Source organism: Halarchaeum rubridurum, from assembly GCF_014647115.1.
In the GTDB taxonomy this organism is placed as follows: domain Archaea; phylum Halobacteriota; class Halobacteria; order Halobacteriales; family Halobacteriaceae; genus Halarchaeum; species Halarchaeum rubridurum.
This window is the reverse complement of record NZ_BMOO01000002.1, coordinates 113,619-170,257: the sequence shown is the minus strand read 5'-3', so window position 1 is coordinate 170,257 and position 56,639 is coordinate 113,619. Positions and strand designations below refer to the sequence as shown.

The following is a 56,639-nucleotide window of genomic DNA, read 5'->3' as shown; positions in this document are numbered from 1 at the left end:
CAGCGTCGTTCCGAGGACTCGAAGTGCCCGGCGTGTGTGTGTCGCGTCGTGCATCGGCGCTTCGTCTTCGCTCCGTTTAGGCACACCTAAATTAAAAGGGTGCTGTTTCGCGCCCGACCGCCCCCTGGCGGTACGTCGGCCTCGCCGACACCCCCTCCGCCACGAAATCGCGGGCCTCGGGGCGGGTCGTCCGCGGCCGTCGCGTCTTGGCGATACTCGCCCCGAGGCCCGCGCGCCCGTCACGTGCTCCGGGCGCACGTCCCCAATCGGAAAGCTATTTTAGGCGACCCAAAACACATTACGACATGGACCCATCTACGCGCGACGGAATCGACGACGACCGGAGCGGGCGCTCTCGCGTCCGCAGCGCCGTCGGTGACCGCCGCTCGTTCCTGCAGGCCGTCGGGGCGAGCGCGGGTCTCCTCGGACTCGCCGGCTGTAGCGGCGGCGGTGGCGGCGGCGAAACGACGAGCGAGACGAGCGCGGACGGCGACTCCGCGACGTCGACCTCGACGTCGGACGTCCCCGCGCCCAAGACGTACACGGAGGACGAACTCTTCCACATGGACGAGTGGCGCGGCGACGGCCCGCAGGTCGGCGAGCGCCCCAACGAGTACACCGGGCTGTCGGTGCTCGACCTCCCCAACCTCCGCGGGGAGATAACGGTCTACCTCGGCGGCGGTGAGGGCGGCCTCTATCAGGAGGCGATGCAGCGCATCCAGAACCTCTACCGGGACTTCACCGTCTACATCCGCCCGGCCTCCTCCTCGCAGCTCGCCAACACCATCATCGAGGAGGCGAACGCCGGCCAGAGCCCCGCGGACGTCTTCTGGGCCATCGACGCCGGCTCCGTCGGCGTCGTCGCCGAGAACGGCGCGACGGTCACCCTCCCCGACCACGTCACCCAATCGGTCCCGGACACCTACCACCCGACCGACGAGTGGGTCGGAATCATGGGCCGGGCGCGCTCGATTCCGTTCAACACGAACGCCTTCGACGCCGACGAGATACCGAACGAGGTCGCCGCGTTCCCCGACGACCCCCGGTTCGAGGACGAGATGGGGTGGGCACCGACCTACGGCGCGTTCCAGGCGTTCATCACCGCGATGCGCGAGCTCAACGGCCGCGAGGCGACCAAGCAGTGGCTCGAAGCGATGCAGGCCCACGGCGTCAGGAAGTACGGAAACGAGTTCCAGGTGGCGAACGCCGTCGCCACGGGCGAACTCTCCGCCGGCTTCTCGAATCACTACTACTCGCGGCTGGTCTACGAGGAGCGTCCCGACGCCCCGCTCGAACTCGCCTTCACGCAGAACGACGCCGGCGCGCTCGTCAACTGCTCCGGCGCGCAGGTCATCAAGAACAGCTCCAACCCCGAGACGGCCGCGAACTTCATCCACCACCTCCTCTCCATCGAGCTCCAGGAGTTCCTCGGGACCCGCGGCTTCGGTTATCCGCTCCTCTCCAGCGTGCCGCCCATCGGCAACCTCCCGACCATCGACCAGCTCAATCCGCCCGAACTCGACCTGAGCACGCTGGCGAACGTCCAGCCGACCCTCGAGCTGCTCCGAGAGGTGGGCGCGCTGTAGGATGTCGGCCCTCGACCGGCTCGTGGCACCGTTCGCTCGCGCGCGCTCGCGAGACTCGGGGCTCCCGACCGCGCTCGTCCTGCTGAGCGGCGCGATTGCCGCGGCGGTGCTGTCCCCAATCGCGTGGATACTCCTCCGCGTCCTCGAAGCCGAGGGCGGGCCGTCGCTCCTGACCCACCCCTCGACGTTCGCCACGAGCATCGCGCTCGTCGCCGTCGTCACCGGGGCCTCCGTCGTCCTCGGTGTCCCCCTCGCCTTCCTCACCGTCCGGACGGACCTCCCGTTCCGGCGCTTTTGGACCATCGCCGTCGCGCTCCCGCTCGTCATCCCCAGCTATCTCGGGGCGTTCACCTACATCTCCGCGTTCGGCCCCAGCGGCTACATCGCCGACCTGCTCGCGCCCCTCGGGGTCGACTCCGTCCCGTCCGTCTACGGCTTCGGCGGCGTCGCCCTCGTCCTCACGCTCTACACGTTCCCCTACGTGTTCATCACCACGCGGGCGTCGCTGCTCTCCTTCGACGAGTCGCTCGTCGAGGCCGCACGCACCCTCGGCGTCTCGCGTATCGAGGCCTTCCGCCGCGTCACCCTCCCGCAGCTCGTCCCCGGAATCGCCTCGGGGGCGCTGCTCGTCGCGCTCTACGCGCTCTCTGACTTCGGGACGCCGAACCTCCTCCGCCTCGAAGTGCTCACGCAGGCCATCTGGGTGGAGTTCAACGGCTTCGGCCGCGAGACGGCCGCGATGCTCTCCCTTCAGCTCCTCACCATCACCGCGGTCATCCTCGCGTTGCAGTCCCGCGTCGGCGACTCCACGCAGGGCGCGTACGTCGGCACGCGCGCGAGTACGAGCGACACGACCGTCGCGCTCGGCCGCTGGAAGGCCCCCGCGCTCGCCTTCTGCGCGAGCGTCGTCACGATGTGTCTGGTCGTCCCCCTCGGCGTGCTGTTCGTCTGGTTCCGCCGCGGCAGCTCCGCCATCGGTCGGACGCGACTCGTCTTCGAGTGGTCGTACGCGAGCAACTCCGTGCTCGTCTCCGTGGCCGCGGCGGTGGCGTGCGCGCTCGCGGCGATCCCCGTCGCCTACCTCGCCGCCCGCCACCGCTCGACGGTCGCGGAGCTCATCGACCGCGCGACCTACATCGGCTACGCGATGCCCGGCATCGTCCTCGGCCTCGCGCTGGTGTTCTTCGGCGTCTCCTACGGTGCCGCCGTCGACGACCTCTCGTCGGTCATCGGGGCCGCCTCGTACCTGCCGACGCTCTACCAGACGCTCCCGCTGTTGATATTCGCGTACGTCGTGCGCTTCCTCCCCCAGTCCGTCGGTGCCACGCGCTCCTCGGTGATGCGCGTCGACCGCGAGCTGACCGAGGCCGCGCGCCTCCTCGGGGAGTCCCCGCTCGGCGCGTTTCGCCGGGTGGCGCTCCCCCTCATCGCCCCCGGCGTGTTCGCGGGTGCCGCGCTCGTCTTCCTCACGACGATGAAGGAGCTCCCGGCGACGCTGCTGCTCCAGCCGACGGGGTTCGACACCCTCGTCACCTACATCTGGGCGGTCCGCGAGTCCGGAAGCTACGGCGCGGCCGCCATCCCCGCGTTCGTCCTCATCGTCGTCTCCGCGCTCTCGATGGTCGTCATCCTCTCGCAGGAGAAATAATCCATGTCACGCACGACTCACAACCGCACCGACGCATCCGACGCATCGCCCGCAGCGGACGACAGCGACGCCGACGACGCCGCGGCCACGGGGACCGTCCTCGACCTCTCCGGGCTCACGAAGACGTACGGCCCCGAGACCGCCGTCGACGCCCTCTCGATGTCCGTGGCCGACGGCGAAATCCTCGCGCTCCTCGGCCCCTCGGGCTGTGGCAAGACCACGACCCTGCGGATGGTCGCGGGCCTCGAACGCGCCGACGCCGGCACGATAACCCTCGACGACCGGACGCTCGCCGACCCCGAGGGCGGCGTCTTCGTCCCGCCCGAGGAGCACGACATCGGCCTCGTCTTCCAGGACTTCGCGCTCTTCCCCCACCTGAGCGCCGCCGAGAACGTCGCGTTCGGCATCGGCGACCGGCCGGCCGCGGAGCGCGAGGCGCGCGTCGACGAACTGCTCGACCTCGTCGGCCTCGGCGACCACGCCGACCACCACCCCGAGGAACTCTCCGGCGGGCAGAAACAGCGTATCGCGCTCGCGCGCTCGCTCGCCCCCGAGCCGGACGTCCTCCTCCTTGACGAACCGCTCTCGAACCTCGACGTCGCGCTCCGTGTCTCGATGCGCGAGGAGATGCGCCGCATCATCGACGAGACCGGCGTCACCGCCATCTGGGTGACGCACGACCAGGAGGAGGCGCTCTCCATCGCCGACCGCGTCGGCGTGATGAACGACGGCCGCCTCCAGCAGATCGGCCGCCCCGAGCGAATCTTCGAGCGCCCGTCGTCGCGCTTCGTCGCGTCCTTCCTCGGGCAGGCCGGCTTCCTCACGGGCCGCGTCGACGGCGACGCCGTCGAGACCGACATCGGCCGCCTCGACGCCACGCACTTCCCCGGACTCGACCTCCCCGACGGCACGACGGTCGACGTGCTCGTCCGCCCCGACGACCTGCAGGCACGCCCCGCCGCCGACGGGACGACCGCGGACGGTCGTCTCACGCAGCGCCAGTATCAGGGCCCGTCGTTCGTCTATCGCGTCGAGACCACCGAGGGCGACAGCGTCCGCTGCATGCACAACCACACGGAGCTCTTCGAGGTCGGTCAGCCCGTCACCGTCGACGTCGTCGCGGACCACCCGCTCCAGTGGTTCGAACGCTGACGGGGACGAGAACGGGGATGCGGACGGGAACGGGAACGGAAACGGGAACGGAGACGAAAGCGCGGGCGCGAACCCGCTCTCGGTCCGTCGTCTCGACTACTTTTCGCCGCCGTCGCCGACGAGTCGCGCCGCCATCGGCATCGACGCGACCGTGAGGAGGCGATAGAGCTCCTCGGCCGCGTCGACCTCGCCCGCGCGGTGACGCCGATACGTCTCCCACGCGGCGTCGGCGTCGACGCCCGGGAGCCCGCGGAGGACGGCGTCGTGTTCGCGGAGCGCGTCGCCGACGAAGTCGTGCCCGCGGAGCAACGCGTCCTTGTCCTGCCACGGCCCCCACGTCAGATACGAGTCGCCGCCGTCGCGGAGCCTGTCGACGAGACTCGACGCGGGCGCGGCGGCGACGTGCGCGAGGTGCGGCGCGGTGAGCGGGAGTCGCGTGCTCGGGTGCGGAATCGCCGCCAGCGCCTCGTCGAGGCGTTCGAGCGCGAGCGCGACGAGGTCGTGTCTGAGGCGGTATCGCAGGGGGATTTCGAGGTGGAGGTCGACGAGCCGCCGGTCGAGGAAGGGGTTGCGCGTCGGTGCGATTTGGAGCGCGCTGTAGAGGTCGAAGCCGATGCCGTTCGTGATCGGGTAGTAGAACTCGCTCAGGACGAGAGACTCGACGTCCGGGTGGACGACGCCGTGGTGGTCGAGCGACGTGACGCCCTCGCGGACGTGCTCGCGAACGAGGTCGGCGAGCGGCGGCGCGTCGAGGTAGTCCGGGTCGCGCGCCGGCTGCGAGGCCGCCTGCGCGGCGGCGTACTCGTCGACGCTTCCGGGGAGGTCGGCGAGGGGGAGCGGGAGGCTCGCGCCGTACGGCAGCGGAATCTCGGGTGAGGGGATACTCCACGGCCCGAAGAGCGAGTCGCTGTAGAGGCCGGTGAGCAGGACGTCGACGTCGCCCGCGAGCCGGTCCGCGAACCCGAGCGCGTGCCCGGTGTTGAACGGTCCGATGAACTCCTGAATCGGCGCGGCGCGCTCCAGGAGCGTCTCGTGGTACGACGGCCCGCGTTCGAGGAGCGTGAACGGCGCGTCCGCCGCGTCGGCGATGCGCCGCGCGATTCGCGCCTCGCGGTTCCACCCGTCGTTCATGTGGTAGGTGCGGATACGCTCCCCTCGGCCCGCGCTCGTGCTCTCGCTCTCCGTCGCGTCCGCTCCCACGCCAGCGCGCGCGTCCGTTCCCGCGGCCGCGAGCACCGCCCGCGAGTCGCTCCCGCCGCTCAACAGCAGGCCCGCGGTCCGGTCGTCCGCCGTGCGGTCGGCGACGGCGGCCGCGAAGCGCTCCGCGAGCTCGTCCACGTAGTGCGAGAGCGGGCGCTCCACCGGCCGGTATCGGGGCGCCCAGTAGCGCCGCTCGTCGAGACGACCGTCCGTCGGGTCGTACGCGACGGTCGTCGCGGGCGCGAGCTGGTCGACTCCCGCTATCGGCGTCCGCGCGCCGAACGTCCGGCGCGCGTAGAGGTACTCGGCGAGGAAGTCGGAATCGAAGGCGAACGTCGCGCCGTCGACCTCCGGGACGCGCTGGACGCTCGTCGAGAAGGCGAGGGCGTCGTCGCCCACGGCGTAGTAGAGCGGGCGCGCGCCGAGGCGGTCCGTGAAGAGCGTGGCGCGCCCCGTCTCGGGGTCGTAGCGGACGCCGGCGAACTCCCCGTCGAGGCGGTCGGGGAACGACCGGCCGTGCGCGGCCGATTCGGCGGCGCAGACGCGCGCGGTCTCGCGCGGGTCGACGCGCTCGCGGTCGTCGCCCGTCCCGACGGCGTACACCTCGCCCCAGACCCAGACGAGCGCGCCGTCGGGCGCGGTGACGGGCTGTTCGACGCTCGCGCCTCGGTGGAACGCCGTGCGGACCGCGACGCCGTCCGCCCGGTGGGTGGCGCGCACCTCGTCGTCGACGGTGGCGGGGACGGTGTCGACCTCGACCGCGCCGGCATCCGCACCGACGACCCCCGAGAGCCCGACCATGCTAGGCGTCGGGGTTTGGGGGGGACGCGACCCGGCGGGCGCTCTCGCGGCGTTCGAGGTAGTCGTCGACGGAGAAGCTCTGGAAGACGTCGGCGAGTTCGGTGCCGTAGGGCGAGTCGGCGAGCAGGTCGTCGAGGATCACCGCGTTCCGGTACGGACCGAGCCCGAGGTCGGGCGCGTTGATTCCGTGCGTGTGGATTTCGGCGTTCTGGACGTAGAGTTCCCCGGGGAGGTCCGTCCCCGTCAGCCGGAAGTCGCGGGTGACGTCGAGTCGCCCCGCGTCGTCGCGCGCGAGGCGGTCGGCGAGCCCCGCGGCGAACGGCGGCTCGACGCGCTCGTACCCCGTCCCGAGGACGACGACGTCGCTCTCCTGGACGAAACGCTCGTTCTCCTGCCACTGCTCGCAGAGGAGGGCGTACCCCTCGCCGTCGGGCGCGGGACCGAGTTCGCGCACCTCGGTCGCGGCGAGCATCCCGACGTCAGGCTCGGCGTCGCCCACCGACCCCTCGTAGAGCAGGTCGTAGATTTCGGCGCTCGTGCGCTCGTCTATTCCCTTGTAGAGGAGGTCCTGACCCTCACGGAGTTCGTCCTTCGTCTCCTGATCGAGGTCGTAGAAGTAGTCCGTGTAGTCGGGCGTGTAGATCATGTGGCCGAGCTTGGCGTCGGCCATCTGGAAGAAGCCGCGCGAGCGGGTGAGCCAGTCGAGCGCGTAGCCGCCCTCGGGCTGGCGTTCGAGGAGGTCGCGGACGACCTCGGCGGCGCTCTGCCCGGAGCCGACGACCGTGACGCGCTCGGCGTCCAGACACCGCTCCCGGTTGCCGAGGTAGCTCGCCGTGTGGAAGACGTCGTCGCCGAGGACGTCCGCGAACCGGTCCGGGACGTGCGGGCGCGTGCCGATGCCGACGACGACGTTCTCCGCCAGGTACGTCTCGCGCTCGCCCGTCTCGGGGTCGACGGCCGCGAGCCGATACGTCTCGCCGTCCGCTGCGACGCCGATTTCGGTGACGCGTCGGCCGAAGCGAAGCGACGGGAGGCGCTCGGCCACCCACCGACAGTAGTCGTTGTACTCGCGACGCGGGAGGAAGAACTCCTCGTAGAAGTAGAACTCGTAGAGGCGGTTCTGTGCGCGCAGATAGTTGAGGTAGCTGTACGGGTTCGTCGGGTCGACCATCGTGACGAGGTCGGCGAGGAACGGCACTTCGAGCGTCGTTCCCTCGATGAGCATGTCCTCGTGCCAGTCGAACGCGGCACGCTGTTCGAGGAAGGCGGCGTCGCAGTCCGCATCGACGTCGTCGAGGAGGGCGGCGAGCCCGAGGTTGAACGGGCCGACGCCGACGCCGACGAGGTCGTACGCGTCCTCACTCATCGGCCGCGCCCGTCTCGCGTTCTCGGACCATGAACTGGGCGGTCTTGTCGGGGAACTCGATCTCGCCGCGGCGCTCGAACCCCGCGGCCGCGAACGCGCGGATGGCGCGTTCGTTGCGGGCGTCCGGCTCCGTGACGACTCGGGTCGTCTCGGGGTGTTGGAACTGGAAGTCGACCATCGCGCGGATGAGCGGCGCGGCGTAGCCACGTCCGAGGTACTCCGTCGGGCCGATGAGCAGGTGGATGCCCTGGTCGCCGGGGTCGGCGTCGTAGTGGTCGGCGAGGCGGTCGTGGGCCGCCCAGTAGGACTCCCAGTAGCTCATCGGGACGTGGTCGCGGTAGCCGACGTAGAGCGTCTGGGTCTCGTCGGCGGCGCGTTCGCGTATCGTGTCGCGGACCTGGGGAAGCGGGTCGTCCTGCTGCCAGTAGGGCAGCACGTGGTCGCTGTTCAGCCACGCGTGTAGCCGACCGAGGTCCCGGTCGAGCGACACCTCGCGGAAGCCGAGTTCGGCGCCCGAGTCGGCGACCGTCCGGTAGCTGTACGTCGACCCGACGGTCTCCCGGGGACAGGTCATGTCGCCCCGCGGGTGCGTCCACCCGCTCGCCGCCCGCCGGCGCGACGGGCCGGTGTCGATGCTCCGTTCACGGTTCTCACCAGTATTTTTTAGGCTGACCTGAAAAGGGTTGCGCTCGGGACCCGCGCACCGATTGTGTGAGGTGCTTCGGCCCCCTACCCGCGGATGCGCGTGACGGTGCCGTCGACCGTCACCGTCCGGAAGTCGAACGTCACGCGCGTCCCCTCGCGGAGCGCGCGCGTGTGAAACCGGAGGCCGTCCGCGGTCGCGCGCGTCCGGAGGTCGACGGTGAGGTGGACGTCCACGTTCTCGGGGTGTTCGCGCTCGTAGATGTGGCCGTCGTCGCTCGTGAGCACCACCGTCGCGTTCTCCGTGCGGACGGCCGTGATTCGCGCCGTCGTCCGGCCGTCGCGGCGCTCGGTCAGCCCGGCCCGGAGGCCGTCCGCGACCGCCGGGTCGACGTCCGCGAGCGAGACGACCGCGGTCGTCGTCGTCGGCGATCCCGGCGGCGAGGCGTTCCCCCACCGCGTCACCGTCCCGCGCAGGGCGTACTGGTCGGTGTCGAAGCGCAGCAACCCGCCGAGCCGCACGGGCGTCGCCCCGAAGTACGTGCTCCCGGAGCGGTTCAGGGTGTGCAGGCGCACGCCGAGCAGCGCCCGCCGCGCCGTCCCGTTCTCGACCGGGGCGGTCGTGACGCCCGTGACGCGCGCGATCCGCCGGTCGTCGAGTCGGAACGCGTCGCCGACCGCGACGGCGTCCGCGGTGGCCGGCGACAGCGTCGCTTCGAGGAGGACCGGGAGCGAACCCACGGGCAGCGTCGTCCCCGCCTCCTCGACGCGCAGGACGTCGCCCGCGACGGCGTAGCTCGACGTCTCGAACGCGAAGCCATCGCCGCGGCGCAGCGGCTCGCCGTCGCGCTCGAAGACGCGTTCGTCGCCGCCGTCGCGCAGCGTGCCGTTCACCCGAACGCGGACGACGACGGACGCGTTCGCGCCGTCCCCGGCGGGACCGACGTACGTGTCCGTGACGACGACGCGTTCGTCCGCGGAGCGGTCGCCGGCATCGATGCGCTCGGCCGTCGCGGGCGACTGTGTCCCGAGGTCGACGGTCGCGTAGCGCGTCGCGGGCTCACCCCCACCACCGAGCGGGACGACCGCGACGGCGCCAGCGACGACGGCGGCGAGGACGACGAGGACGACGGCGGCGTCGACGACGTTGACGCGGCCGAACAGCCGGCCGTCCTCATCGACAAGCCTCATAGTTCCCCCGGCCGAAACCCACCCAGACTGTGAACGCGTGCATGTGCGGGAAGTCGAATATCGGACCCTTCGCCGGACGCGACAAAGGCGTTTCGTCTACGCGGGCGTGCGTCCGCCGTCGCGGGGCTCGACCGGCGGGCGCATGAGCGACGACGACGCCCCGGGCGCGACGCGCCGGGAGAAACTCGACGCGCTCCTCGGCGTCGCCGCGTACAGCCCCCGTCTCACCGCCGGAATCGTCGCCCTCGGCCTCCTCGCGGCGGTCCTCGAAGGCGTCGGGCTGAGCTTCATCCTCCCGATTATCGAGCTCGTCGGCACCGAGGGACAGCCCGCGACGGACGGCATCGGTGGCCTCTTCGTCCGGGCGTACCGCGCGGTCGGCGTTCCGCTCACGCTCGGCACGGCCGTCGCCGGCGTCGCCGTCGTGATGGCCGTCCGCTTCGCGTCGAGCTTCCTCGTCGCGTGGCTCCGCGAGGCGCTGCGGACGTACTACGTCCGGGACCTCCAGTTGCGCGCGTTCGAGCGCGCCCTCGACGCCCGCATCGCCTACTACGACGAGGCGGGCTCCGACGACGTGCTGAACGCCCTCGTCACGCAGACGTTCTACGCCGGCCGCGTCATCAAACGCGTCGTCCTCTTCGTCGAGCAGTCGATGCTCGCGTTCGCCTACGGACTCATCGCGCTCCTCGTCTCCCCGACGCTCACCGTCGCCACCGCCGTCGTCCTCGGGGGCGTGACGCTCGTCGTCCACCGCGTCGTCGACTCCGGCTACGACGTCGGCGCGGCCGTCGCGGACGCGAACGAGCAACGTCAGTCGGCCGCTCAGGCCGGGACACAGGGCATCCGCGACGTCCGGCTCTTCGGCCTCCGCGAGGAGGTGTACGACACCTTCCGCGCGGCGGTCGAGCGCTACACCGACGCCCGAATCACCCTGCGGCGCAACGAGGCGGCGATCACGAACTGCTATCAGTTCGCCGTCGCCGTCTCCGTCTTCGGTCTCGTCTACGCCGCGCTCACGTACGCCGAACTGAGCCTCGGCTCGCTCGGGCTCTTCCTCTTCGCGGCGTTCCGCCTCGGCCCGAAGGCGAGTCGCGCCCACGAACTCCGCTATCAGGTCGAGAACGACCTCCCGCACCTCGTTCGCACGCGGGCGTTCACCGAGGAGCTCGACCGCCACGCCGAACCCGACGACGGGACGGCGGCCGTCCCCGAGCGCGTGACCTCGGTGTCGTTCGACGACGTGACGTTCGCCTACGACGACGGCGCGCCGGTCCTCGACGGCGTGAGCTTCACCGTCGAGGCCGGGGAGTTCGTCGCGTTCGTCGGCTCCTCGGGCGCGGGGAAGTCCACCATCGTCTCCCTCCTCGCGCGCCTCTACGACCCCGACGGCGGCGCGATACGCGCGAACGGGACGCCCATCACCGAGATGCCCATCGACGGGTGGCGCGAGCACGTCGCCGTCGTCCGCCAGGACCCGTACGTCTTCGACGACACGCTGCGCTACAACCTCACGCTCGCCGACCGCGACGCGACGGACGCGGCCCTCGAACGCGTCTGCGAGCTCGCGCGCGTCGACGAGTTCCTCGACGACCTCCCGAACGGGTACGAGACGCGACTCGGCGACGACGGCGTCCGGCTCTCCGGCGGGCAGAAACAGCGCGTCGCGCTCGCCCGCGCCCTCCTCGCGGACGCGGACGTGCTCGTGCTCGACGAGGCGACGAGCGACCTCGACTCCCGGCTCGAACGCGACGTCCAGCGCGCCATCGAGTCGATGGAGCGCGACTACGTCGTCCTCACGGTCGCCCACCGGCTCTCGACCGTCCGCAACGCCGACCGCATCTACGCGCTCGCGGACGGCCGGGTCGTCGAATCCGGCCAGCATGCGGAGCTCGTGGAGGGCGACGGCGTCTACGCCGACCTCTACGGCGCACAACGCCGCGACTAGCGCCCCGACCCGGTCGAGTAGAGAACTCCGCTCGCTACGACGCTTCCGTCGCCCTCTCTGCCGCCCGCTCGCGCGCCCGCTCGTAGAGCGCGAGGAACTGCGGGACGACCGCCTCGGGCCGGTAGTCGTCGACGCGCTCGCGCGCGGCCCGCGACGCCCGCTCGAACCCGTCGGCGGCGAGCTCCCGGACGCCCGCGGCGAGCGCGTCCGCGCCGCCGTCGACGACGCGCCCGCCCGCGCCGACGATGTCCGCGACGCTCCCGACGTCCGTCGCCACCACGGGGGTGCCGGTCCCGAGAGCTTCGAGGAACACCCGTCCGAACGGCTCGTCCCACCGGCCGGGGTAGAGGAAGCAGTCGTGGCGCGCGAAGACCCCGGGGAGGTCCTCGTTCGCCACCCAGCCGGTGCACGTCACGGCGTCCCCGAGCCCCGCCTCGGCCGCCCGCGCCTCGATGTCGGAGCGCAGGCCGCCGTCGCCGACGACGGTCAGCCGGTAGTCCGCCCCGGCGCGCTCGTTCAGCCGCGCGAGGACGGGGACGAGACGGTCGACGCCCTTGTGCTCGTCGAGCGAGCCGACGTAGAGGAGGTCGTACGGCGGCTCGAAGCCGCTCTCGTGGGGGCGGTCGAAGCGCTCGTCGAGGAGGTTCGGGACGACCGCGAAGCGCTCCGTGGGGAAGCCGAACTCCCCGTACGTCGCCTCGATGTGCCCCGAGAGGGCGTGGTAGGCGTCGATGTCGTCGGCGACGCGCTCGCCGCGGCGGACGAGGTCGAGGTACCCCAGGCGGCTCGCGGCGCGGTACGCCGCGCCGTACTCGTCGTGGCCGGGGCTCGTGGCGAGCGCGCACGCCGCGCACTTCGCCGGGCCGTTCGACGCGCAGGGCTCGCGGTCCATGTACCGGAGGTCGTTCTTCGGGCAGACGGCCCCGTAGGCGTTCAGCGTTAGGACGGTCGCGGTGTCCGTCTCGCGCGCGAGGGCGCCGAGCGCCGGGAGGGCGTTCATGACGTAGCTGTGGACGACGTCGTGACCGGCGAGGTCGTCGCGGGCGTCGCGGAGCGCGCGGTCGAACTGCTGGCCGGTGTGGTAGGGGTAGCCCGAGCGGTCGAGCGAGCGGAGCGTCGTGCCCGCGGGCGCGGCCGCGTCGTCCCCGGGTGCCTCGCGGCAGTAGACGGTGACGTCGTGGCCGCGCGCCGCCACCTCGGCGACGATTCGGGTGGCGCTGTGCGACGCGCCCGTCCCCTCGCTCGCGGGATACGTCGGGTGGAGGAAGCCGAGGTCGAGGGTCATTCGGCGTAACCGAGGTCGCGCAGGCGCTCTCGCACGACCGCGTCGTCGGCGCGCTCGCCCTCGCGCTCGCCGTCGGCCGTCTGCTCACCACGGGTGATCGTGCGGCGCTCGTCGCCCTCGACGACGAGCCACGGGACGGCGACGAGCTCGTCCGTGTAGATTCCGCGCGGGTGGCCCCACTCGCGGAACGGGATGGGAAACGAGCGCTCGCCGAGCATGTTGCCGTGGTCGGCGGTGACGACCGTCCGGCCGTCGAGGGCGTCGAGGAGCGCGGCGACGTGCGGGAGCGCGCGGTCGAGGTTCTCCGCGTAGAACCGTCTGACCTCGTCGGGCGCGACGTCGACGTCACCGGCGAGCAGGCGGTTCCAGACGTTCTCGCCGCCGACGGACCCGTCGAGGTGGCCCTTGTCGAACGTCGTGTCGGCCTCGACGAAGGGGTAGTGGGGCTGCATGTAGTGGACGACGAGGCGCTTCTCCGGGTAGTCGCGGGCGGCCTCGCGGGCGTACGCCGTCATCGTCTCCGGGAGCACCGTCCCGGTCTCGTCGTCCCAGCCGTCCTCGCGCCAGACGTCGACGACGGTGTGGAAGTTCGCCTCGACGTCGTCGTGCTGGCGGAGCTGTGGGTTCGCGGTGACGTAGACGGTGTCGCGGAGGTCGCGGCCGTCGACGGCCGCGCGGAGGAACTCGACTGTCGAGGCCGCTGGCGAGCGTCGGCGTTCGAGCGTCCCCGGGAGGTCGGCGCGGCGCGCGAACGTGTCGTAGCGACAGCCGTCGAGGAGCACGAGCGTGTCCCAGTCGGCGTCGAAGGGGTCGTCGCCGGCGGTGTCGTGGCTCCGCAGGCCACAGCGGCGGTGGTAGAGCCGGTTCGCGTGGCGCAAGAAGAGCCGCGGGGTACCGAGCGCACGCGACAGGCGCGAACGGGCGTCCATACCCCGCCCTCGGTCGGACGCGCGAATCAGTCTTTCGTCGTCTCGTCGCGCGGCGCGTGATGCGTGCCGACCCGTCTCCGACGAGCCCCGGCCGAGCGAAAGGCTCACCCGCGCGCCCGGTGTGCCGTCGGGTATGCACGTGCTCGCCGCGACGAACAACCTCTTCCCGGAGCCCGAAGCCACCGGCTCGGGCCGGTACAACTACGAGGTCGGGCGGCGGCTGGCCGCGCGCGGTCACCGGGTGTCCGTGCTCACGCGGCGACGCGGCGACGCCCCGGCGCGCGAGACGGTCGCGGGGATGGACGTCCACCGCTACCGGGCGTCGATTCCCCGCCTCCCGTGGACGCTGCGCGCCGTCGCGCGGCGGGTGCGCGCCGTCGAGCGCGACGCGCCCCTCGACGTCGTCTGCTTCCACGGCGCGTTGAGCTCCTTCGGCGTCGATCTGGCGCTCTCGGACGCCGTCCCGCGGACCTACACGGTCCACGGCCTCTGGGCGACGGAGTACGCCGAGCGCGCGCCCGACGCGTCGGGGCTCGGTGTTCCGTGGCAGTGGGCGAACCGCGCCCTCAGGGGCCGAATCGAGGGCCGGACGCTCGCGCGCAGCGACGCGGCGGTCGTCCTCAGCGAGTTCATGCGCGAACGCGTCGCGGCCGCCCACCCCGACGCCCCGCCGATAACGGTGCTCCCGGGCGGCGCGGACGCCGAGCGGTTCGCGCCGCACGCGGCCGACGGCGACGGGGCGGACGACGCGAGTGGTGCCGTCCCTCCCGCGCCCGCCGACCGACGCCGAACCGAGTTCCTCACGGTCCGCCGCCTCACGCCGCGGATGGGCCTCGACACGCTCGTCGACGCGTTCGCGTCGGTCGTCGACTCCGGCGCGGACGTCGGGCTGACGGTCGGCGGCGACGGGCCGCTGCGCGAGGCGCTCGAGGCACGGGCGGCGGCGCGGGGCGTCGCGGACCGCGTGACGCTCGCGGGCTACGTCCCGGAGTCGGACCTCCCCGCGACGTACGCGCGCGCCGACGTCTTCGTCCTCCCGACGCTCGCCCACGAGGGGTTCGGGCTCGCCACGGTGGAGGCGCTCGCGGCCGGGACGCCGGTCGTCGGGACGACGGCGGGCGCGACGCCCGAAATCCTCGGCCCGCTCGAAGACGAGGCGGCGATTCCGGAGCGCCTGCTCGTCCCGCCGGGCGACTCGGACGCGCTCGCGGACGCGCTCGCCGCGTGGCACCGGACGGGCGACGAGGCACGCGCGGCGGCGAGCGCGGCGTGTCGCGCGCACGCCCTCGACGCGGGCTACACGTGGGAGCGCGTCACCGACCGAATCGAGGCCCTGCTCGAACGGGTGCGGGCGGGGTCGCGGTGAGAACCGTGTACGGTTTTGTCCGCGGCGCGCGACGTGCCCGTGTGGACCTCGCGGCGGCGATTCGGTCGTCGACGACCTACCGCGTCCTCCGCGCGCTCGGGCGCTGGACCGCGAACAGCACCGTCTACGCGCTCTGCGCCGACGAGCGTGTCCTACTCGGCGGGCTCGCCGCGTTCGTGCTCGTCAGCGTCGTCTCCGTGCTCGCGTCGTCGCTCGGCGCGGCGGTCAAGTTCCTCAGCTTCCTCCTCCTCGCGGCGCTCGTCGCGCTCGTCGTCCAGCGCCGTCTCGACGCGCTCGCGGAGTGAGTCGACCCACCGCTGGAGGGCGGGTGCGGCGAAGACGCCGAGGACGAAGACGAAGACCGCGCGGTGTCTGACGGTCGTCCCGAAGTTCGCGTCGATGAGCCCGTAGCCGACGACGCCGCCGCCGTAGAAGACGAGGAGCGCGAGCGCCGCGGCCGGCTCCGTCTCGTACCGGGTGAGACACCGGTACGCCGCGACGGCGAGCGCGACGACGAGCGGGAGGGCCGCGGCCGCGAGCAGGTCGAACGCGGAGCCGACGTGGAGCGGGAACGGGGCGAACTGGAAGTAGAGCGCGCGGATCGGCGCGGCGAGGAGGACGTCGAGCCACGTGTCGTACGTCACGTGGTCGAGGTAGGCGGCGCTCCCCATCGCGCGGTACCGGAGGCGCGCGTCGAGCGCGTCGACGGGGAAGACGAGCGCGAACAGCGCGACGCCGACGAGGCCGACGGGCACCGCGAGCGGGAGGAGCGCGCGGAGGGAGCGGACGCCCGCGACCCGCTCGGCGGCGACGACGAGGCCCGCGGCGCAGCCGGCGAGGAGCCCGAGCAGGGCGAGCTCCTCGCGGAGGAGGAAGAGCGCGCCCCAGAGCGGCGGGGCGAGGAGCGCGACGAACGGCGCGCGGTCGGTCGCCGCGCGGACGACGACGGCGAGGAGCAGGACGGCGAGGAGCGTCGAGAGCGCGTCCCGCATCGGGAGGCTGGCGAAGAGGAAGGGAAGCGGGCAGAAGAGGGCGAGCAGGAGGAGGCCGTCGGTGCCCTCCCGGTCGGGGTAGAGCCGCTCGGCGAGCGCACAGAGCGGGAGGGGCGTGAGGACGGCGAACAGGCCGTTGACGACCGCGAGCGCCGTCGTGTCGGTGCCGAAGACGGCGTAGACGAGCGCCTGCACGACCGCGAAGGCGTCGACCGCGGAGAACGGGTCGCTCGCGCCGCCGGCGAGGAGACGGAGCGCGTTGGCGTGGAAGAGCGCGACGTCCCAGTCGTAGGGGACGGCGGGGAGGACGACGACGGCGACGAAGACGTGGCCGGCGAGGGCGACGCCGCCGGCGCGCCGGTAGAGCCGCGAGCGCGAGCGCGCGAGGACGGCGTAGAGGAGGCCGACGGAGAGAATCGCGGACAGCATCGCGGACGTCCGGGCTACGCGCGACCCGAGTATATACCTGCGGTTCGTCCCCCGCGAGCCCGTCCCCTGACCGGGTCGGCCCCGCATCGGCACGCTTTAGGCCGTCCTAATCGACCGTCCGATATGGACCGTCGAACGTACATCGCGGGCGTCGGCGTGGCGGCCGCCTCCGCGCTCGCCGGCTGTGGGGGGAGTGGTGGCGGTGGGAGCGAGGAGACGACGACGCTGCCGCCGGACACCGTCCAGTGCGACCTCGTGGACTACGCCTTCCGTCCCGGCACCGACGAGACGCTGACCATCGACGCGGGGACGACCGTCCGCTTCGTCTGGCAGACGGGCAACCACAACATCGTCGTGGAAGAGAAGCCCGCGGCGTCGGAGTGGGCGGGCGAACCCGATATCTACGGTCAGGGTCACACCTACGAGCACGAGTTCACAGTGCCGGGGAGCTACCACGTCGTCTGCGAACCGCACGTCAACATGGGGATGGTCGCGGACATCCTCGTCACCGAATCCTCCGACTCGGGTGGGAACGACACCGCGACGAACGGCTCCAACTGACCGCCGCCCGTCGTCCCGCTCGTCCGATCCGAACGCCTATTATTCTTTAGGCCAACCTAAAAATATGTGCGACAGCAGCGACGAGCCGAATCGACTCCCCGGCGTGGGTGCCCCGGGCGGGCGAGCTCGCCACGTGCCCCGCGCTCGCGGTGGACGGCGGGCCTCGCCGGCGACGGTGGGTGGTGCGCGATGGTAGCGACCACGGGGACCGGGACGACGCGCGTCGCCGCCGACTCGTGGCAGGGGTACGTGCTCCTCCTCACGCGGCTGTTGCTCGGCTGGTGGATGCTCCACGCCGGCCTGGAGAAGTTCGCGTACCTCTGGGACGCCGGCGCGCGGCCGTTCGCCGCCAGCCAGTGGCTCCTCGCCGGCACCACCGCCGCACCCGGGTGGCTCCACGGCTTCCTCGCCTGGGTCGGGCACACGCCGCTCCTGCTCGCGTTCACGAACGTCGCCATCCCGGTCGGCGAGGTGCTCATCGGGCTCGGCGTCCTCCTCGGGGCGTTCACCCGCCTCGCGTCCTTCTGCGGGGCGTTCCTCGCCGCGATATTCTACCTCTCCAGCGTCGGCTTCGCCGGCACCTACGTCACCGGCGAGCTCCTGCGGGTCGTCCTCTTCGCCCAGCTGATCGTCTTCGGCGCCGGCCGCATCCGCGGCGTCGACGCCCTCCTCGAACGCACCGCGCTCGTCGAGCACCGCCCGTGGCTCCGCGCCCTCCTCGGCTGACTATGACGCGACACACCCGCCCCCTCGACAGACTCGTCATGTGGCTCGGCGGCGCGCTCGTCCTCCTCGGGACCGCCGGACTCGGCCTCGTGGGGACGTTCGTCGGCGAGCGCGCGTGGCTCTCCGTCGACGTCCGCGGTACGCTCGTCGCGCTCGGCCTCGTCGTGCTCGCGTGCTACGCCGTCTATCGGTTCGTCGCCGACGAACGGACGTCGACGCGTCGATAGCGGCCGGTCCGTCCGAGCCGTCCTCTCCCTGCCCGCTCCGCCGGTCATCGACCCACCCGCTCGCTCACCGCTCGGCGAGCGACCGGTAGACCGCTGCCGTCGCGTCCAGCATCCCCTCGCGCGTGAACCGCTCGTGGACGCGCTCGCGGGCGCTCGCCGAGAAGCGCTCGTAGCGCGCGGGGTCGGCGAGCAGGGCGTCCGCGGCGTCCGCGATGGCCGCCGGGTCGCCGGGTTCGACGGTGTATCCCGTCTCGCCGTCGACGCTGACGTACGGCACCCCGGTGGGGAGCGCCGTGTTGACGACGGGGAGCCCGTGCGCCATCGCTTCGAGTTGGACGATGCCGAACGACTCGTTCGCGCCGACCGACGGGAGGACGAAGACGTCCGCCTCCCGGTAGTGGCGTTCGAGGCGGTCCTCGGAGACGTAGCCGGCGAACGTCACGCGGTCCGCGACGCCCCGCGCCGCCGCCCGCGCCTCAAGCGCCGCCCGCTCCGGGCCCGCGCCGACCACGGTGAGCGTCGCGTCGTCGAGGTGCGCCATCGCCGCGACGAGGTGGCGCACGCCCTTGAACGGGACGAGCCGGCCGACGAAGAGGAGCGCTCGCCCCTCGGGTCGTCGCCCCCCGTGCGGCACGTCGTCCGTCTCGATGCCGAGCGGGACGACATCGGTCTTGTCCCGATACGGCGCAACGCGTGCGCACTCCTCGCGCATGTTCGGCGAGGTGACGAGCAGGCGGTCGGCGGCGTCGAGGAAGCGGTGCAACACCGGCGCGTACGGGTAGACGGCCGGCCCCTTCCCGACGATGTCGTCGTGGAAGGTCACGACGCTCGGCGTCTCGTCGCGCGGGTCGAGCAGGGCGCTCGCGGGGCCGACGGGGAACGGCAGGTGGTAGTGGACGACGTCGGCCCACCGGCGCTCGCGGCGGAGGTGGAGCGGGAACGCCGGCGCGAGCGGCGTCGAGAGCGCGGACCCGAGGCTCCCCGCGCGGACGACGCGCGCGCCGTCCACGGCGTCGACGCGGCCGCGGCCCCGCCCCTCGCGGGCGGTGAGCACGCGGAAGTCGGCGTCGTCGATTCCGGTCACGAGGCTCCGCACGACGTTCTCGATTCCGCCGGTCGTGGGGTGGTAGTGCTTGCACACGTGGAGGACGCGCGGGTCGCGGGCGGTGGCCATGGTGGGTGGGGACCGGCCCGACTCGCGGACCGGCGTCGTCACTCCACGACGAGCGGCACCGAAAGCCCTTCGCGTCCGTCCCGAACCCGGGCACTTACGCCGCCCGGTCGCCCACCACCGGGTGATGACCGGCGACGCGGGACGACGGGGGGTGTGGCCGCCGTGAGCTACCGGCGCGCGCTCCTGACGCGGTGGTCCGTCCGGGACCGCCTCGCCGTCCTCGTCGTCGCCGTGACCGCGGCGTTCCTCGTCGGCACGGTGCTCGTCCTCCTCGCCGTCTCCGGGCAGGCGACCGCGATGGCGGCCGAGCACGGCGCCGACGCCGCGGTCGTCCTCACGAACGACGTCCCCGCCGACGCGCCCGCGGACGCCGCCGTCTTCCCGCTCACCGAGGCGCGCGTCGCCGGCGAACGCCACACCGTCGTCGGCGTCCCCGCGGCGAACCCGCTCGGTCTCGACCCGCCGGACGGCGTCGCCGGCCCGCTCGCGGGTGGGCCGCTCACCCTCGCCGGCCCGGACGCGACGCTGACGCGCGCGAGCGCCGAGCGGGCGGTCGACGACCCGTTCCCGGACGGGTGGCTCGTCACGGACGCCGCGACGGCGCGCGACCTCGGCGCGGACCGCGCGCTCGTCGTCCGGGGGGCCGATTCGGCCGTCCCTCCGCGCGGTGCGCCGCTCGTCGGCGCGCTGGCGTTCTTCCTCGCGGGGACGGCGGGCGTCCTCGAAACGCTCGGCGTCGTCTGCGCCGGCGTCGCCGTCCTCGTCGGCGTCGTCGCCTTCAGCGTCACGCGGATGACCGTCCGCGAGCGCCGCTCGACGCTCGTCGCCCTCCGCGCGACGGGCGCCTCGGCGCGCCGCATTCGCCTGCTCGTCGCCGCCCGCGCCGGCCTCCTGACGCTCGCGGGTGCGGTACTCGGCTACGCGCTCGGCGTCATCGCCCCGAACGCCGCCGCGACGGCCGCCGTCCGACTCGGCCTCCCGGTCGGCCTCCCGATCACCGTCGACGCGCGCGCCGCCGCGCTCGTCGGCGCGCTCCTCCTCGCGCTCGTCTGCGTCGGCGCCCTCGCGGGCGCGCTCGCCGCCCGCCCCGTCGTCCGGGGCGCGCCGCTCGACGACGACACCGACGCGGCGAGCGACGCGCGCGGCTGGCCCGGCGGGCCGGCCCTCCTCCCCGCGCGGGCGGTCGTGCCGACCACGGCGACGCTCACCGTCTTCGTCGCGTTCGTGCTCGTCGTCGCCGCGCTCGGCGGCGTCCTCGGTAGCCTCGGCGCGACCGGCGGCGCGGGCGGCGTCGTCACCGAACCCGGCGCGGTCCACCCCGTCGACAGCCACGTCCCGGTCGCGTACGCCGACGAACTCCGGCGCTCCGGCGTCGCCGCGAGCCCCGAGATACTGCTCTTCCTCGCCCACGACGGCCGGGCGTTCCCCGCGCGCGGCGTCGACTTCGACGCCTATCGTGCGGTGTCGGACGCCGACCTCGTCGCCGGCCGCGCACCGGCCGCGAGCGACGAGGCGGTCGTCGGTGCCGACCTCGCGCGGACGCTCGGCGTCGCGCCCGGCGATTCGCTCGCGCTCGGCGGGAGCACGGTTTCCGCCGTCGCCACTGTCGACATCGTCGGCATCTACGACGCGCCCGGCGCGGCCGACGACCACCTCCTCGTCTCGCTCCCGCTCGCCCGCCACCTGGAGGGCGTCCCCGACGGCGCGGCGAACGTCGTCCGCTACGGCGGCGCGCGCGCCGCGAACGGCACGATAGCCGTCCTCGGTGCGAGCGCCCCCGAGCGCGTCGCGCGCGGCGAACCGGTCACGCTCCGGGTGCGCCTCCGCAACGTCGGCGACGCCGCGGCGACTCGGACGATCAGCGCGTCCTTCGACGGAGCGCGCGAGACGCGGACGGTCGCGCTCGACGCCGGCGAGCGCCGCGTCGTCTCCGTCGACCTCGCCGCGACGGCGGCCGGGACGCACACCGCGCGCATCGCCGGTGCCACCAGGCGCGTGCGCGTCGTCGCGCCCGGGACGCTGACGCTCGCGCCGCTCCCCGAACGCGGCCCGCCGAACGCGTCGCTCGGCGTCACGGTCGGGACCGTCGCGGGCGAGCGCGTCGACGGCGCGCGCGTGGCGGTCGGCCCGCGCCCGAACGGGACGAGCGCGACGAACGTGACGGGCGCCGACGGCGAGACGCGCGTGCGCCTCCCGGCGACGCCCGGCCGCTACGAGCTACGGGTGGTGGCTGGCGAGCGTAGCGCGACGCGGACCGTCCGGGTCGTCGACGGGGCGGCGCGCGCTCCCGGCGTCCGCCTGACGGTGCCGGATCGCGTGAGCGTCTTCGGCGCGCCGCGCGCGACCCTCCGCGTCACGAACCCGTGGCGGACGCCGCTCGAACGCGCCGCGCTGGTCGAGGGACCGGGCGTCGAGCGGACGACCACCGTCGCCCTCGACCCTGGCGCGGAACGGACCGTGACGGCGGCGCTCGCGCGTCGGCCGCCCGGTTCGTACGACGTCACGGCGCGCGTCGGGAACGCGACGGCGCGCGCGCGCTATCGGGTGACCGGCGACGCGCGGCTGGCGAACGCGCTCGCGGCGAGCGGCCGCGACGCGGGCGGCGTCGGGACCGGCGGGATTCTCGCGCGGGCCTTCGGGAACCTCGGGTTGGTGCTGGCGACTCTCCTCGGCCTCGGCGTCCTGATGACCGTCGGGAGCGTCGTCGCCACGTTCGCGGACGCCGTGCAGGCGCGCCGGCGCGACCTCGGCGTCCACCGCGCGCTCGGCGCGGCCCCACGCTGGGTCGTGCGGACGGTGCTCGCCGACGCCGCGCGCATCGCGCTCCCGGCGACCGTCGCCGGCGTCGTCCTCGCGTGGCTGGCGCTCCGCGCGCTCTCGTGGGCCGGGCTGTTGACCGCGTTCGGCGTCCGGGTCGCGCCGAGCGTCCCCCTCTGGACCGTCGTCCCCGTCGCCGCCGGGACGTTCGCGCTCGCGCTCGTCGGTGCCGGCGCGGTCGCCGTTCGGGACGCGCGCCGCGACCCCTCGCAGCTCTTCGGAGGTGACCGATGATCGACGCCGATACCGACGGCTCCGCGGCCGAGACGAGCGGGCGCCCCGACGTCCCCCTCCTCGCGGCCGTCGTCGCCGTCGGGCTCGCCGCGCGCCTCTCCTCGCTCCACGTCTCGGCGCTCCCGTACAATACGGACGCGTTCGTCTTCGCCAGCAGCGCGGAGCGGCTCCTCGCGGCCGGCGGCGTCCCGCTCGACCCCGCCGCGGCCGCCGCCCCCGCGGCCGACCAGTACCTCTTCGTGACGCTGCTCGCCGCCGCGAGCGAACTCACCGGCGTCGACCCCCTCTTCGTCGCGCAGGCCGTCGTCGCCTGCCTCGCCGTCGTCCCGTCCTTCGTCGCCGTCGTCTTCGTCCGCGACCTCACCGCCGACCTCCCCGACGCGCACGGCCGTGCCGCGGCGGCGTTCGCCGGCCTCGGGCTCGCCGTCGAGGGTCCCTCTCTCTTCCGCACGATGTCGGTCAGCGGCGAGGTGTACGGCCTCGCGCTCCTCGCCGTCCTCGTCCTCGCGCTCGGCCGCGCGCACGTCACCGGCCGGCGACGCTGGGTCGCGCTCGCCGTCGCCGCGGGCGCGGCGATGCCCGTCGCGCACAACCTCAGCGCGCTCGTCGCCGGCCTCGTCTTGACGACCGTCGCCGCGCTCGCGCTCGCGCGCCGACCGACCCGCCGCCGATTCGCGGCCGGTGCGCTCGGCGTCGTCGCCTTCTGGGCGCTCACCCTCGGCTACTACGAGGCCGTCGACCTCCCGAAGGCCGACACCGCCGTCGCCTCTCTCGGGCTGTTCGCCGCGTGGCTCGTGTTCGTCGTCGCCCTCGCGCGCTGGCTCGACGCGAGCGGCCCGCGCGTCCAGCGCGCCGTCCCGCTCGCCGCGTTCGCCGGCGGGCTCGCCCTCCTCGCCGCGAACGCGCTCGTCGCGCTCTACCCCGCTCGCGCGACGACCTCGACGCTCCTCCTCTGTCTCACGCTCCCGCTCCTCGCCGTGCTCGCCGCCGCCGCGCTCGGCGTGCCGCGCCTCGCCACCGACCGCGGCATCGCCGTTCTCGCCGTCGTCCTCGGGCCACTCGCCGCGCTCGGCTTCGGGCTCACCGCCGGGAGCACGCCGCGCTACCTCGACCTCGTCGTCCGCGCGACGGGGTTCTTCCACCTCGGCGTGCTCGTCGCCGCGGCCGCGGGGCTGGCCGCGCTCGTCCACCGCCGCCCGCGTCTCGGCCGCGTCGCCGCCTGTGGTGTCGTCCTCGCGCTCCTCGTCTCCGCGCCGCTCCCGTTCCTCGGCTTACAGGCCTTCCCCTTCGAGCCCATCACCGAGCCCGGGACGTTCGACGCCGCGACGTTCGCCACGACGCACCTCGACGGGACGTGGGCCGCCGACGACCACGTCGCGCTCGTCGCGGACAACTACCGCGCGGCGAACGTGACGCGCGCGCCCGTGACGGCGTGGCTCCGGGGCGACGCCCCACCGCCCGACTGCCCGACCGTCGCCCGCGACGCGTGGACGACCGTCGGCGCCCCGACGGCGACCGGACCGGTCCGGCTAAACCGCTCCGCGTACGAGGCGTGGCTGATGAACGGGAGCGTCGTCTACGACGGCGGCACGGACCGCGCCGTCGTCCGCTGGGCACCGGGGACGTGTCGCGCCGGGGTGTCGCCGTGAGCGACGCGCCACCCGTGCTCGACGCCCGCGACCTGACGCTGACGCGCGGCGGCCGGGCGATTCTCGACGGGCTCTCGCTTCGCGTCCCGGCGGACGCCCGAACGCTCGTCCGCGGGGCGAGCGGCGCGGGCAAATCGACGCTGTTCGAGGTGCTCGGGCTGTTGACGACCCCGGATTCGGGGACGCTCCGCGTGCGCGGCCGGGACGCGACGGCGCTCCCCGAGCGCGAGCGCGCGGCACTCAGGCGCGACCACCTCGGCTTCGTCTTCCAGTCCTTCCGGCTCCTCGACGACCTCACTGCCTACGAGAACGCGCGCGTCCCGCAGGAGCACGCGGGCGCGACCGACGAGGCGTGGCTCGACACCCTCTTCGAGCGCCTCGGGATCGCGGACCTCGCGTCGCGTCGCCCGCCCGCGCTCTCCGGCGGCGAGCGCCAGCGCGTCGCCATCGCCCGCGCGCTCGCCAACCGCCCGAGCGTCGTCCTCGCGGACGAACCGACGGGCCAGCTCGACCCCGCCACGACCGACGCCGTGCTGGAGACGCTCGACGCGGTCCGGGACGACTTCGACACCGCGCTGCTCGTCGTGAGCCACGACCCACGGCTCGCCGAGCGCTTCGACGACCGCTACGTCCTCCGGGACGGGACGCTCGCGCGCGACTGACGCGGCGGAGCGCAACGCACTTGCGCGTACGGGCTCTGTCGGGCACGTATGCCGCTTCGCGCCGCCCGTCGCATGCCGCGCGACCTCCTCGCCGTCGTCGCGCTGGGGCTCCTCGCCGACGCGGTCGTCCTCCTCTCACCTCTCGGCGGCGCGCTCCGCGTCCCGCTCGGTCTCGCGCTCGCCCTCCTCGCCCCGGGCTACGCGGTCGTCGCCGCGCTCCTCCCCGACCGCCGCGCGGACGCGACCCACCTCGCGCTCGCCGTCGCCGCGAGCGCCGTCCTCACGCCGCTCTGCGGGCTCCTCCTCTCGATGACCGCGATACCGTTCGGCGCGCTCCCGCTCGCCGTCGCGCTGACCGCCGTGACGTACCTCGCGGCCGCCGTCGCCGCCCGCCGCCGCGTCGCGGGCGAGTCGACACGTCCGGAGGCGGACGCGGACGCGCCCGCCGACTCCTCGGCACGCTCCCCCGACGTAGGTAGCACGTCCCGTTCGTGGGGCGCGCTCGACGTCGCGTTCGTCGCGCTGGTGGTGCTCGCCGCGGCGAGTGTCGGGCACGCGGTGCTCACGCCCGCGACGGGCGGCGCGTCGCTCTCGCTCACGACCCCGGACGGGGAGCGCGTCGCGGCCGACCCGGGGGTGAACGAGACGGTGCGCGTCGGCGTCACGAACTACGGGACGTCGGCGGCGACGTACACGCTCGTCGTCCAGCGTCAGCGCGTCGCCGCCGGGAACGCGACGCGCGTGCTCTCGCGGGACGAACGGCTCCGGGAGCGGTTCACGGTGCCCGCGGGCGCGACGCGCCACGAGGCCATCAAGGTCGCGGACGGGCCCGGGCGAACGCGGGTCGTCGCCCTGCTCTCCGAGGGCGACGCGCCGGCGTCGCCGACCGCGGCGAACGCCGACCACGAGACGCACGTCTGGGTCGACTAGTCGTCCGCGACCGGGAGACGGACGGTGAAGGCCGCGCCGCCGAGGTCGTCCGCGTCGGCGTCCGCGTCGGCGACCGTGATGTCCCCCCCGTACGAGTCGACGATACGCCGGCAGATGTTGAGGCCGATTCCCGTCCCGTTGCTCGCCTCGCCCTTCTCGCCGAGGTCGAAGACGGCGTCGCGCCGCTCCGGGGCGACCCCCGAACCGTTGTCGGCGACGGTGACGAGGAGGTCGTCGCCGTCGCGTTCGGCGCTCACGCGGACGTGCGGGGCGTCGGCCGTGTTGTGCTCGACGGCGTTGGCGAGGAGGTTCTGGAAGACGTCGGCGAGCAGGTCGTCGGCGAGGACGTCGACCGCGGGGAGCGGGGTGTCGACCTCGAAGGCCGCGCCCCGGTAGGTCTCGCGGGCGTCGTCCACCTGCGACTTCAGCACCTCCGCGGCGGGTTTCGGCGTGAGGTCGTGGTCCTCGCCCTCGACGGCCTTCATCAGCGAGCGCATCGTCTCGATACGCTCGCTCATCTCGTCGGCGCGCTCCTCGACCGTTTCGAGGTACGCCTCGCCCTCGTCGTCCACGAACTCCTCCAGGAGGGACGCGCGGGCGTCGATGACGTTCGCGTCGTTCATCAGGTCGTGGCGGAACGTCCGGTTGAGGAGTTCGAGGCGCTCGCGCTGGTCGCGCAGGCGCTCCTCGCGGTCGAGGCGCTGGCGGGTCTCGCGGAGGTGCGTCCCGAGGAGTTCGGCGGCGGTGATCTGCGAGTCGCGCAGCGACGGTTCGTCCACGCCCGCCTGGAGGACGGCGTCGTCGCCGACGGGGACGGTGAGGACCGTTCGGCCGTCCTCGACGGTGCGCGTGATCGCCCCGCCGTCCGAGGGGACGGCCCCGGTCTGGACGCGCTCGATGCTCTCGCGGTCGAGCCACGTCCCGGCGTCGCGGCCGGCGACGACCTCGCCGTCGACGACGACGCACGCCTCGTCGAACGCGACCGCGGAGCGGAGGGCGTTGAGCGTCCGCTCGTACGCGGAGTCGACGGTGTCGACCGTGGCGAGGTCGGAGGCGACGCGGTGGAGGTGTTCGAGGCGTTCGCGCGCCTCGGCCTCGCGCGCCAACTCGGTCTGCTCCGTGATGTCGGCAATGCGGAGGTGGACGCGGACGTCCTCGTCGTCGGCGTCGACGGGCGTCACGTTGACGCGGTAGTCCCGGCCGTCGCCGGCGTCCCAGTCGTACTCCAGCGTCCCGTCGATGCCGTGCTCGCGGACGGCCGCGGCGCGCAGGTCGCGCGGGGCGTCGGCGAGGATGTCGTCGGCGCTCGCGTCGAGGCGCTCGCGGAAGGCGTCGTTGGCGGCTTCGACGGCCGCGTCGCCGTTGAACCGGACGGTGGCGATGGGGTCGCTGCTGTTCTCGTAGAGCGCGGAGAGCCGGTCGCGCTCGGCTTCGAGGCGGTCCCGGTTGCGCTTGCTCCGGGCGTTGTAGATGCCGACGCCGAGCGCGACGTCCGCGCTCAGGACGATGCCGTCCATGGCGATGACGTACGGTTTGAGGTCGCCCTGGAGGTAGACCTGCACGAAGAGTATCCACCCCATGACGACGGCGTGGCCGACGACGATGGCGATGACCCACTCCGCGGCCCCGTAGACGTACTCGTCCTCCCAGTCCTGTCGGGAGAGCCAGACGCCCCCCGCGGCCAGCGTGCCGGCGAGGACGACGCCGATGCCGTTTTCGATGAGGGTCGTCCAGAGCGGTTTGAACGGCGGGTTCGTCCAGTCGTCCCAGACGTCGAAGAGCGGGGGGCCGAGCAGGACGACGCCGAGGGCGGCGACGGCGAGGACGGCCGCCCGTCGCCGGAGGGTGGAGGCGGCGAGCCAGCCCTCACCCGGTGTCGGTTTCACTAGCCTGATTATCCAGATATGTCGGTAAAAGCCTGACGGGCAACAGTATTGGCCGTCCGAGGGGCCACGACGGCCCGCCCGTGGCGTCCGGACGTCGACCGTCGACGCCACAGTCACCCCCGCGGCTGGTCTCGCCCGAGACGCGTCGTTTATCCCACGTTCGACCCTACCGCGACCCATGCCAACGCTCACGGTCGCGGCCGTCGCCGACGTCGGCCCGCAGACGGTCGCCATCGAACTCGACGCTCCGGGGTCGTTCGACGCCGCCCCCGGTCAGTTCGTCCTCGTCCGTCGCCCCGGCGACGACGACGCCGGCTACTACACGATTTCGTCGCCGGCGGTGGCCGAGACGTTCGAGATCACCGTCGGCTACCCCGAGGACGAGTCCCCGGACGAATCGCTCGGGACGTGGCTCGCGGAACGCGAGGTGGGCGACGAGGTCGAGATAGACGGCCCCCTCGGGAACGTCGAGTACCGCGGGGAGGGCGACGTCGCCGTCTACGCCGCCGGGCCGGGCATCGGTCCCGCGGTCGGCGTCGCCGAGCGCGCGGTCGAGAGCGGTCACGACGCAACCGTCGTCTACCGGGGCGAGGCACCGCCCCACGGCGCGCGCCTCGACGCGCTCGCCGACGCCGGCGCGACCGTCGCCGTCGTCGACAGCCTTGACGACCTCGCCGCCCTCGACGGCGACTACCTCCCCGTCCCGACGCCCGCCGTCTACGTCTTCGGCTTCGACGACTTCGTCGCCGAGGTGCGGGCGCTCCTCGAAGACGCCGGGCGCGACCCCACGGAGGCCGCCATCGAGAGCTTCGGGCCGGCCTGAGCCGAACCCGGAAGCGTTAAGCGTTCGTTTAGGCTTACCTAAAACATGGGAGACCGCACGCCACGCAGGACGCGTCGCGCGTACCTCGCCGGCGCGGGCGCCGTCGGGAGCGCCCTCGTCGCCGGCTGTACGGGCGGGAGTGGCGACGACACCGACGAGACGACCGGCACGAGTACTGAGAGGTCCACTACGACGACGAGCGACTCGTACACGGCGAGCATCGCGCCCGTCGGCGAGGTCGAGTTCGACGAGGTGCCGGAGAACGTCTTCACGATGTACCCGCAGTACGCGGACATGCTCGTCGCGCTCGGCCACGGCGACGCCGTCAACTCGCTGTTCGTCCCCGAGATGTCCGGGACGACGATGAACTACTACTACGAGCGCCTCGACGGCGTCGCCTTCGACTGGGAGGGCCTCCCGAACCCCTACGACAACTTCACGAAGGAGTTCTTCTACAAACTCGACAGCGACGTCCACCTCCTCGGGCCCGCGTGGGCGAGCACGCAGCAGAACTGGAGCCGTGCCGACGTCGACGACGTCGTCGAGAACGTCGGGCCGTTCTTCGGCAACTTCTACAGCGGCACGCACAACGCGCCCCCCGAGGCCTACGCCGACGCCTACGAGTACTACACGCTCTGGGAGCTCTTCGGGCGCGTCGCCGAGGTCTTCCGGGAGCGCGCGCGTTTCGAGCAGTTGAACGCCGTCCACGCCGACCTCATCGACCACATCGAGGCGAACCTCCCGCCCGAGGGGGAACGCCCCACCGCCGTCCGCGTCACCCTTGGCGACGGCCAGTTCTGGACCTACCACCTCAACCGCCCGGGCTTCTGGCTCGCCGACACCCGGCCGCTCGCCGCCACGGACGCCTTCGGCGACGCGGAGTGGGACGGCCTCTGGGGCTCCGTCGGCTACGAGACGATGGCCGAGGCCGACCCCGACGTCATCCTCCACCTCTGGGGGATGACCTCGCGTTACGACATGGCGGACGTCCGCGAACGGCTCCGCTCGCACCCCGTCGGCAGCGACCTCTCCGCCGTGCAAAACGACCGCGTCTACGCGCAGGGGATGCGCTATCAGGGCCCCCTCATGAACCTCTTCCAGATCGAGATGACGGCCAAACAGCTCTACCCGGACGTCTTCGGCGAGTGGCCGGGCTACACCGACGGCGAACCCTACCCCGCTATTCCCGCCGACGAACAGCTCTTCGACCGCGGGCGCGTCGCCGACATCGTCGCCGGGAACTGACGCCCGCGCCGCACGACGCCACAACCGCCCGCGCCGTCCCACCGCGCCGCACGACGCCACAACCGCCCGCGCCGTCCCACCGCGCCGCACGACGCCACAACCGCCCGCGCCGTCCCACCGCGCCGCACGACGCCACACCCCCGCCTCGCATCCGAAACGCGAAAGCACCCGCGACCCCATCGTCCCGACGTGTCGCTGGCCTCCAACCTCCTCTACATGTTCGGCCTCCTCGGCGCCGGACTCGTCGCCCGCCGCCTCGGCCTCCTCACGGCCACGCGCGCGGACTACCTGACGCGATTCGCCTTCTACGTCGCGCTCCCCGCGCTCGTCTTCGACTCCACCGCGACGACGGACCTCGCCGAGGTCTTCTCGCCGCGCATGATCGCCGCGTTCGTCCTCGTCGAACTCGCCGTCGCCCTCGTCGCGTGGGTCATCCACCGGCGCGTCGATGCGCCCGCGAAGCGCAGCGTCGCCATCGTCCAGTCGTACCACAGCAACTTCGGGTTCCTCGGCCTCCCCATCGTCACCATCACGCTCGGCGCGGCCGCCGCCGCGAAGGCGAGCATCCTCCTCGGCGTCGGCGCGCTCGTCCAGATTCCGCTCACCGTCCTCGTCCTCATGACGATAAACGACGCTGAGGCCGACCTCCGCGACGAACTCCTCGGCATCGCGCGCAACCCCGTCATCGTCACGCTCGTCGTCGGCCTCGGCTTCGCCGCGCTCGACCTCCCCGTCCCCGGCGTCGCCGCGACCGCCCTCGGGTGGCTCTCGGACCTCGCCCTCCCCGCCGCGCTCCTCTCCGTCGCGGCCTCGCTCTCCCTCGACCCCGACGGTATCGACGTCCCGACCGTCGGTGCCGTCGTCGCGCTCAAGGTCGCCTGCATGCCGCTGCTCGCCTTCGGCGTCTTCTCGCTCCTCGTGCGCGACCCCCTCGCCGTGCGGACCGGCGTCGTCATGCTCGCCATGCCGACCGCCATCTCGACGTTCATCTACGCGACCCAGCTCGGCGGCGACACCCGCCTCGCCTCCGCGAACGTCTTCGCCACCACCGTCAGCGCCCTCCTCGCCGTCTTCGCCCTCCTCCAGTTCGTCCTGTGAGCGTCTTCGCGGGGCCCGCCCTCACTACTGCTTCGGCGCGGCGACCGTGTTCCGCAGGGTGCCGACGCCCTCGTAGGTGATTTCGACCTCGTCGCCGGGCTCGATCAGGCCGGGGTTCGCCGGGCTCCCGAACGCGACGACGTCGCCCGGCCGGAGGGTGAAACGCTCCGAGAGGAAGGAGACGACTTCCCGGGGCGAGAAGAGCATGTGGTCGGTGTCGGAGCGCTGGCGCTCCTCGCCGTTGATTTCGGTGTGCATCTCGACGCCGGCGGGGTCGAGGTCGGTCTCGATCCACGGCCCGAGCGGGCCGGAGCCGTCGAAGGCCTTGCGCGCGGTGCGTCCCGGCTGGTCGAGGGCGTCCACGTCGTTCATGATGGTGTACCCCCGAACGACGTCGTCCACGTTCGTCTCGGCGACGTCCCGGCATCGCTCGTCGATGACGGCGGCGAGTTCACCCGCGTACGTGACCTCCTCGGAGAACGACGGGTAGGGAATCGGCCGTTCGGGGGCGAGCACGGCCGCCGGCGGCTTGATGAAGAAGTCCGGCTCCTCGGGGCGCTCGTAGTCCATCTGGTCGAGCGTCGCCGCGTAGTTCCGCCCGACGCAGTAGAGCGCGGAGGGCTCCGTCGGCGCGAGCACCGTCGCGTCGTCGCCGGTGAGGTCGTACGCGTCGCTCTCGGTTTCGAGGACGCCGTCGTCGTACGTCCCGGTCACGATGCCGTCCGCCGTTCGCGCGCGAGCGAGTCGCATATCGGCCGTTGTGCGACCAGCCACAAGAACGCTCGCTCCGCGGTGACCTTACCCCCCTCACCTCACCCTCCTCACGGCTCGACGAGGACCTTCACGGCGTCGCGCTCGGGGTCGAGGAGCGCCTCGAACCCCGCGGCGACGACGTCGTCGAGCGCTATCCGGTCGCTGACGAGGGGTTCGGGGTCGAGCGTCCCGTCCGCGAACATGTCGGGGACGGCGTCGAACTCGACGCCGCCGCGCGGTCCGGCCTCGTACGCGGCCGACCCGCCGACGGAGCGCTCGCCGAGGACGATCTCGTTCGGGTCGAGGGCGACGTCCTCCTCGAAGAGGCTGACGACGGTCACGGAGCCGTCGTGTTTCGCGGCGGCGATGGCGTCCCGGACGGTCGCCTCGATGCCCGCGACCTCGAACGTCGCGTCGACGCCGCCGTCCGTCGCGTTGAGGAGGGCGTCGAGCGCGTCCATCGCGCTCGGGTCGAGCGTGACGTCCGCGCCGACCTCGCCGGCGAGGTCTCGGCGCGTCTCCTGCGGCTCGACGGCGTAGACGGTCCGCGCGCCGGCCGCGACGGCGGCTTGGACGACCGTGAGCCCGATGGGGCCCGCGCCGAACACGGCGACGTCGTCGCCCGCCTCGAAGTCGGCGTTCCGGACGGCGTGGAGGCCGACGCTGAACGGTTCGACGAGCGCGGCGTGCTCGGCGGGGACGGAGTCGGGGAACGCGACGACCTTCTCCCGCGGGACGGCGACCTGCTCGGCGAAGCCGCCCCCGTTCCCGGAGAGCCCGACGAAGCCCAGCGACTCGCAGAGGTGGTAGTTCCCGCCCGTGCAGTAGCGACAGTCGCCGCAGTAGAGGACGGGGTTGACCGCGACCGTGTCCCCGACCGCGACGTCGGTGACGTCGCTCCCGACGGCCGCGACCCTCCCGCCGAACTCGTGTCCCATCGGGAGCGGCGCGCGCTCGCCCGTGACCGGGTGTGGCTCCGCGTCCGGCACGGTTATCGGGCCGGCGGCGTACTCGTGGAGGTCGGACCCGCAGATGCCGCAGGCCGCGACGTCCACCAGCACGTCGCCGTCGCCGACCGTCGGCTCCTCGATCTCCTCGACGCGAACGTCCTCCCGGCCGTGGTACACAGCGGCACGCATGGGTGGTGCTTCGGCGCGCCGCCACTAAACGGTGGGCGTCGATTCAGGCCTCGGTCGCGTCGTAGACGCCCTCGATTCCGGTGGGCACCGCCGTGACGTCGAGACGGTCGCCCTCCTCGTACGCCTCGGCCGTGACGACGGTGATCGCGTCGATGGAGCCGCCGCGGAGGAGCGACCAGACGCGCCCGAGCAGGGAGGGCGAGCCGCCGCGGCGACAGACGACGATGTAGCGGCCGTCGGCGCGCTCGGCGAGCGCGGGGTCGAGGTCGTGGTCGTCGCGGTCGTCCGGGGGGACGGCGTGGATGACCGTTCCCGTGACCGTCTCGGGTGTCGTCTCTGCCATCGTCGGGCGCTACGCGTCGCGGGCGTGTGAGCCCTCCGACTCCGAGCCGTCGCCCGCGGCGTCGAGGCGCGAGAGCACGGCGTCGAGGACCGCCGTCGTCGCGCCCCGGTGGAGCGGTTCGTTGTCGTTGCCGCACTGGGCGGACATCAGACAGGAGGGACAGCCGGTCGGGTCCGCGCAGTCGCAGCGCGCGACGCGCTCGCGGGTCTTCGCCGCGACGCCCTCGAAGTGGTCGTAGATGCTGTGTGCGAAGCCGACGCCGCCCTCCACGGCGTCGTGGATGAACCACGTCGGCGCGCCTGTCTCGGCGTGCATCGGCGTGCTGAGCCCGCCCATATCCGAGTTGTCGAGGCGGAGTTCGAGCGGCGCGAGCTTTATCATCCCGTGCTCCGCGCCGTGGAGGCCGCCCGCGAACGTCCACCCGGCGTCCGTGGCGGGCGCGCCGTCCGCGTCGAGGAGCGCGTCCGGGCCGAGCGCGTCGATGACCCGCCGCTCCATGTCGGCGGGGAGTTCGACCCACGTCAGGTGCGTGCGCAACTCGATGGGCGGCAGGTCGATGGGGTACGGCCCCTCCACGGTGCCGTCGCCGATGTCGTGGCGGCGGTACTGCGTGTAGTCGATCTCGACGGTGCCCGTCCCGGCGTGGAGCGAGTAGCCCCCGCCGAGGTCGCGCGAGCGCGTCGCCTCGACGTCGTGAATCCGCTTCTCGTGGGCGGTCGTCGTGTACTCGTTCGTCCGCACGCGTTCGAGTTCGACGTACGGCCGGTGGCGGTCCTCCACGAGGTCCACGACCTCGTACTGTTCGCCGTCGTACAGCACGAGCGCGCCCGGGTGGTAGTCGCGGTACGCCCGCTCGCGGCCGATGGGCTCCATGTCGATGTCGCCGTCGACCCGCCGCACCTCGTACTCGACGTCCGTCGTCGCGTACAGCGAGATCGAGGCCTGCGGGCGCGGGCGGCCGTCGTACTGCGCGCCGCGCTCCAGGTCGCCGACGAACTCGCCGGCGTCGCGCCAGACCGAGACGGCGCGTTCGAGGCGCTCGCGCGGGCCGAACCACGTCGCGTCCGCGGCGGTCAGCGGGAGCTCCTCGGCCGCACAGCGGACGTGGCGCGCGTAGACGTGGTTGTTCGAGACGTCGACGACCGCGTCCTCGATCTCGTCGCCGAGGAGGTAGTCCGGGTCGTCGAGGATGTACCGGTCGATGGCGTCCCGCCGCGGGACGAAGACGGAGAGCGCGTCCGACGTCCCGCGGCCCGCGCGCCCGATCTGCTGCCAGAACGACTGGCGCGTGCCGGGGTAGCCCGCGAGCACGGTCGCGTCCACGCCGCCGACGTCGATTCCGAGTTCGAGCGCGCTCGTCGTGAAGACGGCGTCCGCCCGGCCGCTCTTGAGGGTGTTCTCGACCGCGCGGCGCTTTTGCTTGCTCAGCCCCGCGTGGTACGGCTTCGCGTCGAGGCGCGCGTCCAACGGGTGGTCCCGCGCCGCCTCGCGCGCCCGCTTCGCCGCGATCTCCGTCCCCTGACGCGACCGGAGGAACGCCAGCGTCTGCACGCCCGAGAGCCCGAGGTGGCCGGCGACGCTCGCGGCTTCCGCGCCCGCGCGCTTCCGGGCGGTCGGGGCGTCCGCGTCCGTCGGGGCGTCGCCCGCGCCGACGCCCGTGCCGCCACCGCCGTTTCCGCGTCCACCGCCCACCCCGCTTTTTCCGCCCTCGTCGTCGTCGCGCCGCGGCAGCCAGAACGCGATGTCGCGGCGTCCCCGCGGGCTCCCGTCGCGCTCGACGACGCCGAACTCGTGGCCGACGAGGGCCTCCGAGTGTTCCCCCGGATTGCCGATGGTCGCGCTCGTGCAGACGAACTGCGGCGTCGAGCCGTAGTGATCGAGGATGCGCCGGAGCCGCCGGAGCACCCACGAGACGTGCATCCCGTGGACGCCCGTGTACGTGTGCGACTCGTCTATCACGACGAGGTCGGTGTTCGCGTAGACGTCGCGCCACTTCGCGTGGTTCGAGAGGTAGTGGTTGACCCCCGAGAAGTTCGTGACGACGACGTCCCGGTTCGCCCGGATGAGCGGCTTGCGCTCGGCCTTCGTGTCGCCGTCGTACGTCTCCGCGCTCGCGTCCACACCGAGGTCACGGAACAGGTCGTTCAGTGCCCGCTCCTGGTCGGCGCTCAACGCCTTCGTCGGGTAGCAAAAGAGCGCCCGCGCGTCCGGGTCGCGTCGCTTCAACAGCGCGTAGTAGAGCGCGTAGACGAGCGTCTTGCCCGACGACGTCGAGGTGGCGACGGTGACGTTCTCGCCGTCTCGGAGTCGCTCGAGCGCCGCCGCCTGATGCGAGTAGAGGTCGTGATCGAGCGCGTCCGCGAGCCCGTCGGGGAGGACGTCGCCGGGCGGGACGGTCTCGGCCGCCGCCGCGGGGACGGTCTCGGTGTGCGCGAGCTGGTCCGGCTCGGCGTCGGGGTACGTCGCTTCGAGCGCCGCGGGCGTCAGCTCCCGGGCGAGTCGGTCCTCGCTCATCCGAAATCACCGAGCGTCCCCTGCGTGGTCGTCGTCGCCGCCGACTCGCGCGGGCCGTCGCTGTGCGCGACGCCCGGGACGGGGTCCGCGTCGCGCACCGCCTCGTAGACGTACGCGAGAGCACGCACGTCGTCCTCGCAGTAGCGCTCGTGGCGCTCCCAGTCGAGTTCGGTCGCCCGCGAGGGGTTTGCGAGCCACCGCCGGAAGCGCTGGCCGACGACCGCGCCGCTCAGGCCGGTGTTCGCGTCCTCCCACCCGAGCGCCGCCGCGACGTCGCCGAGCGCGTTCGTCGTCCCCGGGAGGACCGCGTTGTCCCGCGTCGAGGCCCACCAGAGGAGGTCGAACGTCCACGCGTCGCGCCACGCGTCGGCGTGCTCGGGGCAGTAGCGCTCGATATGCTCGTCGAGGTGCGGGAAGTCGAAGCGCTCGCCGTTGTACGCGACGAGCGGCCGGTCGCACGCGTGGGTCGCGTACCACTCCGCGAACGCCGCGACGGCCCGCCCCTTCGCCTCGGGGTCGGTGGCGAGGAAGGAGCGGTACGCCTCGGTGCGACTATCGTAGACGCCGATCAGCCATATCATCGTGGGGCTGAGCCCGTCCGTCTCGATGTCGATGAAGACGGGGTCGTTGCCCGGCAGGCGCTCCGCGGAGGTGCGGTAGGCGACGCCCTCGCGTCGGGCCTTCGCGCTGTAGCGTATCGTCCGCTCCGTCGTCGCGCCGAGGCCCTCGCACGCCTGGAGGTCGCCGGGGTCGCTCGCCGCGACGGCCGCCTTCGTCTCGTAGCCGGCCTCGCGCAGCGTCGCCGCGCGCGTCGGTCCGACCCCGTCGAGGCCGCGAAGGCCGAAGCGTCCCGGGTCGTACGTCTCGCTCGCCACGGTGCCGTCGCCGTAGAGCGAGACGGCGGCGAGACGGGCCGACGGCGTCGCGCTCGTCTCGCTCGCGCCCGGCCACACGCCCGCGACGGCGAGGCCGTCCCAGTCGTTCCGATAGCCGGGGTCCGCGTTCGTCGTCAGGTGGGTGTACGAGCCGTCGAGGGCCGCCTCGCGCAGTGCGTCCTCGTACGCCGCGCGGCCGTCGAGCGTCGTCTCCAGCGCCGTCAGGTCGACGTCGACCGCGAGCGCGTCCGAGAGGACGTACGTCTCGCTGGCCGCGTCGAGGTCGCCCCGCTCCTCGTGGCCCCGAAGGGTCCCGAGACCCCGCGGCGTCGAGACGCACGCGAGCTGCGGACCGGAGTCGCCGGCGACGACCCCGGTATCGAGGCGGGCCGCGCGGAGCACGCGGGCGTCGCCGGCGACGGCGTCGAGTCGCGCGCCGTCCCGCGGGCGCTCGGCGAGCACGGCGTCCGGGTCGAGGGACGCGAGCGACTCCCGGAGCGCCCGGTCGGTGAGTGCACCGAGCGCGGCGGCCGGATAGACGGCGAGCGTGACGGACGCCTCCATTCGCCCGCACCGAGGAGCGGCACGCGCTTAAACGAACCGCCGGAGGGCCGACGGGTGACGCGTGAACTGCGGGTGGCGCGGGGAACGCGTCCGGCCGATGGCGGCACCCGCATCCCCTTCGTGTCCCCTTCGGCCCACCTTCAGTCGTCGACCGCCGCGTCGTCGGTCGCGCCGTCGTCGGCCGCCGCGTCGTCGAACTCGACACCGGTAATCTCGAAGCGCGCGCCGCCCGCTTCGCTCTCCGTCGCCTCGAACGCCCAGTCGTGCGCCGCGACGACCTGCCCGACGATGCGCAGGCCGAGACCGGGTCCCCGCGACGTCGAGACCTGGCCGTCCTCGCCGATCTCCGCGCGGACGTCCGGCGGGATGCCGGTCCCGTCGTCGGCGACGTAGAAGCCGTCGTCGAGGCGACCGACCGTGACCGTCACGCTCTCGCCACCGTGCTCGACGGCGTTTCGAAAGAGGTTCTCGACGAGCTGCTGGAGGCGTCCCCGGTCCGCCCGGACCGTTCCCGTGACGGCCGCGTCGAGCGTCGCGTCCGCGGTGTCGACGTGCTCCCAACACTCCCGGACGAACCCGCCGAGCGAAATCGGCTCGCGGGCGGTCGCGTCCTCGCCGTCACGGGCGAGCGTCAGGAGGTCGTCGATGAGCGCGGACATCCGGTCGTGCGCGCCCGAGACGGTGTCGAGGTGGTCGCTGTCGCACTCCTCGCGCGCGAGGTCGAGATAGCCGTCCGCCACCTGCAGCGGGTTCCGCAGGTCGTGCGAGACGACGCTCGCGAACTCGTCGAGGCGGGCGTTCTGCCGTTCGAGCTCGCGCTCGTAGCGCCGCTGCGCCGTTCGGTCCTGTATCGCGCCGCGGAGCGCGACGACCGTCCCGTCCGCCGTCTCGGGGACGCCCTGGAGACGAACCCAGCGCGTCTCGCCGTCCGGGCGCACGCACCGCACTTCGACGTCGAACGCCTCGCCGTCCGAGAGGGCGGCCTCGACGGCCTCGGCGACGGTCTCCCGGTCCGCTTCGTGGTAGACGTCGAGCGCCGCTTCGAGCGGGACGGTGTCGGCCGTCTCGACCCCGTAGAGGTCGCGCACCCCCTCGGTCCGGAAGACCTCCCGGGTCTCCGGGTCGATCTCCCAGCCGCCGACGTCCGCGATTCGCTCCGTCCGTTCGAGGAGGTCGCGCATCCGCTCGATCTCGCGCTCGCGGGCGCGGCGCTCCGTGAGGTCGCGCCCGACGCCGACGAGCCCGACGAGTTCGCCGTCCGCGTCCGTCAGGCGCGCGCCCGTGAGTTCGTGGGGGATGGCCTCGCCGTCCACGGTGACGACGTCCGCGCGGACCGTCGCCTCCCCGGTTCGGAAGGTCTCCTCGATTGCCGCGGCGACGCGCGCCGCGTCCTCGTCGTCGAAGAACGCCGTGGCGAGCGTCCCCGAAAGGTCGTCCGCGTCGTAGCCCGTCACCTCGCCGAGGCGCTCGTTCCAGCGCTCGACGCGCCCCGACGTATCGAGCACGTAGAAGATGTCCGTGAGCGTGTCGAGCGCCTGGTCGACGAACGCCTGCTCGGCTTCGAGTTCGCGGCGCTGTCGGCGGCGCTCCGTGATTTCGCGCGCCGACGCGATGAGCGAGACGACTTCGCCCTCGACCGTCACGGGCCGAATCGTCCCGCTGACGCTGTACGGCTCGCCGCGCGCGTCGGTACCGTCCGCGTCGAAGGAGACGTACTCCCCGGCGGCGGCGCGTTCGACCCACGACCGCACCCTCGCCGCGTCGTCCGGGTCCCACCACGCCGTCTCCCAGAACGGCGCGCCGAGCACGTCGTCGCGCTCGGCGTCGACGAACGACATCGCCGTGCCGTTGACGCGCTGGACGGTGCCGTCCGGGGCGAGGAGGCCGACGAGCATCTCGGGGTCCTCGAAAACGGCCTCGAAACGGCGCTCGTTCTCGCGGCGCTCGACCGTCGCCCGTCGGCGCTCCACGGCGTGTCCCACGCGGTTGGCGAGGAGGACGTACTGCTCGTCGCCGTCCTCGTTTCGCAGATAGTCCGTGACGCCCGCCGTAATCGCGCGGCTGGCTATCTCCTCGCTGCCCGTCTCCGTGAAGAGGACGAACGGGAGGTCGGGGTGGTCGGCGCGGACGGCGTCGAGGAAGTCGAGGCCGTCGCACTCGGGGAGGTCGTATTCGGAGACGACGCAGTCGACGGCGTGCTCCGCGAGGACAGCGAGCGCCGTCGACGCGTTCGGGACGGTCTCGACGGCGAAACGTTCATCCTCGCGTTCGAGACGCTCCGCGACCGTTTCGGCGACCTCGGACCGGGCGTCGACGTAGAGGACCCGGATGGGGGCTGCGGGAAACATGGACTGCTCTCGATAGAGTCGTTCACCGCCCGCTACGCCGTCCAGCGGCTAAAACGTACCGTGAAGTCGAGGCGACGCGTGACGACGTCCGACGACGCGCGACGCGCGCCCGTCAGTCGTCGTTAGCCCCGCTCGTGCCGTTCTCGCCCGCGGTGCGCCCGGCATCGTCCGGGGCGCGGAACCACGTCCGGTTCGGTCCGAACACGAGCGGGTCGGCGTCGCGGCCGAGTCGCCGGAGGAAGCAGACGAACGCGACGACGCAGATGACGGCGAACGGCGCGCCCGTGACGATGACGGAGGAGCGCAGCGCGCTCGCGCCGCCGAGGACGACGAGGATCGCCGCGACGACGCCCTGCAGGACGCCCCAGAAGAGGCGGTTGAGCGCGGAGGGGTTCTCCGCCCCGCCCGTGGTCAACATCGCCACGGAGAGCGTGGAGGAGTCCGCCGAGGTGGCGAAGAACGTCACGACGAGCACCATGAACAGCGCGCTCCAGAGGTCGCCGAGCGGGAGCGCGCCGAAGAGCGCGTAGCCGGCGACGCCGTTTCCGAGGCGTCCGACCGGGTCGAGTATCTCCGCGACGCCGGCGTGCTGGAGCCACATCGACGTCCCGCCGACGACGGTGAACCAGGTGACCGACACCCCGGTCATCGTGACGAGGCTCGTGAACAGCACCTCGCGTATCGTCCGGCCGCGCGAGATGCGCGCGAGGAACAACCCGACGAAGGGGGCCCACGCGATCCACCACGAGACGTAGAAGACCGGCCACGCGCTCACGTACCCCGCGCCGCCGGTCGCGCCCGTGAACAGGCTCATCTCGAAGAACCGCGCGAGGTAGACGCCGAGCGCCGTCGAGCCGACGTTGAGGACGTCGAGCGTCGGCCCGAAGACGAACGTCACCGCGAGCAAGAGCGCCATCAGCGCGAGGTTGAAGTCCGAGAGCCGCCGGATGCCGCGGTTCACGCCCGCGAGCAGCGAGACGGTGAAGACGACCGTGATACCGACGATGACCAGAACGGTCGCCGCCGGCCCGAACTCGACGCCCGTCCCGTACGTGACGCCCGTGAGGAGCTGGGTGGCGATGAAGCCGAGGCCGGTGGCGACGCCGCCGATGGTGGCGACGACGGCGAGGACGTCCACGGTCCGCCCGACGACGCCGTCGAGGTTGTCGCGGCCGAGCAGCGGCAGGAGCGCGGTCGAGACGCGGAACGGCGCGCCCTCGTTGTAGGCGTAGTACGCGACGGGGAGGCCGATGGCGAGGTAGCCGCCCCACGCCGTCATGCCGTAGTTGAAGAACGTCGTCGCCAGCGCGGGCACCATCGCCGCCTCCGTCCCGCCCGCGACGTCCGCGAAGTACGGCGGGACGGTCTGGTAGTGCAGGAGGGCCTCGACGGGCCCGAAGAAGACGATGCCCGCCGACAACCCCGCGGAGAAGAACATCGCCACGTACGAGACGTAGCTGTACTCGGGGTCGCCCTCGCCGAGCGTGAGCCGACCGTAGCGACTGCACATGAGGACGGCGGCGAGGACGACGAGGAGGAAGCCGCTGGCGAGGTAGAGCCACGAGAGCCCGCGCCCGACGGCGCCGTACGCGGTCGTCAGCCGCGTCGAGACCGTCTCCGTGTACAGCGCGGTGACGGCGACGAACAACAGCGATATCGACGCGCCCGCGACGAAGGGGAGGACGTCCACCTCCTCGGCGAACTCCGCGAGCGCGCGGCGTGGCGACCGTGACATCGTAGAACGCTCGCACACTCCCCGGGCGCGCGGTTAAAACCCCGGCATCGTAACCGAGATTTTCAGTCCACACACTGGGTTCGACCCGGCAATTCAACGGCGCTGTGTGACTGTGGGGTGTTCTTGTCACAGCAAGGCCAAAATAACAGAATTTTGTTCGACCATTCTCAGATACGAAGTTCACCGTAACCAAAATGATTAATATGGAATAATATAGTGTTAGTGTCGTGACTGGACAAGAACCGAGGTTTTCCCGACGACAATATCTCACCCAAGTCGGTGGCGTCGCGACCACACTCGCACTCGCCGGCTGTTCGTCGCTGGGCGACGACGAGACGACGAATCGATCATCAACGACGCCGGGCGAATCGACCAACTCATCGAATATTACCGCCTACGAGGGACTTACGTACGCCGAACGCAGGCAAGGGGCGTTGAAACTGGATCTCTACGTCCCGCAAACCGAGTCTGACCCCCCGCTCTTGGTGTATTTCCACGGCGGTGGCTGGATAGCCGGTACACGGAAGGAAGATACGGCGATGCTTCGGCGACTCGCCGAGACGGGGTACGCCGTTGCCACCGTTGACTATCGGCTCTCCGAGATTCCCGACGGAATGGAGCCCGCGCTGGAGCCGGACCCGGATAATCCAACACCCAGAGCGACGTTTCCGGCGCAGATACTCGACACAAAGGCGTCGGTCCGCTGGCTCCGTGCGAACGCTGGTCAGTACGGCTACGACGCCGATCAGGTCGCTGTTTGGGGCACTTCGGCAGGGTCGCACCTCGCGGCGCTTACCGCGACCGTTGATGACGTTACGGACGTTGCTGGTGACGTCTATACTGACGAGCAGACGACTCCCACCGTGGCGACCGAGCAGTCCGGGACCGTGCAAGCGGCGATGCTGTGGTTCACGCCGACGGACTTTCTTCGGATGCAGGACCAGTTTGAGCGTGAGGGGGTCTCGGGCGTTATCTCACATAACGCGGCGAACTCCCCGGAGTCACTCCTCCTCGGAGGACAGATTACGGAGAACGAAGCGAAAGTCGAGCGTGCGAACCCGATCACCTACGTGGACGAGGGCACGCCACCCATGCAGATGATGCATGGTCTACAGGACAGGGTCGTCCCGTATCTGCAGGACGTCATCCTCTATGAATCGCTTCAGGATGCGGGTGTGGACGCAACGCTCTATCTTCTCCACGAGCTCGGCCACGAGTTCTTCTTTGATGACCTTATCACCGACCCGACGATTAAGCAGACCGTTCGTGTCACCCATACTCATACGAGTGACACGTCGATCTCGGGCGACCTCGTCGCGGGTCGGGCCCCAGCTGGACCCGAGGCGATGACCGATTTTCTCGCCCGTACCATCCACGACTGACCAAAAAATAGGCGAGCGAGTGATAGTTTATCGAGAGGTCCATCGCTCGTGGCGTCGTTCCCGTGCGCTCCCACGCGCTGCCGGCCACAAGTATCAACCGCGATCCGGCCGCCACGGTCGTATGAGCAAGTTCAGCGCCGACGAACTTCTCGACGAAGTGTACGGTCGCACGGGCGCGGACGACGAGCGCGTCGTCGTCGGACCGGGGCCGGGCGAGGACGCCGCGGGCGTGCAGGTCGGCGACGAGACCCTCGTCGTCAGCACCGACCCGATATCGATGGCGGCCGACCGCATCGGTCAGCTCGCCGTCACCATCGTCACGAATACGGTCGCGGCCGCGGGCGGCGACCCCCGCTACCTCACCTCGACCGTCCTCCTCCCCGAGCACGACACCGACCTGCTCGGCGAGGTCGTGGGTCAGATAGACGAGACCGCGAGCGACCTCGACCAGTCGGTCGTCGCCGGCCACTCGGAGAGCGTCGTCGGCCTCGACCGGCCGCTCGTCTCCATGACCGCGCTGGGGCGCGCCGACTCGTTCGTTCCGACGTCCGGCGCGGAACCCGGCGACGACGTCGTCCTCACGAAGGCCGCCGGAATCGAGGCGACCGGCGTGCTCGCCACCGACTACCGCGAACACCTCGACGGCGTCGACGACGACACGGTCGAGCGCGCTCGCGCGTTCTTCGACGACGTCAGCATCATCCCGGACGCCGCGGCCGTCCGCTCGCACGCGAACGCGATGCACGACCCGACGGAGGGCGGCGTCCTCGCCGGTCTCGTCGACCTCGCGCTCGCCGCCGACGTCACCATCGACGTCGCGCGCGACGACGTGCCGGTGCGCGAGGAGACCCGCGCGCTCTGCGAGGCCGCGGGCGTCGACCCCCTGCGCGTCCTCTGTTCGGGCGGCCTGCTCGCCGCCGTCCCGTCCGACGAGAGCGACGCCGTCCTCGCCGCGTGCGCGGACGCCGGAATCGACGCGGCCGTGGTCGGCACCGTCGCGGACGGCGACGCCGGTGTCAGCCTCGACGGCGAGCGGTTCGAGGCCCCGCCGACGGACGAGGTCTACGAGCTACTGGAGTAACGCGTACCGGAGGGTGAGCGATTGCCGTCCCGGCGCGGATTCGCGTCGGGGTCGCGGCCGCTCACAGTGCGGCGACGACCCGCCGGCACGCGGCGGGCACGCTTTCGGCCCGCGCGGCCGCGGCGGCGTACCGACGGAGGGGGTCGTGGAGGCGTCGCACCCGCACGTCCCCGCGGTAACCGGCGAGGGAGTCGTCGGCGTACGTGACGGACATCGCCGCGTCCGCGAGCGTCGGACGGGCGAGCGCGGGCCGCGGGCTCTCCGCGAGCGCATTCCGAATCGCGTCGAGCGCGCGCTGGCGGGCTTCGCGTACGTCCGCGGCGTCCTCGACGCGGTACGCGCCCCCGTCCCCGTCGAGTCGGGACCGGACGCGCTCGTACGCGCCGGCGGCCGCGAACCCCCCGACGGCGTCGACGACCGCGCGAGCGGGGCCGACGGGGTCCGACAGCCGCCGGACGCCCGACTCGACGTCGTCGCGGAGGCGGCCGCGGAGCCGCCAGCCGAACTCGTCGCGGTCGTCCCCGCTCGGTTCGGACGGGAGGGCCGCGCGCCGCTCCCGGAGGTCGTCGGCGAGCGCGTCCGCCGCCGCGGTGAGTGCGTTTTCGACCGTCCCCGCGTCGTCCGGGAGCGACGCCGCGTACCGGGCGAGCAGGTAGCGCGCGTCGTCGGTGCTCGCGCGCGCCGACTCGGCCCGCTCCCCCCATTCGGCGACGCGCAGGAGCGGGCTCGACTCGTGGACGGCGGGAGCGGAGTCGGCGACGACCGCGAGACGCCGTTCCGCCCGCGCGTAGACGAGGGCCGCGCGGACCGGGTCCGCGCCGCGATACGCGAGGTCCGCCCGCAGCGTCCGGGCGTCGTCACGCGCGCGTCGGTGGGCCGCGCGGAGCGTCGCTTCCGTCCGGTTCGTCTCGACGTACGCCCAGCCGGCCGCCGCGTATCGCGCTCGCTCGCGCGCCCGCGAGAGGTGTCGGAGCGCCTCGAAGCGCGTTCGCGCCGACCGTGCGCGCTGCCCGGCCGTCGTCGCGTCGTCCGCCGCGTCCAGGAGGCGCTCGCGGATCACGCCGTTCGGGAGCCGCCCCGCGTCGAGCGGGATCGGCACCGTCCCGAGGAGGTCGTCGACGCGGCGCGAGCGCGCGCGCAGCGCCGACGCCTCTATCTCGACCGGGATCGACTCGGCGACCACCGGGGTCGACTCGTCGTCGGCCGCGTCGCGGAAGCGGTACGCCGAGACGGTCGGCGCCGACTCGCCGTCGTTCCCGAGGCGGTCGAGGCCGCTACAGCCGGCGAGGGTGCTCCCGCCGACGACCGCGAGGAAACCGCGGCGCGTCGCCGCCCGCCCGTCGCTCACCGCCCGTCACCTCCCGCGGAGCCGGCGGCGTCCGCCGATGCGTCGCGCTCGGCGCCGGACGCACCTCTCGCTCCGTGCCCGCACCCGCCGGTGCCGACGCCCGTGGCGAAGGAGTTGATAGCGTCCCCGTCGAGGGCGACCGGGAGCCGGATCAGCCGGGACTCGAAGACCTGCGCGTCGCTCGCGCAGCGCTCATCGTACGGCCTGAGCCGCCGGACGTACTCCGTCTCGATCTCGTCCGGCCCCCACGAGACGTGACAGAGGCGCAGGCGGTAACACGCCGCGACGAGCCGCGTCTGGAGGAACAGCGTCTCGCGCTCGAACTCCGTCGCGTCGACGAACGCGGCGACAGCTCCGTCCTCGTCGTCCGCATCGAGCCGGGCCGCCGCCGACCGCGAGTCGACGACCGCGTATCCGGCGCCGAAGGACAACCGCTCGCGCGCGCTCCCGTCGGCGCGCTCCCGCTCGAAGTCCGGCGGGCGGATGGGCGGGACGTCCGCGTCGACCCGGCGGCGGACCATCGGCGGATCGACGACGGTGTCCGCCGGGTCGTGCGTTCGCTCGCCGCCCGATTCGACGGTGCGGGAGGACTCGGCGGAGCCGCCGAACAGTCCGTTACAGCCGGCCAATCCGCCGAGGCCGGCGACGGCTACGTGGAGGAGTCGTCGTCGTCGCGTGGGAGGGACCATGAGGGACCACCCGATGCTGTGCGAAGCGACGAACAAAGCGCTTGCGTCCCCGCCGCGTGCGCCCGACGGGGGTTCGGGCGTCGGCTGCGGCGGCATCCTCGTCGCTTATGTGGCCGGGGGCCCTCCGCCCGTCCGAATGCGTTCTCGACTCAGACATCCGCTCGCCGCGGTCGTCCTCACGCTCCTCCTGACCGTGCCGTGGCTCTGGCTCGCCGTGAGCTACGGCGGCTACGGTGCGGTCCACGTCGGCGAGAACGTCGCCGCCGGGACGGCGGTGCTCGTCGCCGGGGTCGCCATCCTCGGTGCTGCGTTCCTCCTCGCGTGGGCGGCCGAGACCGCCGAGAAGGACGTCCCGCGGGCGTTCGCCATCGCCGTCCTCGCGGTGCTCGCCGTCGCGCCCGAGTACGCCGTCGACGCCCTCTACGCGTGGCAGGCCGGGGCGGGCTCGGCCGACGCCGCCAACCTCGCCATCGCGAACATGACGGGCGCGAACCGCATCCTCATCGGCCTCGGCTGGGCGGGTATCGCCCTGTTCAGCATCTACCGGGCGAAGAGCGCCGAGGACAGCGCCGTCGAGAAACGAGAGGGGTTCCTCGCGGACGCCGTCACGCTCGACCGGAGCATCGCCATCGAGATCACGTTCCTCCTCGCCGCGACGGCGTACGCCTTCGTCGTCCCCATCGGCGGTATCGGCCCGCTCGACACGCTCTTCCTCGTCGGCCTCTACGTCTGCTACCTCCTCATCGTCGTCCGCGGCGACGTCGAGGAGCCGGAGGCCCACGTCGGCGTCCCCGCGTACTTCCAGAACTACCCGCGGCTTCCGCGGGTCGCGCTCGTGCTCGTCGGCTTTGCCTTCTCCGGCGCGATAATCTTTACCGCCGTCCACCCGTTCGCGGAGGGGTTGGAGACCCTCGGCTTGCAGTACGGCGTCCCCGAGTTCTTCATGATACAGTGGGTCGCGCCGCTCGCCTCCGAGAGCCCCGAGCTCGTCGTCGTCGCCTACCTCGTCAACAAGGCGCGCTCGACCGCGGGGTTCAACGCGCTCATCTCCTCGAAGCTCAACCAGTGGACGCTCCTCGTCGGGACGCTCGCCGTCGTCTACTCCATCTCCGCGGGCGCGATCGGCGCGCTCCCCTTCGACACGAAGCAGGCCGTCGAAATCTGGGTGACGGCCGCCCAGAGCTTCTTCGCCATCGCCATCCTGACGAACTTCGAAATCGACGCCCGCGAGGCCGTCGCGCTCCTCACCCTGTTCTCGACGCAGGTGCTCGCGGAGTTCTACGTGATTCGGACGTACGCCGAACCCGCCGCGACCGAGGTCAGCATCACGATTCTCTACGCCTACACCGCCGTCTACCTCGTCCTCGGCGGCGCGCTCTTCTACCTGCGACGGGACAGCGTCCAGCGCCTCCTCCGCACGACGCTGCGCGACGCCCGCGGCGCGCTCCTCGGTGGCGGGAGGTGAGGTGAGACACGGGCGCACGTCGCGCGCCGTGTCACCGAGCGGCCGAAACGCCGTTGTCCGGGCCGCCGGTAGGGACCGGCCACGACGGACCCCATGGTTCTCGCCATTCCCATTCTCGCCGGAGTCGAACGCGCGCTCGCGCCGGCGCGCGAGGCGCTGATTCCCGTCCTCTCCGACACGCGCGTGCTCGCCGTGTGGGCGCTGGCCGTCTGCTGCTCGCTCGCCGTCCTCTGGTGGGACGTTCGCGCGCGAAACCGAGCCCTCCCGTCGCTGATGAAGGGCGTGTGGACGCTCGTCGTCGCGTACTCGGGGCCGTTCGGCCTCGCGCTCTACTGGTACGCCGGCCGGACGCAGATCGCCCACGACTCGCCGTGGCGCCGCGGCGTGCGCTCGACCGCGCACTGCTACTCCGGGTGTGGCGCCGGCGAGGTCGTCGGCGTCACCCTCGCGCAGGGCGTCCTCGCGCTCTCCGTCGGCTGGGTCGCGGCCGCGACCTTCGGCTTCGCCTACCTGTTCGGCTACGCGCTCACCGTCGGCCCGCTCGTGCAGGAGGGCGTCGGGCTCCGCGAGGCGCTGCGCGACGCCCTCTACAGCGAGACGCCGTCGATCACCGTCATGGAGGTCGTGGCCATCGGCGCGGACGTCCTGCTCGCCTCCGAGGCCACCATGGGCGACGCGCTGTTCTGGTCGGCGCTCGCGCTCTCCCTCTCGCTCGGCTTCCTCGCGGCCTACTCGGTGAACCTCCTCCTCATCCGCGCCGGCGTCAAGGAGGGGATGGGGAATCCGGCGACGATGGACGATGGGTAGCGTCGCCGGGGATGACCTGTCGGCCATCGCAGCCGCTTCGCTCGCCGTCCCCCCTCACTCCCACTGCCAGCCGCCGAGTGGAGGGACGCCGTCGCCGAGGGAGAGGTACGCCCGCGTGAGGAGCGTCGTGTTGAGGACGGCGACGACGGCCCCCACGACGAGCGAGACCGCCTGGATGGCGACGACGCTCGTCATCGTGGGGTCGGGGAACGCCACCTGTATCCCCTGACTCACGAGCAGTTGCGCCGCCATCGGCCCGAGGAGGACGGCGAGGATTCGCAGCCGATTCCCCCGCGTCGTCCGCCAACTCTCGACGAACGCGCGCGCGGCGTTCCGGTCCCGCAGCGCGATGGAGTGGGGGACGAACGAGAACGACACCATCACGAACAACGCGGGGAGGCTCAGGACGGCGAACGCGACGAAGACGACGACTCGCGGCGACGCGACCGCGGTGAGTCGGAGAACCGCCCGGGGCGCGTATCGGAGCACGGCGTAGCCGACGAGCCCGATTGTCAGCGCCTCGAAACAGAGGAACAGGACGAGCTGACCGAGACCGCCGGCGAGCGTGTTGAGCGACGCCCACCCGAGTCGGTGGAAGACGAGCTCGTCGGGCAGTCGGCGGCGCGGATCGGCGACCATCACGCGCGCGGCGACGACCTGCACCGGCGCGGTCAAGAGCCCGCCGGTGACGACGCCGAGCGACCCCGCGGCGACGGCGATCGAGAGCGGCAGCGACGTGCCGGGCGTCGGGGCCGCGGCGGGCGGGGTCCCCGGTACCGACATCGGCACGTACGCCGTCGCGAGGGCGTAGACGAGTCCGACCTGCACCGCGGACGCGAGCGCGAACGCGACCACGAGGAGGGCCCCGGGGCGGGTGAACGCGAAGGAGAGCCCGGTGGAGAGCGTGCGACGTATCGGGAGGTCCATACCGGCCGTACGTCCGTCGACAGTTGAAACCCGCCGGTCGCTTTCCGGGACGGAAAACGTTCCCGGGCTCGGCCCCGGGAATCGTGGAGGGCCGAAGGGATCGGCGGGCGGCCCGCCGACGTCGACACCGAGACGGCCCACCGGTATAACACCCGAGCGCGGTTTTCCGGGTCGGACAACCGGCGGCGGGTATTAACCCCTCCCGGCCGAACGATCCGCCGTGAGTGAGGACCGGCCGGACGAGGAACTCTTCGCGCTCCTCGACGACGAGTACGCGCGCGCCATCCTCACTCAGACGAGCACCGAACCGATGTCCGCGAAAACACTCAGCGACCGATGCGACGCCTCGCTTCCCACGGTCTACCGGCGGGCGGAACGGCTCGTCGAGGCCGGACTCCTCACCGAACGGACCGAAATCGGCGACAGCGGGCACCACTACAGCGTCTTCGAGGCCCGTCTCGACCGTCTCACCGTCGACCTCGACGACGGCGAACTCACCGTCGCGGTCGAGACGACGCCGGACGACCCGGCCGACCGCTTCACCGACATGTGGGAGGGGATATAGATGGCGGACGCGACGGCGTACGCCGGCTATCTCGTTCTGCTGGCCGTGACGCTGCTCGCCCTCGTCCTGAGCCTCGCCATCGTCCTCCAGGCGTACCGGGGCTACCGGCGCAACCGCAGTCGCCCGATGCTCTACCTCGCGCTCGGTCTCGTCCTCCTCACGGTCGTCCCGTTCGCCATCTCGCTCGCGGTCGCGTCGCTCGGCCAGCGCCTCGGGTTCGGCCCGCTCGTCTACACCTACTACGCGCCCATCGTGAGCCGCGTCGTCGAGATCGCCGGCCTCGCCAGCATCCTCTACTCGCTCTACGTCCGCCGGTAGGCGTCGCCGTTCGCGACGACGAACGGACCCGTCGACGACACCGAGGGCGACCGGCGGGCCGGACGAGACGCGTCCGGCCATCGTTTTCCGGGCCGGAACATCGTCGCTGCGTTTAACCTACGGCAACCGAAACGGTCGGTCGTGACCCTGAATATCGGTTCCTCCCTGACCGGCGGCCTCGGACGCGTCGCCACCCGAAACGGCGCGCTCCTCGTGGCGGCGTACGCCGTCGTCGGCCTCGTCTGGCAGGTCGCCCTCTACAGCCTGCTCGCGACGCAACTCCCGCGCGACGCCGCGACCGGGGCGGCGGCGCTCCCGTCCGTCGACGCGCCGCTGTCCGTGCTCGCGCTCGTCACCGTACTCGCCTTCGTGGCGCTCCAGTACCTCACCATCGTCGCGGTCCGCGTCTTCGTCGCCGGCGAAGCGCGCTCGATTCCCGGCGAGTACTACCGTCGAAACGCCCTCGGCGCGTTCGTCAACGCGGTCGTCGGTGGCCTCGTCTACGGGGTCATCGTCGCCATCGGGACCGTCCTCCTGGTCGTTCCCGGCATCATCGCGTACGTCGCGTTCTGCTTCACTATCTTCCACGTCATCGTCGACGACGAGAACTTCGTCGCGGCGCTCCGCGATAGCTGGCGGCTCACGCGCGGCAACTGGCTTCGGCTGTTCGTCGTGCTCTTCATCCTGTTCGTCGTCGTCGGTGTCGTCGGTGGCGTCGTCTCCGTCGTCGCGTCGGTCGTCATCGGTGCCGTCGCCGGCCCGTCCGCGGCCACCGTCGCCTCCGGCGTGTTCGCGCTGCCGTTCTCGCTCCTCACGCTCGGCGTGCTCGCCGAGGCGTTCGTCCAACTCCGCGAGGGGGACGCCGCGGTCTGAGTCGGCCTCTTTTACTCCCCCCTCCGCTCCCCGCTCCTCGCGGTACTCCCCGGGGCGCGCCCCATCGTCGGACCTCCGACGACCGTCCGTTCGTGGGCCCCGAGTCACCACTCGGCGACGCTGCCGTCGTCGTGTCGCCAGACGGGGTTGTGCCAGTCGACGTCCGTCTCGGCCTGTTCGCGGACGTGCGCCTCGTTGATTTCGACGCCGAGCCCCGGTGCGTCCGGGATGGAGACGTAGCCGTCCTCGTAGTCGAAGACGGACGGGTCCGCGAGGTAGTCGAGGACGTCGCTCGTCTCGTTGTAGTGGATGTTCAGGCTCTGCTCCTGAATCGTCGCGTTCGGCGAGCAGGCGTCGACCTGGATACAGGCGGCGAGCGCTATCGGCCCGAGTGGGCAGTGGGGCGCGAGCGCGACGTCGTAGGCCTCGGCCATCGCCGCGATCTTCTTCACCTCCGTGATGCCGCCGGCGTGCGAGAGGTCGGGCTGGATGACGTCGACCGCGCCGCTCTCGAAGACCTCCTTGAAGTCCCACCGGGAGTACATCCGCTCGCCCGTGGCTATCGGAATCGAGGTGCGCGCGGCGATGTCCGGGAGCGCGTCGTTCTGCTCGGGGAGCACGGGCTCCTCGATGAACATCGGCTCGTAGGGTTCGAGGGCGACGGCGAGGCGCTTCGCCATCGGCTTCGTCACGCGGCCGTGGAAGTCGACGCCGATGTCGACCTCGTCGCCGACGGCCTCACGAACCTCGCGGAGGCGGTTCACCGCGGCCTCGACCGCCGCGGGGTCGTCGAGGCGCTCCAGCTCCTCCGTCGCGTTCATCTTCAGCGCGGAGAACCCCTGCTCGACCTTCCGCTCGGCCTCGGCGGCGACGTCGCTCGGGCGGTCCCCGCCGATCCACTGGTAGACCTCGATGCGCTCGCGGGCCGCGCCCCCGAGGAGCTCGTACGCGGGGACGCCGAGCGATTTGCCCTTCGCGTCCCAGAGCGCCTGGTCGATGCCCGCGATGGCGCTCATCAGGACGGGCCCGCCCCGGTAGAACCCGCCGCGGTACATCGTCTGCCAGTGGTCCTCGATGGGGTTCACGGGCTCGCCGAGCAGGTAGGTCTCCATCAGTTCCTCCACGGCCGCCCGCACGGTCTTCGCGCGCCCCTCGACGACGGGTTCGCCCCAGCCGACGATTCCGTCGTCCGTCTCGATCCGCAAGAAGAGCCAGCGCGGCGGCACCTCGAAGAGCTCGTAGTCGACGATTCGCGTCATCTCCCGGGACCTGCGTCCACCACGCTATTGTAGGTTGTCGTCTCAGTCGGCGGGTCGTGCGACGGCGTCGGGAGCACGCGAGCGCGACCGCAGGACGGCGCACCGACGTCGCCGGTTCGGGGCCGCCGCTCGTCACGACCCGGAGCGCGTGACGGCGCGTCCGAGGCCGGCGACGAGCGCCATCGCGGCCAGTCCGGTGAGGGAGAGCGCGAGCACGCCGGCGAGCGAATCCGCCATCCGGAACGTCGCCGCGGTGTCGATGAGGTAGCTCCCGAGGTCGTCCGCGTAGAGGAACAGTTCGGCGGCGACCATCCCGCGGACCGCGCGGCCCGCGCCGAGGCGGAGGCCGGTCAGGACCGACGGGAGGGCGGAGCGGAGGTACACCTCGCCGTAGACGACGCGCGGCCCGGCACCGAAGACCCGCGCGGCGTCGACGGCCCCCGTGTCGGTCTCGCGGACGCCGGTCTCCGTCGTGACGACGACGACGAACACCGCGAAGAGGAAGACGAGCGCGGTCTTCGCCAGCGGCGTCAGGCCGAACCAGACGACGAACAACGGGGCGAGCGCGACGACCGGCGCGGCGTAGAGCGCGTCGACGACGGGGTCGTAGGCCGCGGCGAGGCGCTCCGAGAGGCCGAGCGCGAAGCCGACCGGGACGCCGACCGCAACCGCGAGCGCGTAGCCGAGCGCCGCGTGGACGAGGGCGTCCGCGATGGCGCGCCGGAGCGTCCCGGTCACGACGACGTGCTCGACGAACGAGGCGGCGACCGCGACCGGCGACGCGAGCAGCGTCCGCGTCGTGGCCGTGTAGGCGTACCACGCGAGCAGGAGGGCGAGGACGGACGCAGCGCGGAGCAGGACGCGACGCCGGCGGTCGGTGAGCGCGAACGCCTCGTCGCGCATTCAGCGCACACCCCCCTCGACGCGTTGCCACGGGGCGTAGCGGCGTTCGAGCGCGCCGAGGCCACCCGACAGGCCGGCCGCGAGGACCATCAGGACGAGGACGACGGCGAGCGCGCTGTCCGTCTGACTGTAGCGCTGGTAGCCGTGGAGGAGGCTGCCGAAGCCGGCGTACACCCAGAGCTCGCCGACGACCATCCCCTTCACGGCGCGGACGGCGCCGAGGCGGAGCGCGGCCGCGACGTGCGGGAGCGAGGCCGGGAGGAGGACGTGCCGGTAGACGCCGAACCGCGACGCGCCGAAGACCCGTCCGGTCTCGACGAGCGCGTCGTCCACGTCCCGCACGCCCGCGCGGAGGGTGAGCGTGACGTGGAAGACGGCGAAGAGGAAGACGACGACGACGTAGAAGCCGAGGCCGGCCCCGAAGACGGCGATGAGCAGCGGGAGGAGGCTGGCGACGCTCGTCACGAACAGCGTCGTCACGGGCGTGTCGGCGAGCGCGTCCGCGCGCTGCGAGAACCCCATCAGGAGCCCGAGCGGGACGCCGACCGCGACCGCGAGCGCGTAGCCGAGCGCGAGCGTCGGCAGGCTCGCCGCGAGTGCGCCGACTAGCTCGCCGGAGGCGACGAGGTCGACGCCGGCGACGAGGACGCCCGAGAGCGGCGGGAGCCGGTCCACGACGAGTCGCGCGAGCAGCTCCCACGCGAACGCGAGCGACGCGACGCCGAACAGCGGGTCGCGGACGCGGGCGCGCACGTCCATCGCAGTCATCGGCTCCGCCGACGCGGCCGTCGACCCGGCCGCCGCAAGTGTCGACCCGGCCGCCGCAAGTGTCGACCCGGCCGCCGCAAGTGTCGACCCGGCCGCCGAAAGTGTCGACTCGGCCGCCGCGAGCGCCGCGAGCTCGCGGGCGTGACGCACCGCAGGTACTCGGTGCGTCGGGCGGCGTCGGTCACTGTTCGCCCCGCAGGTGGTCCCAGATTTCGCGGCGGTACTCGGCGAACGCGGGCGTCGTCTCCAGCTCGCGGCCGTGGCGCGGGCGCTCGAAGGGGACGTCGACGGTTCGCGTCACCGCGTTCGGGGCCGCGCCCATCACGAGCACGCGGTCGGAGAGCAACAGCGCCTCCTCGATGTCGTGCGTGACGAAGAGGACGGTCGTCCGCCGGTCCTCCCAGAGGTCGAGGAGCTCGGACTGGAGGACGGCGCGCGTCTGGGCGTCGAGCGCGCCGAACGGCTCGTCCATGAGGAGGACGTCCGGGTCGACGGCGAGCGCACGCGCGAGGCCGACGCGCTGGCGCATCCCGCCGGAGAGCTCGTCGGGGTAGGCGTCCGCGAAGTCGGCGAGGCCGACGGTGTCGAGCCAGTCGTCGACGCGCTCGCGGCGCTCGGCCTCGGGGACGCCCTGTCGTTCGAGCCCGAAGGCGACGTTCCCGCGGACGGTCCGCCAGTCGAAGAGGTTGAACGACTGGAACACCATCGCGCGCTCCGGCGAGGGGCCCTCGATGCGCTCGCCGTCGACGAGCACGCGCCCCGCCGTCGGCGTTTCGAGCCCGGCGAACAGCCGGAGGAGCGTCGTCTTCCCACACCCCGAGGGGCCGACGACGGAGACGAACTCCCGGTCCTCGACGGTGAACGAGACGTCGTCGACGGCTATCACGTCACCGGCGTCGCTCCGGTACGTCTTCCGGACGGCCTCGGCGCGCAGCGTCGTCATCGCGTCACCGCTCCCCGACGCGCTCGCGGGCGTCGGCGAGGATGGAGCGGTCCATCACCTCGTCCGTGGGGATGCGTTCCTCCGTGAGACCGACCCGCGCGGAGAGGTCGAGCATGTAGTCGACCTCGGCTCTCCCCAAGCCGCCGTCTGGCGGCCAGACGTCGATGTCCGTGAGGAAGTCGTAGGTCCGCCGCTGGACGCGTTCACCGGGACCGCCGCCGTCGACGTACTCGTCGATTAGCGACCCGTAGTGCTCGTAGTCGTCGACGAGCCGCCTGTTAGCGCGCAGTTGGGCCGCGACGAAGTCGACGAGCTGCGGGCGTTTCTCGTCGATGACGGTCTGGGGAACCATGTATGTCTCCTGGACCCACGACGTCAGCACGTCGCCGAACGTGGCGAGGCGCGTGAGGTCGTCGCCCGCCTCGCGCATCGCCAGCCACTGCGCGTAGTGCTGGGGGGAGACGTCGATGCTGCCCTCGGCGAGCGCGGCCCGGCGTGCGCTCGAATAGCCGACGCGCTGGAAGTTCAGTTCGTCCGCGCTCTCGATGACGCCCCCCTCGCTGAGGAGCGCGATGGTCTGCACGGCGTCGAGGCCGTTCGGCGCGGACATCCCGACGACGGCGTCCTGCTCGACGATGGCTTCGAGGGAGTCGATGTCGCCGTCGGCGACGAGGACGTAGTCGGTCGAGCGAATCGGGACGGAGACGAACGTGAACTCCCGCCCGGCCGCGACGAGGTTCGCGGCGGCCGTGACTGACCCGCGCGCGACGTCCGCGTTCCCCGAGAGGACGGATTGGGCGGCGAGGTCGACGCCCTCGAAGACGTCGATGGTTGTGTCGAGGTCGTACTCCGCGGGCGCGACCCGGTCGGCCGCGTCCCACGTGTTGACGTCGACGGTCTCCGCGGGGGCCTGGAACGCGAGCCGGAGTCCCGCGGCATCGTCGCCGCCGCCCGACCCGCTACAGCCGGCGAGGCCCGCGATACCCGTGCTCCCGATAACCGCCGCCCCGGTTCGGAGGTACGCTCTGCGACGCATTCATCGGTGATATCGGCTTCGAATACAAATTACTTCTGCATTTTCTCGTCACTGAGTCTGTTCGGAGAACAAATCTCTTCAAGAGTCGGACGACATACTCACATCGAATCTAGACGCGAAACCCGGAGCGTTTTGTGGCTACGTGCGGTCGATGCGATATGGACACGCGACCACACGCCTTCCTCGAAGAGGACGGGGCCGGCTGGCGGGACGTGACGAGCGCGCTCGTCGAGGGCCACGACGCCGACGCGGTCGTTCGGACCCGCGACTCCGGGGTCGCCGCGGGCGTCGCGGAGGCGCGCTCGCTCTTCGAGCACGTCGGCCTCGCCGTCGAGGCGCTCGTCGACGACGGGGACGCAATCGCGGCCGGCGACGACCTCCTGCGGGTATCGGGCGACGCCCGCGCGCTCCTCGAAGCCGAACGCCTCGCGCTCAACTTCCTCGGGAGCATGGGCGGGATCGCCAGCGCGACCCGGACCTGCGTCGACCGGGCCGGCGAGGCGCGCGTCGCCGCGACCCGCAAGACGACGCCGGGCTTTCGCTACTTCGAGAAGAAGGCGGTCCGCGTCGGCGGCGGCGACCCGCACCGCTACAACCTCGCGGACGCCGTGCTCATCAAGGAGAACCACATCGACGTCGTCGGGCTGGAGACGGCCGTCCGCGAGGCCCGCGAGCGCGCGTCGTTCACGACGAAAATCGAGGTCGAGGCGGAGACGGAGTCCCAGGCCCGCCGCGCCGCCTCGTACGGCGCGGACGTCGTCCTGCTCGACAACATGACGCCCGCCGAGATCGCCGACTGCGTCGAGACGCTCCCCGACGACGTGCTCACGGAGGCCTCCGGCGGGATAACCCCGGAGACCGTCGCGGACTACGCGGCCGCCGGCGTCGACGTGGTCTCGATGGGCAGTCTGACGCACTCCGCGAACTGGCTCGACGTGACGCTGCTCACCGAGTAGCGCGCCTTCACCCGGTCGGCGGACCCCGCCCGGCCTCGCCGCCCGAAATCGCGTCGCCGAGCCCGTCGTCGACCGCGCGGACGACGTCGCGGTTCGCGTCGTGCTCCTCCGCACCCCGGCCGTACGTCTCCGTCTGTTCCTCGCGCACTTCGCGTTCGCCCGTGACGCGCTCGAATATCGCCGCGAGCTCTGAGGTGTATGATGACATACCACACGACAGTCCTCCGTGCGTGTATATGTACGTTCCGACCGGCTCGGTGCGTCGAGCGCCTCGTCGGCGAGCGACCTCTCGGCGCGCGTCCAACGTCCCTCGGCACTTATCGTCGCGGAGTGCTATCGTCCACCAATGAGCGTCCCGACGAGTCGACTGAACAGACCCGAGTTGGCGGTGTTCGTCTCGGGCGTCGTCAGCATGGGCCTCGAAATCCTCGCCGGGCGGATCGTCGCGCCGCAGTTCGGGAGCTCAATCTACACGTGGGGGAGC

50 protein-coding genes (2 of these 50 cut by a window edge) are annotated in these 56,639 nt (G+C 72.3%); 24 read left to right on the top strand and 26 right to left on the bottom strand.

Annotation, left to right across the window (positions count from 1 at the left end):
- A protein-coding gene (locus IEX84_RS04315; RefSeq protein ID WP_188870196.1) for a sugar transferase crosses the window boundary here: on the bottom strand, positions 1-54 show its start. The gene continues 1,380 nt to the left of window position 1, outside the view; the window shows 54 of its 1,434 coding nt (coding positions 1-54); the start codon lies at positions 52-54; its stop codon lies off the left edge, out of view.
- A gap of 251 nt (positions 55-305) precedes the next feature.
- On the opposite strand from IEX84_RS04315, the gene IEX84_RS04310 reads away from it, so the two are divergent.
- The 3 genes from IEX84_RS04310 to IEX84_RS04300 are packed head-to-tail and all read left to right on the top strand — an operon-like array spanning position 306 to position 4,386.
- Positions 306-1,586 (top strand): extracellular solute-binding protein, encoded by a 1,281-nt coding sequence (locus IEX84_RS04310; protein ID WP_188870194.1) that lies wholly within the window; start codon positions 306-308, stop codon positions 1,584-1,586.
- 1 nt (position 1,587) lies between these two features.
- Positions 1,588-3,234: an ABC transporter permease gene (locus IEX84_RS04305; protein ID WP_188870192.1), complete on the top strand. Its 1,647-nt coding sequence runs from the start codon at positions 1,588-1,590 to the stop codon at positions 3,232-3,234.
- A gap of 3 nt (positions 3,235-3,237) precedes the next feature.
- Positions 3,238-4,386, top strand: a complete 1,149-nt coding sequence (locus IEX84_RS04300; protein WP_188870190.1) for an ABC transporter ATP-binding protein — start codon at positions 3,238-3,240, stop codon at positions 4,384-4,386.
- Between the two features lie 96 nt (positions 4,387-4,482).
- Here the strand turns inward: IEX84_RS04300 and IEX84_RS04295 are convergent, their stop codons facing one another.
- The 4 genes from IEX84_RS04295 to IEX84_RS04280 all read right to left on the bottom strand — a co-directional run bounded on the left by IEX84_RS04295 (position 4,483) and on the right by IEX84_RS04280 (position 9,586).
- Positions 4,483-6,387, bottom strand: a complete 1,905-nt coding sequence (locus IEX84_RS04295; RefSeq protein ID WP_188870188.1) for an asparagine synthase-related protein — start codon at positions 6,385-6,387, stop codon at positions 4,483-4,485.
- A gap of 1 nt (position 6,388) precedes the next feature.
- Positions 6,389-7,753 carry a lysine N(6)-hydroxylase/L-ornithine N(5)-oxygenase family protein gene (locus tag IEX84_RS04290; RefSeq protein WP_188870186.1) on the bottom strand — a complete coding sequence of 455 codons (1,365 nt, stop codon included), beginning with the start codon at positions 7,751-7,753 and terminating at the stop codon, positions 6,389-6,391.
- The gene (locus tag IEX84_RS04285; RefSeq protein WP_188870184.1) at positions 7,746-8,327 is read right to left on the bottom strand and encodes a GNAT family N-acetyltransferase; all 582 of its coding nucleotides are present in this window, start codon (positions 8,325-8,327) and stop codon (positions 7,746-7,748) included. The genes IEX84_RS04290 and IEX84_RS04285 overlap by 8 nt, the downstream gene beginning before the upstream one ends.
- Before the next feature lie 155 nt (positions 8,328-8,482).
- Complete coding sequence (locus IEX84_RS04280) at positions 8,483-9,586, bottom strand: DUF4330 domain-containing protein (protein WP_188870182.1); 1,104 nt, start codon at positions 9,584-9,586, stop codon at positions 8,483-8,485.
- A 142-nt stretch (positions 9,587-9,728) separates the two neighbouring features.
- Between IEX84_RS04280 and IEX84_RS04275 the strand changes: the two genes are divergently transcribed.
- Positions 9,729-11,531, top strand: a complete 1,803-nt coding sequence (locus IEX84_RS04275) for an ABC transporter ATP-binding protein (protein WP_188870180.1) — start codon at positions 9,729-9,731, stop codon at positions 11,529-11,531.
- A gap of 34 nt (positions 11,532-11,565) precedes the next feature.
- On the opposite strand, the gene IEX84_RS04270 is transcribed toward IEX84_RS04275, so the two are convergent.
- Both IEX84_RS04270 and IEX84_RS04265 read right to left on the bottom strand, forming a co-directional pair.
- Positions 11,566-12,816, bottom strand: a complete 1,251-nt coding sequence (locus tag IEX84_RS04270) for a glycosyltransferase family 4 protein (RefSeq protein WP_188870178.1) — start codon at positions 12,814-12,816, stop codon at positions 11,566-11,568.
- On the bottom strand, positions 12,813-13,745 hold the full coding sequence (locus tag IEX84_RS04265; RefSeq protein ID WP_188870176.1) for an alkaline phosphatase family protein: 933 nt from the start codon (positions 13,743-13,745) through the stop codon (positions 12,813-12,815). The genes IEX84_RS04270 and IEX84_RS04265 overlap by 4 nt, the downstream gene beginning before the upstream one ends.
- A gap of 133 nt (positions 13,746-13,878) precedes the next feature.
- On the opposite strand from IEX84_RS04265, the gene IEX84_RS04260 reads away from it, so the two are divergent.
- Positions 13,879-15,111 (top strand): glycosyltransferase family 4 protein, encoded by a 1,233-nt coding sequence (locus IEX84_RS04260; RefSeq protein ID WP_188870174.1) that lies wholly within the window; start codon positions 13,879-13,881, stop codon positions 15,109-15,111.
- Positions 15,112-15,263: 152 nt separating this feature from the next.
- Here IEX84_RS04260 and IEX84_RS04255 read toward each other — a convergent pair whose 3' ends face one another.
- Entirely contained in the window at positions 15,264-16,532 is a 1,269-nt protein-coding gene (locus tag IEX84_RS04255; RefSeq protein WP_188870172.1) for a glycosyltransferase family 39 protein, read from the bottom strand.
- A gap of 123 nt (positions 16,533-16,655) precedes the next feature.
- Between IEX84_RS04255 and IEX84_RS04250 the strand changes: the two genes are divergently transcribed.
- The 3 genes from IEX84_RS04250 (at position 16,656) to IEX84_RS04240 (ending at position 18,046) form a co-directional block, all read left to right on the top strand.
- Positions 16,656-17,093, top strand: a complete 438-nt coding sequence (locus tag IEX84_RS04250) for a plastocyanin/azurin family copper-binding protein (RefSeq protein ID WP_188870169.1) — start codon at positions 16,656-16,658, stop codon at positions 17,091-17,093.
- Positions 17,094-17,282: 189 nt separating this feature from the next.
- Positions 17,283-17,819 carry a TQO small subunit DoxD gene (locus IEX84_RS04245; RefSeq protein ID WP_188870167.1) on the top strand — a complete coding sequence of 179 codons (537 nt, stop codon included), beginning with the start codon at positions 17,283-17,285 and terminating at the stop codon, positions 17,817-17,819.
- Between the two features lie 2 nt (positions 17,820-17,821).
- The gene (locus IEX84_RS04240) at positions 17,822-18,046 is read left to right on the top strand and encodes a hypothetical protein (RefSeq protein ID WP_188870165.1); all 225 of its coding nucleotides are present in this window, start codon (positions 17,822-17,824) and stop codon (positions 18,044-18,046) included.
- Between the two features lie 64 nt (positions 18,047-18,110).
- Here the strand turns inward: IEX84_RS04240 and IEX84_RS04235 are convergent, their stop codons facing one another.
- Entirely contained in the window at positions 18,111-19,220 is a 1,110-nt protein-coding gene (locus IEX84_RS04235) for a glycosyltransferase (protein WP_188870163.1), read from the bottom strand.
- A 153-nt stretch (positions 19,221-19,373) separates the two neighbouring features.
- Between IEX84_RS04235 and IEX84_RS04230 the strand changes: the two genes are divergently transcribed.
- Genes IEX84_RS04230 through IEX84_RS04215 form a run of 4 tightly spaced genes read left to right on the top strand, consistent with a single transcriptional unit; the run spans position 19,374 to position 25,512 of the window.
- Entirely contained in the window at positions 19,374-22,271 is a 2,898-nt protein-coding gene (locus IEX84_RS04230; RefSeq protein WP_188870161.1) for an ABC transporter permease, read from the top strand.
- Complete coding sequence (locus tag IEX84_RS04225; RefSeq protein WP_188870159.1) at positions 22,268-23,920, top strand: hypothetical protein; 1,653 nt, start codon at positions 22,268-22,270, stop codon at positions 23,918-23,920. The genes IEX84_RS04230 and IEX84_RS04225 overlap by 4 nt, the downstream gene beginning before the upstream one ends.
- Positions 23,917-24,582 (top strand): ABC transporter ATP-binding protein, encoded by a 666-nt coding sequence (locus IEX84_RS04220; protein WP_209590323.1) that lies wholly within the window; start codon positions 23,917-23,919, stop codon positions 24,580-24,582. Before IEX84_RS04225 ends, IEX84_RS04220 begins: the two co-directional genes overlap by 4 nt.
- Positions 24,583-24,630: 48 nt before the next feature.
- Complete coding sequence (locus IEX84_RS04215; protein ID WP_188870157.1) at positions 24,631-25,512, top strand: DUF1616 domain-containing protein; 882 nt, start codon at positions 24,631-24,633, stop codon at positions 25,510-25,512.
- Here IEX84_RS04215 and IEX84_RS04210 read toward each other — a convergent pair.
- Positions 25,509-27,398 (bottom strand): sensor histidine kinase, encoded by a 1,890-nt coding sequence (locus tag IEX84_RS04210; RefSeq protein WP_188870155.1) that lies wholly within the window; start codon positions 27,396-27,398, stop codon positions 25,509-25,511. The two genes, IEX84_RS04215 and IEX84_RS04210, sit on opposite strands and share 4 nt — an antisense overlap.
- A 178-nt stretch (positions 27,399-27,576) precedes the next feature.
- On the opposite strand from IEX84_RS04210, the gene IEX84_RS04205 reads away from it, so the two are divergent.
- The 3 genes from IEX84_RS04205 to IEX84_RS04195 all read left to right on the top strand — a co-directional run bounded on the left by IEX84_RS04205 (position 27,577) and on the right by IEX84_RS04195 (position 30,564).
- Positions 27,577-28,221, top strand: coding sequence for an FAD-dependent oxidoreductase (locus tag IEX84_RS04205; protein WP_188870153.1), 645 nt, complete (start codon positions 27,577-27,579; stop codon positions 28,219-28,221).
- A gap of 45 nt (positions 28,222-28,266) precedes the next feature.
- Positions 28,267-29,466, top strand: coding sequence for an ABC transporter substrate-binding protein (locus IEX84_RS04200; RefSeq protein ID WP_188870151.1), 1,200 nt, complete (start codon positions 28,267-28,269; stop codon positions 29,464-29,466).
- Positions 29,467-29,655: 189 nt separating this feature from the next.
- Positions 29,656-30,564: an AEC family transporter gene (locus IEX84_RS04195; RefSeq protein ID WP_188870149.1), complete on the top strand. Its 909-nt coding sequence runs from the start codon at positions 29,656-29,658 to the stop codon at positions 30,562-30,564.
- 24 nt (positions 30,565-30,588) lie between these two features.
- On the opposite strand, the gene IEX84_RS04190 is transcribed toward IEX84_RS04195, so the two are convergent.
- The 7 genes from IEX84_RS04190 to IEX84_RS04160 all read right to left on the bottom strand — a co-directional run bounded on the left by IEX84_RS04190 (position 30,589) and on the right by IEX84_RS04160 (position 40,835).
- Positions 30,589-31,314, bottom strand: a complete 726-nt coding sequence (locus IEX84_RS04190) for a fumarylacetoacetate hydrolase family protein (RefSeq protein WP_188870147.1) — start codon at positions 31,312-31,314, stop codon at positions 30,589-30,591.
- 71 nt (positions 31,315-31,385) lie between these two features.
- Positions 31,386-32,456 carry a 2,3-butanediol dehydrogenase gene (locus IEX84_RS04185; RefSeq protein WP_188870145.1) on the bottom strand — a complete coding sequence of 357 codons (1,071 nt, stop codon included), beginning with the start codon at positions 32,454-32,456 and terminating at the stop codon, positions 31,386-31,388.
- A 43-nt stretch (positions 32,457-32,499) separates the two neighbouring features.
- A complete protein-coding gene (locus IEX84_RS04180) occupies positions 32,500-32,799 on the bottom strand; it encodes a DUF7526 family protein (RefSeq protein ID WP_188870144.1) in 300 nt (99 codons plus the stop codon).
- Positions 32,800-32,808: 9 nt separating this feature from the next.
- Positions 32,809-35,313 (bottom strand): DEAD/DEAH box helicase, encoded by a 2,505-nt coding sequence (locus tag IEX84_RS04175; RefSeq protein WP_188870142.1) that lies wholly within the window; start codon positions 35,311-35,313, stop codon positions 32,809-32,811.
- Positions 35,310-36,752 carry a ribonuclease H-like domain-containing protein gene (locus IEX84_RS04170; protein ID WP_188870140.1) on the bottom strand — a complete coding sequence of 481 codons (1,443 nt, stop codon included), beginning with the start codon at positions 36,750-36,752 and terminating at the stop codon, positions 35,310-35,312. Before IEX84_RS04170 ends, IEX84_RS04175 begins: the two co-directional genes overlap by 4 nt.
- Before the next feature lie 140 nt (positions 36,753-36,892).
- On the bottom strand, positions 36,893-39,100 hold the full coding sequence (locus IEX84_RS04165; protein WP_188870138.1) for a hybrid sensor histidine kinase/response regulator: 2,208 nt from the start codon (positions 39,098-39,100) through the stop codon (positions 36,893-36,895).
- A gap of 112 nt (positions 39,101-39,212) precedes the next feature.
- Positions 39,213-40,835, bottom strand: coding sequence for a BCCT family transporter (locus IEX84_RS04160; RefSeq protein WP_188870136.1), 1,623 nt, complete (start codon positions 40,833-40,835; stop codon positions 39,213-39,215).
- 227 nt (positions 40,836-41,062) lie between these two features.
- Here IEX84_RS04160 and IEX84_RS04155 point away from each other — a divergent pair, with 227 nt between their 5' ends.
- Both IEX84_RS04155 and IEX84_RS04150 read left to right on the top strand, forming a co-directional pair.
- Entirely contained in the window at positions 41,063-42,217 is a 1,155-nt protein-coding gene (locus IEX84_RS04155; protein ID WP_229732302.1) for an alpha/beta hydrolase, read from the top strand.
- Positions 42,218-42,338: 121 nt separating this feature from the next.
- Positions 42,339-43,298, top strand: coding sequence for an AIR synthase family protein (locus tag IEX84_RS04150; protein WP_188870134.1), 960 nt, complete (start codon positions 42,339-42,341; stop codon positions 43,296-43,298).
- Between the two features lie 61 nt (positions 43,299-43,359).
- Here the strand turns inward: IEX84_RS04150 and IEX84_RS04145 are convergent, their stop codons facing one another.
- A complete protein-coding gene (locus tag IEX84_RS04145; protein ID WP_188870132.1) occupies positions 43,360-44,646 on the bottom strand; it encodes a hypothetical protein in 1,287 nt (428 codons plus the stop codon).
- Complete coding sequence (locus tag IEX84_RS04140; RefSeq protein WP_188870130.1) at positions 44,643-45,335, bottom strand: hypothetical protein; 693 nt, start codon at positions 45,333-45,335, stop codon at positions 44,643-44,645. Before IEX84_RS04140 ends, IEX84_RS04145 begins: the two co-directional genes overlap by 4 nt.
- A gap of 136 nt (positions 45,336-45,471) precedes the next feature.
- On the opposite strand from IEX84_RS04140, the gene IEX84_RS04135 reads away from it, so the two are divergent.
- Both IEX84_RS04135 and IEX84_RS04130 read left to right on the top strand, forming a co-directional pair.
- On the top strand, positions 45,472-46,800 hold the full coding sequence (locus IEX84_RS04135; RefSeq protein WP_188870128.1) for a sodium:calcium antiporter: 1,329 nt from the start codon (positions 45,472-45,474) through the stop codon (positions 46,798-46,800).
- 93 nt (positions 46,801-46,893) lie between these two features.
- The gene (locus IEX84_RS04130; protein ID WP_188870126.1) at positions 46,894-47,607 is read left to right on the top strand and encodes a DUF4396 domain-containing protein; all 714 of its coding nucleotides are present in this window, start codon (positions 46,894-46,896) and stop codon (positions 47,605-47,607) included.
- Positions 47,608-47,661: 54 nt separating this feature from the next.
- Here IEX84_RS04130 and IEX84_RS04125 read toward each other — a convergent pair whose 3' ends face one another.
- Positions 47,662-48,534 (bottom strand): hypothetical protein, encoded by an 873-nt coding sequence (locus IEX84_RS04125; RefSeq protein ID WP_188870123.1) that lies wholly within the window; start codon positions 48,532-48,534, stop codon positions 47,662-47,664.
- Positions 48,535-48,754: 220 nt separating this feature from the next.
- Here IEX84_RS04125 and IEX84_RS04120 point away from each other — a divergent pair, with 220 nt between their 5' ends.
- The 3 genes from IEX84_RS04120 (at position 48,755) to IEX84_RS04110 (ending at position 50,290) form a co-directional block, all read left to right on the top strand.
- Entirely contained in the window at positions 48,755-49,099 is a 345-nt protein-coding gene (locus IEX84_RS04120; RefSeq protein WP_188870121.1) for a winged helix-turn-helix domain-containing protein, read from the top strand.
- Positions 49,100-49,417, top strand: a complete 318-nt coding sequence (locus IEX84_RS04115) for a DUF7521 family protein (RefSeq protein WP_188870119.1) — start codon at positions 49,100-49,102, stop codon at positions 49,415-49,417.
- 141 nt (positions 49,418-49,558) lie between these two features.
- A complete protein-coding gene (locus IEX84_RS04110) occupies positions 49,559-50,290 on the top strand; it encodes a hypothetical protein (RefSeq protein WP_188870117.1) in 732 nt (243 codons plus the stop codon).
- Positions 50,291-50,394: 104 nt separating this feature from the next.
- Here the strand turns inward: IEX84_RS04110 and dgoD are convergent, their stop codons facing one another.
- From dgoD to IEX84_RS04085, 5 genes are all read right to left on the bottom strand, one after another.
- A complete protein-coding gene (gene dgoD, locus IEX84_RS04105; protein WP_188870115.1) occupies positions 50,395-51,549 on the bottom strand; it encodes a galactonate dehydratase in 1,155 nt (384 codons plus the stop codon).
- Between the two features lie 132 nt (positions 51,550-51,681).
- A complete protein-coding gene (locus IEX84_RS04100) occupies positions 51,682-52,452 on the bottom strand; it encodes an ABC transporter permease (RefSeq protein ID WP_188870113.1) in 771 nt (256 codons plus the stop codon).
- Positions 52,453-53,370 carry an ABC transporter permease gene (locus IEX84_RS04095; protein ID WP_188870111.1) on the bottom strand — a complete coding sequence of 306 codons (918 nt, stop codon included), beginning with the start codon at positions 53,368-53,370 and terminating at the stop codon, positions 52,453-52,455.
- A 31-nt stretch (positions 53,371-53,401) separates the two neighbouring features.
- Positions 53,402-54,163 carry an ABC transporter ATP-binding protein gene (locus tag IEX84_RS04090; protein WP_188870109.1) on the bottom strand — a complete coding sequence of 254 codons (762 nt, stop codon included), beginning with the start codon at positions 54,161-54,163 and terminating at the stop codon, positions 53,402-53,404.
- Between the two features lie 4 nt (positions 54,164-54,167).
- Entirely contained in the window at positions 54,168-55,199 is a 1,032-nt protein-coding gene (locus IEX84_RS04085) for an ABC transporter substrate-binding protein (RefSeq protein ID WP_188870107.1), read from the bottom strand.
- 158 nt (positions 55,200-55,357) lie between these two features.
- On the opposite strand from IEX84_RS04085, the gene nadC reads away from it, so the two are divergent.
- The gene (nadC, locus tag IEX84_RS04080; RefSeq protein WP_188870105.1) at positions 55,358-56,155 is read left to right on the top strand and encodes a carboxylating nicotinate-nucleotide diphosphorylase; all 798 of its coding nucleotides are present in this window, start codon (positions 55,358-55,360) and stop codon (positions 56,153-56,155) included.
- Positions 56,156-56,162: 7 nt separating this feature from the next.
- On the opposite strand, the gene IEX84_RS04075 is transcribed toward nadC, so the two are convergent.
- Entirely contained in the window at positions 56,163-56,363 is a 201-nt protein-coding gene (locus tag IEX84_RS04075) for a hypothetical protein (RefSeq protein WP_188870103.1), read from the bottom strand.
- A 138-nt stretch (positions 56,364-56,501) separates the two neighbouring features.
- Here IEX84_RS04075 and IEX84_RS04070 point away from each other — a divergent pair, with 138 nt between their 5' ends.
- On the top strand, positions 56,502-56,639 hold the start of the coding sequence (locus IEX84_RS04070; protein WP_188870101.1) for a spermidine synthase. It continues 1,485 nt past the right edge of the window; 138 of the gene's 1,623 nt are visible here — the first part of the coding sequence; the start codon lies at positions 56,502-56,504; the stop codon falls past the right edge of the window.

Bases quoted from the DNA above. Each gene is read 5' to 3' on its own strand.
- IEX84_RS04190 (WP_188870147.1), bottom strand. From the start codon at position 31,314: ATGCGACTCGCTCGCGCGCGAACGGCGGACGGCATCGTGACCGGGACG.
- IEX84_RS04305 (WP_188870192.1), top strand. From the start codon at position 1,588: ATGTCGGCCCTCGACCGGCTCGTGGCACCGTTCGCTCGCGCGCGCTCG.
- IEX84_RS04280 (WP_188870182.1), bottom strand. From the start codon at position 9,586: ATGAGGCTTGTCGATGAGGACGGCCGGCTGTTCGGCCGCGTCAACGTC.
- IEX84_RS04125 (WP_188870123.1), bottom strand. From the start codon at position 48,534: ATGGACCTCCCGATACGTCGCACGCTCTCCACCGGGCTCTCCTTCGCG.
- IEX84_RS04250 (WP_188870169.1), top strand. From the start codon at position 16,656: ATGGACCGTCGAACGTACATCGCGGGCGTCGGCGTGGCGGCCGCCTCC.
- IEX84_RS04235 (WP_188870163.1), bottom strand. From the start codon at position 19,220: ATGGCCACCGCCCGCGACCCGCGCGTCCTCCACGTGTGCAAGCACTAC.
- nadC (WP_188870105.1), top strand. From the start codon at position 55,358: ATGGACACGCGACCACACGCCTTCCTCGAAGAGGACGGGGCCGGCTGG.
- IEX84_RS04295 (WP_188870188.1), bottom strand. From the start codon at position 6,387: ATGGTCGGGCTCTCGGGGGTCGTCGGTGCGGATGCCGGCGCGGTCGAG.
- IEX84_RS04265 (WP_188870176.1), bottom strand. From the start codon at position 13,745: ATGGACGCCCGTTCGCGCCTGTCGCGTGCGCTCGGTACCCCGCGGCTC.
- IEX84_RS04290 (WP_188870186.1), bottom strand. From the start codon at position 7,753: ATGAGTGAGGACGCGTACGACCTCGTCGGCGTCGGCGTCGGCCCGTTC.
- dgoD (WP_188870115.1), bottom strand. From the start codon at position 51,549: ATGACGCGAATCGTCGACTACGAGCTCTTCGAGGTGCCGCCGCGCTGG.
- IEX84_RS04270 (WP_188870178.1), bottom strand. From the start codon at position 12,816: ATGACCCTCGACCTCGGCTTCCTCCACCCGACGTATCCCGCGAGCGAG.
- IEX84_RS04160 (WP_188870136.1), bottom strand. From the start codon at position 40,835: ATGTCACGGTCGCCACGCCGCGCGCTCGCGGAGTTCGCCGAGGAGGTG.
- IEX84_RS04150 (WP_188870134.1), top strand. From the start codon at position 42,339: ATGAGCAAGTTCAGCGCCGACGAACTTCTCGACGAAGTGTACGGTCGC.
- IEX84_RS04255 (WP_188870172.1), bottom strand. From the start codon at position 16,532: ATGCTGTCCGCGATTCTCTCCGTCGGCCTCCTCTACGCCGTCCTCGCG.
- IEX84_RS04165 (WP_188870138.1), bottom strand. From the start codon at position 39,100: ATGTTTCCCGCAGCCCCCATCCGGGTCCTCTACGTCGACGCCCGGTCC.
- IEX84_RS04240 (WP_188870165.1), top strand. From the start codon at position 17,822: ATGACGCGACACACCCGCCCCCTCGACAGACTCGTCATGTGGCTCGGC.
- IEX84_RS04225 (WP_188870159.1), top strand. From the start codon at position 22,268: ATGATCGACGCCGATACCGACGGCTCCGCGGCCGAGACGAGCGGGCGC.
- IEX84_RS04205 (WP_188870153.1), top strand. From the start codon at position 27,577: ATGCCAACGCTCACGGTCGCGGCCGTCGCCGACGTCGGCCCGCAGACG.
- IEX84_RS04175 (WP_188870142.1), bottom strand. From the start codon at position 35,313: ATGAGCGAGGACCGACTCGCCCGGGAGCTGACGCCCGCGGCGCTCGAA.
- IEX84_RS04245 (WP_188870167.1), top strand. From the start codon at position 17,283: ATGGTAGCGACCACGGGGACCGGGACGACGCGCGTCGCCGCCGACTCG.
- IEX84_RS04170 (WP_188870140.1), bottom strand. From the start codon at position 36,752: ATGGAGGCGTCCGTCACGCTCGCCGTCTATCCGGCCGCCGCGCTCGGT.
- IEX84_RS04130 (WP_188870126.1), top strand. From the start codon at position 46,894: ATGGTTCTCGCCATTCCCATTCTCGCCGGAGTCGAACGCGCGCTCGCG.
- IEX84_RS04275 (WP_188870180.1), top strand. From the start codon at position 9,729: ATGAGCGACGACGACGCCCCGGGCGCGACGCGCCGGGAGAAACTCGAC.
- IEX84_RS04115 (WP_188870119.1), top strand. From the start codon at position 49,100: ATGGCGGACGCGACGGCGTACGCCGGCTATCTCGTTCTGCTGGCCGTG.
- IEX84_RS04260 (WP_188870174.1), top strand. From the start codon at position 13,879: ATGCACGTGCTCGCCGCGACGAACAACCTCTTCCCGGAGCCCGAAGCC.
- IEX84_RS04310 (WP_188870194.1), top strand. From the start codon at position 306: ATGGACCCATCTACGCGCGACGGAATCGACGACGACCGGAGCGGGCGC.
- IEX84_RS04100 (WP_188870113.1), bottom strand. From the start codon at position 52,452: ATGCGCGACGAGGCGTTCGCGCTCACCGACCGCCGGCGTCGCGTCCTG.
- IEX84_RS04300 (WP_188870190.1), top strand. From the start codon at position 3,238: ATGTCACGCACGACTCACAACCGCACCGACGCATCCGACGCATCGCCC.
- IEX84_RS04215 (WP_188870157.1), top strand. From the start codon at position 24,631: ATGCCGCTTCGCGCCGCCCGTCGCATGCCGCGCGACCTCCTCGCCGTC.
- IEX84_RS04285 (WP_188870184.1), bottom strand. From the start codon at position 8,327: ATGACCTGTCCCCGGGAGACCGTCGGGTCGACGTACAGCTACCGGACG.
- IEX84_RS04200 (WP_188870151.1), top strand. From the start codon at position 28,267: ATGGGAGACCGCACGCCACGCAGGACGCGTCGCGCGTACCTCGCCGGC.
- IEX84_RS04075 (WP_188870103.1), bottom strand. From the start codon at position 56,363: ATGTCATCATACACCTCAGAGCTCGCGGCGATATTCGAGCGCGTCACG.
- IEX84_RS04085 (WP_188870107.1), bottom strand. From the start codon at position 55,199: ATGCGTCGCAGAGCGTACCTCCGAACCGGGGCGGCGGTTATCGGGAGC.
- IEX84_RS04180 (WP_188870144.1), bottom strand. From the start codon at position 32,799: ATGGCAGAGACGACACCCGAGACGGTCACGGGAACGGTCATCCACGCC.
- IEX84_RS04140 (WP_188870130.1), bottom strand. From the start codon at position 45,335: ATGGTCCCTCCCACGCGACGACGACGACTCCTCCACGTAGCCGTCGCC.
- IEX84_RS04090 (WP_188870109.1), bottom strand. From the start codon at position 54,163: ATGACGACGCTGCGCGCCGAGGCCGTCCGGAAGACGTACCGGAGCGAC.
- IEX84_RS04135 (WP_188870128.1), top strand. From the start codon at position 45,472: ATGCGTTCTCGACTCAGACATCCGCTCGCCGCGGTCGTCCTCACGCTC.
- IEX84_RS04185 (WP_188870145.1), bottom strand. From the start codon at position 32,456: ATGCGTGCCGCTGTGTACCACGGCCGGGAGGACGTTCGCGTCGAGGAG.